Raw genomic sequence first — 57,671 nt, 5'->3', positions numbered from 1 at the left:
TCGCGTTTTTCCATCCAGCGAGAAGAAATCCCAGCTCTAGCCCGCGCAAGCCCCGTTACTCCGTCTTCAATTTCTTCACATGCCCGATCAATGTTGGTTGCTTCTACGGCGAGAGCACCTGATTCAGCCAGGTAACGCAGCATGTGAGCAGGGGAATCGATCTGAGGAGGCTGTGTATTCAAGTCTCCTAGAACGGTCTCATCACAAAGCAAATTCTCCTGCTGAAGCGCTGTAATGAGTCTCTGACGAATATCTGTCTCAGCTTCCTGGACAAACGCAGAAAAATCTTTAAAGTAGCTAATTTTTTCAAATTTATCATTCAACATGGTAGCCAAGGCTACCTTTAGTTACTTGTGAATTCCATAAGCGATGGGAAGCTTCCTACCAGTTTCTGGATCTGTCACCATAAGCGTCGAAATGTTAAAAGCTTTCTTGATCAAGGATGGATCTAAAGTAGATTCCGTTGGCCCTTGTTCAAGAATTTTTCCTTCCTTCATCACCACAACATGGTCAGAAAACTTAGCTGCATGCGCCATGTCATGAACCACCATCACGATGGTTCTCCCTTGTCTATTCAAGGACTTAACCAACTCCAAAATAGCCAACTGGTGTGCGGGATCTAAAAACGTGGTTGGCTCATCAAGCAGCATGATGGAGGTTTCCTGCGCCAGAGTCATTGCAATCCACATGCGTTGTTTTTGTCCCCCAGACAGCTCCATTGCAGAGTGCCCCAAGAAGTCCTCGACACTGGTAAGTTTTGCAGCCTCATCGATAGCTTGCTGATCTGATTCGCTTAAAGACGCAAAAGCACCCGTATACGGATAACGACCAAAAGCAATAAGCTCACGCACCGTCATGCCTTCAGGAACAACGGGTTGTTGAGGCAGGAAAGAAACCTGACGCGCAAAATCGCGAGCGGAGAAACTATCAAGACCACGTTCCCCTAGTGTGACCTGCCCATGTTCGTTTTTTAATTGATTTCCCAAAACTTTGAGCAAGGTTGACTTGCCACAACCGTTAGGACCGATCAACGCAGTAATTTTCCCAGCGGGAATCGTCACCGAAATATCTTTTACTATGCGTTCTCCGCCGTATCCCGCTGATACTCCTTTACAAGCAAGCTGGGGCCCGTTAATGCCGCATACGTTATCGTTTTTCCGATCAAACATTACTTCCCCTGAACCCTTGTTACGTTGAGAACCAGATAGATGAAATATGGTGCCCCGGCAATTGCGATGAGCGCTCCCACCGGGATCTCCGTTGGCGCAAAAGCCCATCGCCCCACAGCATCGGCTCCCACGACAATTGCTGCTCCAGCTAAGGCAGCGACCGGCACTTGTCTAACTAGAGATTGCCCTACAAGCAGTTTTGCGGCATGCGGGACTATGAGCCCTACAAAACCGAGGACTCCAGCAGCTGCTACCGATGCAGCGCCACAGAGTACCGCAATCCCCATAGCTCCCAGGCGCAAAAACCGCACATGCGCCCCGATGCTTTTCATTGTCGAGTCGTCCAACGCCAAAGCATTGAGATGACGGGCCAGCACCATGACTACGATAAAACTAGCGATAATAATTGGGGCCACCGTCATGGCATCACTCATCGTACGCGCATACAAAGATCCTTTTAACCAGGTCATTGCTGCTCCTGCTTCAGGAGCAGCCCTCACTAGAAGCAGTTGCGTTACCGCAGCAAGGCCCACGGAAACCGCGACTCCCGTCAACGCCAGGCGAGCTGGATCGATAGCAGATTTACCTGCCGCAGCAAAGACAAGAATGGCTCCAAGCAACGAACCAAGAAAAGCGATCGGAGTGAGAAAAGCAGCTGGAAGCGTGCCAAACCCCAAAAGAGCTAAAACGGCGAGTAAACCTCCACCGGCAGTAATACCTAAAGTGTCGGGTGCTGCGAGAGGGTTACGTAAACCTGTCTGCAACAAACACCCTGAGATAGACATGCCAATCCCAGCCAGCATTCCTACGACGACCCGGGGCATCCGATATTTCCAATAGAGGTCTTCACCGGCAAGAACACCCGTCACAACATCAATAAGGGGTTTTTGTACAGCCCCAATCGCCATCCCGATAATGCATGCAAAGACCAGTAAGACACCACAAATAAACACAACAGTGGCAAACTTTTTGTACGAATACCGTGGATTTTTATGGGACTTTTTCAAGACTAATTCTTTATTTCTTTTCATGGGATTACCTTGACTTTCCTGTGGATCCCATACTCCGAATACCCCATAGCAACAGTGGTACACCGGCAATACCCGTCAGAATACCCACCGGAGTTTCTGCTGGAGCCCATAATTGTTGCCCTATCGTATCCGCGACCAACAGCACTGTTGCTCCCACGCATGCCGCAGAGATCAGCACAAATCGGTGTGCTCTTCCACATACTCGCTGCGCAATCACTGCTGCTAAAAGACCTAAAAAGCCGATTGGCCCAGCTGCCGCCACGCATGTCGCAGTAAGAATCACGGCAGAAACGACGACCCATTTTCTTACCACAGCTGGGTTTGCCCCGATCGCTCTACTAACAGAATCACCGGTGCTCAACGCATCTAATGCTCTTCCCGCTGCAAATAGAATTGGCAAGAGGACGGCAACTGCGACAATCACGGGAATAAGGTCAGGTAACCGGATACCGCCAAGGCGCCCGTTGAGCCACGCTAGAACCGTGGTCAATTGAGCTTCATCCAACACTAAGAAAATTGAAGTCATTGCGCTAAACACTGCGGAAACAGCAATTCCCAATAAAACCATTTTTTGGATTGCATTTGTTCCGGATAAGTCCGGATTTCTTCCACGCAGACTAAGCGTCAACGTGATTCCAGAGGCTACTGCCGCTCCAACAAGAGCACCTGGAAGCAAATACACGCCCGTAGACGAGCCAGTGATAAAACTTGATGCCACTGCGCCAAAGGCTGCACCTGAATTGACTCCCGTAATGTGCGGATCAGCAAGAGGATTCGATGTCGCAGTTCGTAGTAATACCCCGGCTGTTCCTAGCGCCGCACCGATAAGTAGTGCGCTTAATAAGCGATCACGCGTTCCCATCCAGATCTCTTGATACAGCCATGGCGCATCCTTGGGGGCCTCGACCTGTAGTAATTTCCATGCAGATAGGGTCCCTATGATAAGAACGCAGGCAAACACGCATACAGCCAAGGAGGCTCCCCTTGTAGACGAGCCTCCTGTCTGTTTCTTCTGATACGCAAGCACAACTAGGAGTTAATAATCTGATCCAGCATTGCTTCTGCTGCCAAGGGGCCTCGTGACCGCGACCACGTATCCTGCTCAACATCCACGATGCTACGAACAACCCCCGCATAAGGGCTAGCGCGGAAGCCCTCGATGTCGTTATACAAATACATGACGTCAAGCTTCATTTCAGGCAATTTGTCACCGGTCAGTTCTGCTACGTCAGTCTTGGATTCAATCGCAGATTTTTCCCCATCGAAACCGTAGTCATATCCAGCAGCGGTTAATAGCGAACCGGGGAAGGATTCTTTTACCCATGTATAAAGCGTATTCTTGGACCACCCAATAAGAGCAGTGCGGGTACCGGGTTCTACTTTGTTTTTAGCCGCTCCGATTTTAGATTCAATTCGGCTCCGTACCTCTGCGGCTTTGTCTTCTTTTCCTAGTTTTTTCGCAATGCTGTCCATGGAATCAAGCACATCGATATAGCTAGTGTCCTGGTAAGCCTCAGTAGGAGCAATATTTTTTAGTTGCTCCATGATCCCTGCTTGGCGCGTGGGACTCGCAAGGATAAGGTCAGGCTCGAGGGACTGAATAACTTCTAGATTTGGTTGCTTAGCTTGTCCTACCGATGTGGCATCACCCAATTTTCCTTTAAGGGTTTGGGGTTCTTTTGACTTACCTATTTCCACTATTCCTACCGGTTGCACTCCAAGAGCATAGAGAATTTCCTCATATCTCCAGTCCAACGCAACGACCCGTTTTTCCGACTCTTTTTTCGCGTTTTGGGAACCTTCTGCATTGGAATTCGTGCTACCTGTTGTAGAACACCCTGCCAAGATTAGAGCAACAATAGCCATCATCGCTGCGAGTGCCACAAACAAGGCGTTCCGCAAGGACATACTCAAGAAATTAGGTTTGCTTTGCATACCCTAATACTGCAATGTCTGCGCTTTTTAAGCAAAATTATTTCTCACACTGCCCCACATAACCTTGTTTGTATCCAAGTCTTCCCGACGGAGTCGCCTCGTTCTCCGCCGGGAAGACGGACGCCCCCCTTATGGCATCCTTTGTGCGCGCACCCAGGTAGTAAGCGCAGCACGCGCATCTTTAGCGCTTAGCTGAGGAAGGTAACACTGGGAAACCGCAAGGCCTATCGTCGGTAATGCCAACTCGTCGTCGTAGCACAGATACCAAGCTCGATGCTCCGGATGGAACTTATATTTCGATGCAGCCAGAGATCTAAACCCATACAAAGGCTCGATAGCTTCTCCAGCTTTGTTTAAGGTTGCGTCGAGAAGCGTAGGCATCGTTTGCCCCGATGGTGGCGCAAGAGGCGCCCCTGAAAGGGAAATCCACGAGCAGTCGAGCTCCTTCGCTTTGATCAGCGCTTCAGCCAACAAAAATTCGATGACAGGCCGGAAACCGTTGGCGTCACGACGCATGAAGTCCAAAGTATAACCAGCGAGAATGCCATTTTCGCGAACAGGCAACCAGCTTGTTACTCCATGCACGTGGCCATTTTCATCGACAGCAACAAGCAACTTAGTCTCAGAATCCTTGAGCTCTTCCAGGGTTCCAAGGGTGAATCCCATCTCAGGAAGAGCTTTTTCCGATACCCATTCCTCAGAAAGCACCACAATCCTATTTTGCAGCTCGGGAGAGGCCTCCGCCCAGGAAGTCCACACCGTGCTAATTCCCTCTTTACCAGCTCGATTGCGTGCGGTACGGATATTTTGGAACTTCTTGCCTTTGAACTCAGTGTTAGTGGTGTGCAAGACAGATTCCTCTGCAACGTGCAGTTTTCTAAAACCATCAACCCGGATTTCCTCGGCGAATTCTTCACGAGTGGAATACCATGCGACTCGCCAGCCACGGTCAGATGCGTATGCATTGAACTCTCGTGCAATAGCCAAACGATCTTTCTGATCCAAGACCACCGGCTCACCGAGTGTCACAGCCACCCCTTTGAACAGTCTAAATGCAACAAAACCGCGTGGAAGCTGCTCAGCTGCTGAGTCAGTGTCAGCCGCATCATCGTGCGTATGAGGTGCGGCAAACCAGAAGCTATTTCCATCCCACATGCTCATCCAAGACAGATGATCACCAGAACCTTTACGCAAAATCTTGCGCGCTGTGCTGATATCTGATGCGTCATGACCAGTCGCTGGGATACTCATAATGAGCCGGTAAAGGGCGAACAACGTCACCATCCAGAACACCGCACCTACCCATTGATAAAGAATCCATGCAAGTTGGCTTTCTGGATACAACACATGTTCCAGCACCAAAGCTAAGGCCGGAGGCAAGTATCTACTCGGCAATTCATAAAAGGCGTAAAGCAGCGAGTCCAAGGAATTAAAGCTATCTGCCAAATAATAAACGCCGATGACCCACGCCAGAGCCGTGATCACAAAAGTGGCCAAGATCAACGAGATATTCCGTATAACCTCTTTGCGTTCCACGTTGACAAAGAACAACCGTCGGCTAACACCAAGGGCCAACAACGTAATCATCCACGGCAACATAACTTCGAAGAAGTTGACCGTGAAAATGAGTGAGTCGCCACGCTCATCGGTAATCGCGATAAGCTGAACTGCAATCGCAAAAAGCGACAAACACTGCAATACCAGAGATAAGCCCCAAGCTACTCGACGTCCACGAATCAGCCCAATACAGAAAATAAGCTGTGCAATAACCGGGGCCAAATTAGCAAAAATAGCCGCAAACCCCGTTTGCCGGGCCAAAGTCAGTGCATCTATGCACTCTGGCGATGAGTAATCTGGTGCGCATATCTCTGCAACCTCAGCTGAGGAGATTTGTGGTTGCCACATCAAACTAGTCACCATGGAAAAAGGCCCATGTGCATGAGGGTTAAAAGCAACTACAACAGGTCCCACTGCCACGCTCATGCAGAGCACCGCTACTAGAATACGAGACTCTCTCAGTGAGGGGCGTCGAAAAGCTACTTTTATTTTGTGGTATTTTTTGCCTCCGAGCTGGACGGCTCCGACGACAGTACCGACAACAGTAGCCACCGTTGCTACCGAATCCGACAACGTTCCGGAAAACAGCACTAGCGTAAAAGACAAGGAAAAAAGCACCAACCGAAGGCGCCGTCTCCACAATGTAGACATCGAGGAAGAAGCAACAGCTGCAGCGCCAAAAATCCAACCTGTTGGGCTAAGCAATGTCTCATTGAGTAGATCATTACCCCATTGGTTAAGCCCTAAAGTCTCAATAAAGCGGGCACTGAGTATCCCTAGAGGAATAGAAATCCCATTCATTACTCCTGCCGCAACCAGGAATCGTGTTGATCCAAGAACGAGTTCAGCAGGAACAGCTAAACAGAGAATCCCAAGGGTTGCCAGCACTGCAGACTGATGCGAACCAACGGTAAGACCAGCGGTAAGAAGATGCCACGATGGCAGCTTTTCTGATGAATTCAGCCCAAGCATCCCACGCGGATGGTCAACACTTGCGTAGAGAATCCATAGCAGAGCAAGCAACAAAAATGAGATCGGAACTCGCCTGATAATGCTTTTCCCTGAGGAGACTATAGGAAAAAGTATCCGTCGAATCGATGTAATAGGAAGCCAAGCAACTCGCGTTGTAGCCAGATAGTTACGCACTACTCGGATGGAGAATTTCTCAGAAGTAGTACCGAGGTCGGCATCAGGCTCACCAACTTTTATATCTCCGTTAGTGCGTTCTGTGGTTATATCCGTCATTGATGGCACTAGCTAAGGCCCCCTCGTTGAGCGATCCAATCGAAATGTTGCGCAATAGCATTCCGCCACGTCTTAAAGTCGTGGCCACCTTCCACTGTAAAATACTCCGTCTTCATTCCAGCCTTCACAGCAAGATCGTTAAGATGAGTCAGTTCTTTTTGCGCTAACGGGTCTCCCTGCCCGGCGACAAAGCGTCCAGGGATTCCGTCGTAACGCTTCGTGCGCAATAACTGTTCGGGGTTGACGGCCTGGAAAGCTGCCTCATTTCCCCCAAAGAATTGTTTAACAGTGTCCCCGTGATTACCTACGGTAGGTTCTGCTTGGCCCGACATGTTCAGAAACGCCCCATAAGAATCTGGATGATTAGTCATGATCTGGAGACTGCAGGTTCCGCCATAACTCAATCCGCCAATAGTCCACGTTTTTTGATCTTCATTAACCCTAAATTTTTGTTTAATCAAGGCTGGCACGTCTCGGCTTATATACGTCATCACCTTATGCTGCGGACCATCCACACAAATAGGGTTCCCCGTGAACGTAGCAGTGCCATCTACGCTGATCACGATAGGTGCCACGCCGCCATGAGTCTTTTGATAGTGATCCGCTACCCTGCCAACTTGCCCCGATTCAAACCAGTCTGAAGGTTGCCCCGGATTTCCCGCCATCAAAACCAAAACTGGAAGACGTGTTTCCGGCTGAGACCAATATGCCGGAGGAACATAGGCTATGGCGTCTCGCGCTGGGAAGCCTGAGCTAGTCCCAGCCAAAGGCACAGTCACAATCGCACCAGTGTCCCCGGAGCTATCCGACGGCGCTTGCCGCGTGGCGTTGAACTCATCAAAGTTCATTTCTTTTGCCACAGGTTGTGGATTGAGCGAAGCCACATCTGGGTATGTTTGATAATGAATATTTGTTACTCCAGCGGCGCATACTGCGGCAATAAGAACAGCTATAGCTGTAATGATTCGCGTCCCAGAATGCGTGAGAATGCAAAGAAACACAAAGATAACAATGCCCCAGGCCACGTATACATTGGTGGGAACAGCATCTGGGAAAGGCTTCCATACGACTTCAATAAAGTATTTGCCCACAAGCACAGTCAAAACTGAGGTTACTGCCCATATCATCGAAACGACCATAATTCGTTTCGTTTTCAGGCCCCTCAGGACTATCAAAAGCGCAATAACGCCACACCCATAAATCAACCAGTTCACGGGCGGATCTGTGAGGCTTATGTCTTTAAGAAATTGCATACAGAGATCTCAATCATCCTCAGGCTTAAAGCAAGCCTTATCTAGGCTTTCAGAACGAACTAACACTACACCGCTTTTATTAAATATATGCACTGGAAAACACATGTTCCCACTACATCTCCCGCGTAATCGAGTGCACTTGTTCACAAATATCAAACTGTGATGTGAGCGAAAGAGCCCCCAAAAGGCCATTATTTTATAGGTATCACCATAGTCACCCACTACGATAAGTAAGCGATGTGCGAAAACCAATCTAGCTTCCGAAGCTCACATACCGTGTCTCAGGCCTTTGTTCCGCCGCCTAACGCACCTCCCGTTTCTCAACGAGATACTCCCAAATTTCATAGTCGCGAGCATCGCAATCTTTCAGCTCGCGCTTTTGAATCAGGAGCATACGACTACCACAAAGCTCGCCCCTCCTACCCCACCCACGTTCTTGACATGTTAGAGGTTTCTGCCAACGCGAAGCTTCTCGACGTAGGCTGCGGCACCGGCAAGCTCACCGAACAACTTAAAGAGCGCGGCCACCATGTCTTCGCCCTTGACCCCAGCGAAGACATGGTACGAACCCTACAAAGTCATCTTGAGGTCCCCACATGGATCGCTACCGCGGAGCAGACTTCCGCAGCAAGTGGCACTTTTGATGCAATCACATGCGCCCAGACATGGCATTGGCTTGATGCAGGCCTAGCTTCCAAGGAATTCGATAGAATCACGAGCACATCGGGTCAAGTACTACTCGTATGGAATACCTTGGATGTCTCTGTCCCTTGGGTTCATCGGTTGTCCCGCATTATGCACTCTGGAGATACGCTGAAAGAGGGCTTCATACCTACTTTTTGCGATCCCTGGTTTATTAAAAAAGAAGTGCGCCTCACATGGTCCCAGCCTATGAGCGTTCCGTCCATCCACCTGCTTACCCATACGCGCTCTTATTGGCTCAGATCTTCAGAAAAAACCCGAGAGAAAGTAACCGCCAATCTTTCCTGGTATCTCAACGAACACCTTGGTTTTTCAGACACAGACCTCATAGAGCTTCCATATCGATGCGATGCCTTTTTATTGTCCAAAAAACATAGGTAACAAACACAGTTTCCCTGTGAATACAGAAAGTCCAGCACCGCTTAGTTAAAATGGATGCTGGACTTTTGCGCTAAACCATACGTCTTAAGCTGATTAGAGCAAAATTTGGGCCAAGAGTGTACCTACTACACAGGACGTAATCACGCAGATAAAGCCTGGAATGATAAACGAATGGTTGATCACGAACTTACCAATACGCGTGGTGCCGGTCTTATCAAATCCGATACAAGCGAGATCCGACGGATAGGTAGGCAAAATAAAGTAGCCATAAGCAGCGCCAATAAAGCCAATGACAGTTTCTGGGCTCACACCCAACTTCAAACCAAGCGGAACAATGGCCACGATTGCCGCGCCTTGAGAGTTAACTAGCTTAGAAACAATCAACAGAACAACCGCATATGCCCAGGCATGATTTTGTACCACGCCGCTGAGTCCTTCAACGAGTTTATCCAGGTGCGCTTGGAAGAACGTATCGGCCATCCATGCCACGCCAAACACTGAGAAAACCGCGGTCATACCGGCTTTAAAGACAGTCGTCGAAGCAACTTTTCCAGCATCTGCTTTGCAGAACAACATGATGCAAGCTCCAGCGACAAGCATGATCATCTGGATGACCAGATTCATCGACAGTGCTTTCAAATCACCGTTCTTATCCGGGAAGCTTGGACGTAGCCACTCCGCGGCGCCAAGGATCACCACAAGGACAATCGCAGCAAGGAAGATGTAGGTAGCTCGGTAAGCACTTGGCTCAAATTTCTGGCCAATAAGCGAGTGCGAGTCACCGTAAACCGCTTCTTTAAAAGCTGGATCTTTGAGGCGCTCCTGGAATTCCTCGTCCTTATCCAAGTCCTTACCACGGCGCAAAGACCATAGCGCGGCGACAAGAACACCGCTTAACGACGCAGGTAGCGCAACGGCAAGAATCTGAGGGATGGAGAAAGCTGCGCCTGTCACTCCCGCATTTTCAGCAAGAATTGATGCGAGAGACACCATAGCCACAGACACTGGCGATGCCGTGATACCCATCTGTGCTGCCGTAGAAGAAACCGCCATGGGGCGTTCTGGGCGGATGTTGGTCTTCACTGCGATGTCTTCAATAATCGGGAACATCGTGTACACAACATGTCCCGTTCCACATAAGACAGTCAGGGTCCACGTGGTGATAGGGGCCAAAATCGTGATGCGTTCAGGATGTTTACGCAAGATTCGCTCAGCAAACTGCATCATCACGTCCAGGCCTTTTGCCTGCTGCAACGTCGCTGCGCATCCAATCACAGCGATGATCGTCAGCATCACAGATACCGGCGGATCCCCAGGCTTAAGGCCAAAGACGAACGTCAGGATAAGAAGACCGATACCTGAAATTAAGCCTAATCCCATACCGCCATATCGTGTTCCCAGCACGAGGCAGGCGAGAATGAGGATTACTTGGATACTAGTGGCAAACCCCGACATCGGATCGAGGATTGTTGCGAGCATGGATGCTCCTTTCAGCGAAGAACAGACTAGTTTTGTCTCCCAAGGAGAGTCTCAGTCGTTGTCGATCACAGCTTAAAACGCATCAGAATACGTCACAAAACCAATAGATAGAGACATATTTCACTGTCTTTCAATTTTGCAATGCCGCACCTAGCAATCCAACTGCGACAATAAAAAAACACTGCAAGGACCCGCCAAAATATCCACAAAAAGTCATATTTTCCAAAGGCAAACAGCACGGTATGCAATTTTCACCAATCAGAATTATGCAAATTATTCACTTAACTCATGACCACTACCCCCGCCTTGAGGTATTCAATTATTGTGTAAAGCAAAAAATATGAGGCTATATCTCGCCAGGAGAATATAGTCTCATATCTGAACTACAGCAGTATTATTTTTGGGATCGCCTCTCGCGCACCCTCACAGCAATTTTTACCGGAGTTCCTTCAAATCCAAATGACTCTCGGAATTTGCGTTCCAGATAACGGCGATAACCGGCGTCCAAGAATCCGGTTGTAAACAGCACAATCGTCGGAGGCTGAGTAGTCGCCTGGGTAGCAAACAAGACGCGTGGGACTCGACCGCCCTTCATTGGCGGAGGATTCTGTGCAATAGTCGCACGCAACCAGGTGTTGAGCTGACCGGTACTTACGCGTTTATCCCAGTTTTCTAGAGCCTCGAGCATATACGGCTCTAGCTTTTGCAAAGCACGACCAGTTTTTGCCGAAATATTAACGCGCTTGACCCATGGGATATGAGCCAACTGCTGATCGATTTCTCGATCCAACTCCCACCGACGATCCTCGTCCATCAAATCCCATTTATTAAAGACCAGCACTAAAGCTTTGCCAGATTCAAGAATCATCGCCAAAACCCGCTGATCCTGCTCTGATACCGGCTCCGAGGAGTCGATCATGAATACGCAGACCTCTGCAGCATCAATGACGCCACGTGTGCGCAACGACGCATAATATTCATGACCCTGAGCATTCTTAACTTTTTTGCGGAGACCAGCAGTATCAATAAACTTCCATAGCTTCTGGTCCAGCTGTACCAGCGAGTCAACGGGATCAACAGTGGTTCCAGAGGCATTATCTACAACCGAACGGTCTTCACCAGAGATCTTGTTCAGCAGCGAAGACTTACCAACGTTTGGTTTACCGACCAAAGCGACACGGCGTGGTCCCTCCACAATCGAAGCCGACCTCGGCTCTTCTGGGAACGCAGCCAGCACTTGTTCCAGAACATCAGCACCACCACGACCATGTTGCGCGGACACTGGCCACGGATCCCCTAGCCCCAAAGCGTAGAACTCTGCCATATCCGCATACTGGCTATCAGAATCGAACTTATTGGCCACAAGTATGACCGGAACCTCAGCGCGCTGCAGTTTACGAGCCATTACAGAGTCAGTTTCTGTGATGCCGACCTTGGTGTCTACCACCATGATAATAACGTCAGCCGTCGCCATGGCTACTTCTGCCTGTCGAGCAATCGCTCCATGGATGCCTTTTACGTTAGGATCCCACCCGCCGGTATCTTGAACCCAGAATCGCTGACCGCCCCAGTCCGCTAGGTAGGAAACTCGGTCTCGGGTAACCCCTGGGAAATCCTCAACGACTGCTTCTCGACGCCCCAAGAAGCGATTAACCAGAGAAGATTTTCCTACATTCGGACGTCCGACAATGGCGACGGTGCAGAGGTTCTCGCGAGTAACGCCTTCGGCATCAATGCCAAAGCTCCGCTCGAGCTCTTCCCAGTCTTCCTCGTCGTAGTCTTCTCCAAAATCAGGCTCAGCAAACTCCGATTCATCAAAAACAAAGTTTCCCGATTCATCCTTTGAGAACTCAAAGTTGTAATCGTTGTGATCAAAATCAGAGGCTGCGTAGCCGCCACCCGGGACCACTACGTCTTCTTCAGTGAAAACCTCAGCCGCATCCATCTCTCCATGTGGAGTGTGATAAACAAACGTTGTCTCATTATTTTCTTCTTGAGAAATGCGTTTATCGCTCATTGGTATTCCTTTCAGAAGAGCGTTCGATGAGAGTGACTAATGTTTCGATCACTTGCTCAAGGGAAAGTTCAGAAGAGTCTACGATCACTGCGTCGGTGGCAGGTCGGAGTGGATCGACGGCGCGGGTTGAATCAATATAATCCCGTTTTTTTACGTCTTTTAAAACATCTTCAAAAATGACTTCACGGCCAGCGGCCCGATCCTGTTCAAAGCGCCGAGTAGCTCGCACTTCTGGAGAAGCAGTAAGGAAAATCTTTACCGGTGCATCCACTAAAACATTTGTACCGATATCGCGCCCATCAAGGATGCAGCGTCGTGCAGTAGAAGCTAAACGACGCTGCAGCGCAACCAAATTAGTACGGACCGCAGTATTGGCTGAAACAGCAGAAACATTCTGTGTAACCTCAGCACTACGAATTTCCGAAGCAACATCTTCTCCATCAAGCATGACGCTGTGGGAAGCAGGGTCATCGTTGATCGTCAAAGGAAGTTTTTCAGTCGCTTTCGCCACTGCCTCATGATCATTAGGGTCAATATTCTGCCGCAGAACATGCAGCGTGGCCACGCGATACATAGCACCAGTATCTAAATACTGGGCTCCGAGCCTAGCCGCAATCGCACGGCAGACCGTTGATTTTCCAGCGCCGGATGGACCGTCGATAGCAACGATCAGCCCGTTCCCCGGCATATTAGAGAGCTGTTTATCCATCAAGTTTTACATCCCTACAGCTTTATAAAGGCTCGCAAGCTCGCTGCTGTTCAGTGCCCGCACTGCACCTGGTGTTTGTTCACCTAACTGAATGGTATGGATCTTGGTGCGTACGAGCCTCTCTACCGGGAAACCAGCTGTCTTTAGCATCCGACGAACAATGTGCTTCCGGCCTTCATGCAGCTCAATACGGATAAGAGACTTGCCCTGGTGGGTATCCACAATCTGCACAAAATCAGCCTTTGCAGGGCCGTCGTCTAGCTCAATGCCATCACGCAACTGCTTTACCAGGCGTTTGTCGGCCTCACCTAACACGGTAGCCAAATAGGTTTTGGCCACTTCATACTTGGGATGCATCAGACGGTTGGCTAGTTCTCCGTCATTGGTAAGAAGCAGAAGCCCCTCTGTCGCAGCGTCAAGGCGACCCACATGAAATAAGCGCTGACCAGCAGCGATTCTTTCACCGACGATGTCGCCAACGCATGGTCGTCCCATGTCGTCGCTCATAGTAGATTGCAAACCACGTGGCTTATTGAGCACAAAGTACTGCATGTCTTCATTAACATTGATGCGAACGCCATCAACCCTAATAATGTCCGCATTAGGGTTGACACGAACGCCCTGGGTCAACACGATCTTTCCGTTGACCTCGACGCGACCAGAGTCAATGAGTATTTCTGCATGACGACGCGAAGCTACACCAGCTTGCGCAAGCACCTTCTGCAGGCGAACACCTTCTCCGGTTGCAACCCCGGTATCACGGTGCTCAACATTTTGCCGCTTAGCCGGGCGAGCATTGGACAGAAGCATTTCTGAAGGACGTTCTTTCTTCTGCTTCTGTGGGCGCGCCTTTTTAGTGGTTTCTACCGGTTTATTATTCCGACGAAATCCATAAGAGTCGCGAGTGTTTTCCCCGGTGCGAGGGCTCTCAGAGCCTCGGGTACGTCCCCCTTGTGCAGCGCGATTACCGTTTGTTCGGCTGCTTGTTTCTGTGCGCTTGGGGCTTTCGCCGCGCCTGCCACGGTTGTCTTCGCGGCCCCGACGGGCTCTATCCGGTGTGCCATCTCGGCGAGCGGTTCGTGTCACGATACGTCCTATCGTTAGAAATTGTATGCGGTTATAAAGCACTGGCCACCTTAGCCGAATAACTCGAGACTAGCTAATCTTGGCGTTGCCTGAAGCTCTAAAGAAGCTCATCAATACTGTCCATATCAGGAAGAAGAGGGGCTAATTCTGGTAAACGGTCAAGAGAATCGATACCTAGAAGTTCTAGAAAAAGCTCCGTTGTCTCATAATGGTGAGCGTTGCCGGTTTCAGCAGTATCACCACCCATATCGACTTCTCTAATGAGCCCGCGTAATTGTAGAGTCCGCATTACTCCGTCCACGTTAACGCCTCGCACTGCCGATACTTGAGCACGCGTCGCAGGTTGTCGATAAGCTACGACCGCCAGCGTTTCCAGAGCAGCTCGTGACAGCCGCGACTGAGTTCCATCCAATAAAAACTTCTCTACGACTTCCGCGTTTTCTCGAACAGAATATAAACGCCATCCCTCTTCAGACTCACGCAATTCCATTCCGCTGCCCCTATGACGAAATTCCGTAGATATCTCTTGAATAGTCTCCTGCACCATCGCAGAATCAACGTTAAGCGCCCGCGACAAAGCTTCCACGCTCACGGGGGAATCAACGACTAAAAGGATTGATTCGATACGAGAACGCAGCTGAGGGATTAGCCCAAATCCACCCTCTCGATGAGCGAAAGAAGCAGCCAAAGCATCATCTGTTCCAGTATTTTCCGAATATTCGGTGCTCATATCTGCCTCTTTTGTTGATCCAGTGGATGTCTTTCTCAAGCCGGTACCGCACCTGCTCTTTTCTCTCCACCACATTAATCTGCTGCTGGCTAATCCGACGGGAGAAATCATACAAGCATGTGCAGCTGCCTAAACATTCTGTTGTGAAAGCCTCGAACGCAAGTCCGGCAACCCCAGTGAGGAGACAACCTGGGCAAACTCTTCGGGAGACATTCTTCCTGCACCTTCTGGAAGACATGCCCACAAGGGCACACCTGTCACGGCGCTCATCTCATCCAGGTTAAGTCGAGTAGCTAAATCCGGTTGTGCAGGTAAGCTTCCGCCAATAAGTCCAGCAACATGCAGTCCTCGACGTCGAGCTGCTTCAACAGTAAGCTCCGCCATGTTGAGCGACCCCAAGCTAAGACTCGTAACCACAACAAGGGGTGCTCCTAGCGCTACGGCCACGTCTGCCAGCGTGATCTCATCCGCAAGTCGGACCAATAGTCCGCCAGCGCCTTCTACAAGAACAAGCCGATGTGGCGCGTCGAGATCCCTAATCTTGTCCACCAACACATCAAGATCCAGTTGGTGCATCCCCGCTCGCTTAGCCGCAAGATTAGGTGCCAAGGGCTCCGGATAACGTACAAATTCAATTCCAGCCACACCGGCCAGTTTTTCTACGGTTTCTATGTCTCCGCTTCCCAGTGGTTCACCGGTCTGAACTGGTTTGACGGGAACCACCTCGAAGCCCAAGGTCGCTGCGTGCAAGGCGAGAGCCGCAGTTGCGATGGTTTTTCCGACATCAGTATTTGTTCCTGTAATAGCTAGGATGGGCATGATACTCCAATTCTGTGAAAACTAAGCGAGTACTTCTAGGCACACAAGCGACGCTGTTCAGCGCTGACCACGGCTGTGACGGCCTCGCAGATGCTATCGATGTGTCTATCGGTAGCTATAAACGGAGGCATCGTATAGACCAGACGCCCGAATGGTCTCAACCACACTCCTGCAGCTACTGCGGTTTCCGTAGCCACTCGCATATCCACTGGTTCTTTCATCTCCACCACTCCAATTGCACCGAGCACACGGACATCGGCAACGGTAGGAGATCCTTTCAGTGGCGAGAGTCCCTTAAGAAGCCCTTGCTCAATCTCTGGGACTCGTTTCCGCCATGTCCCCTCAATCACCAGTTCAAGGGCGGCGGAAGCAACTGAACAAGCCAAAGGATTAGCCATAAAAGTTGGCCCGTGCATCAACGCACCCCCACCGCCTGGTGTGTTAATCGCTGCGGCAATCCGCTCTGTTGTGATCGTTGCAGCCAAGGACATGAATCCTCCGGTCAGGGCCTTGCCAACACACAAAATATCCGGAGTAGCACCCGCACCCGTCGTGGCAAATATTTCTCCAGTCCGACCAAAGCCAGTAGCTATTTCATCAGCGATAAAAACCAGGTCGTGCCTATCGCAAATATCGCGGATACCTCGGATCAGGGACTCATCATGGAAACGCATCCCTCCAGCGCCCTGCACTATAGGCTCAATAATAATCCCAGCTGTCGAACTATTGACATGAGATTCTAGAGTGTCCAGATACTGCTCAACGTTGCTTCTCGACGCCCCACGCATTGGCGGAGCTGGTACAAAGTCATTGGAAGCAACCCTATCTGCCCACATTGAGTGCATTCCTCCGGTGGGATCGCACACACTCATTGTTGCGAAGGTATCACCATGGTAACCACCCCGCCACGTAAGCAAACGATGACGTTCTGGATGCCCGATGCCTCGCTGGTATTGGTACGCCATCTTCATGGCCACTTCTACCGCGACAGACCCAGAGTCTGAAAAGAAGACCTTTTCTAACCCCTCATCAGTAATGCTTACCAGCTTCTGAGCGAGATCGATTGCAGGCGAATGTGTGATCCCGCCAAACATCACATGACTCATTGTCTCAATCTGTTGATGCGCCACTTCCTTGAGCTTTGGGTGTCCATGCCCAAAAGCTGCTGCCCACCAGGAGCTCATGGCGTCGATAAGCTTAGAACCATCGCTTAGCGTGAGATAAACGCCTTCTGTGGACGTAACAAGCTGCGGCGCTATAGGCGCTGGCATCGCACTATATGGGTGCCAAATATGGTCTTGGTCAAAGTGAACTTGCTGCTCGAATGGATTCACAGTCCCACGCTTCTCGTCTGGATTTAGAGTTTGAGAACAAAAATCAATTTTTTTGCGTTTAACACCATTTTCTGGGCGTTACACGTCATAATGCATATTATGACCCATCTTGAACAACGTTCAACTGTGCATAAAAGTGACTTTTGGCATCACCCCATCGTGGTTCGCTCGATTATCAGCATCGAAGCCTGGGAACGTTTCAGCTTTTATGGCATGCAGGCCATCCTTGGTTACTACCTGTATTACACAACCAGTAACGGCGGACTAGGCTTAGCAAAACCCGAGGCCACTGCACTTATCGGGGCCTACGGTGCCCTTGTTTACCTGTGCACCTTTGCAGGAGGATGGGTGGGTGACAGAGTCCTAGGCGCAGAAAAAACCCTTTTCCTAGGAGCATCGCTTCTTGTCATCGGACACCTAATACTGTCCCTAATCCACCCCATCCCGGGGCTAGCAACTGGTTTAACACTCATAGCGCTAGGGTCAGGATTTTTAAAAACAGCGGCAATTACAGTTCTTGGGACTGTCTACAGGCAAGACTCCCACAGCGACGCACAGCGCGAGACCGGATTCCAATTCTTCTACCTAGGAATTCAAGTAGCGGCAGTAGCAGGACCACTGCTTACAGGATGGCTAGCACTTACCTACTCCTTCCACGCGGGTTTCCTAGCTGCGGCTCTCCTCATGATTATCGGTATGGGAGTATATGTGGCTCTACGAAGCCGTGCGCTAGAAGAAATGAGTGAAGAATCCCGACAATCTGTGCAATCTCCAGCGCATCCGGTGACTAGACGGACAGCACTCACGATCACGTCTTTGGGGATATTGGCCCTCATAGTGGTGGTGCTTGCTATAGCCATGGGGGTCTTCGCAGCAGCTTCGCTTGCCCATTTTCTTCTCGGCATTACTATCACCGCAGCTATTTTCCTTATGGTTACTATGTTCCGCTCCCCGCATACCACCCGGCAGGAACGCCACAGCATTCTTCATTACGTCCCCATCTTCTGTGCTTCGGTGGCTTTCTGGGCCATTATGAATCAGACATATGGTGTTCTAGCCGTGTACTCCGATGTTCGGCTCAATCGCACGATTGCTGGCTTTGAATTCCCCGCTGCGTGGACGCAGTCACTGAATCCTATCTTCGTTCTTACGCTTTCCATTCCCCTCGCTTACCTGTGGGCAAAGCTTGGATCCCGAGGTCCCACGGCAGCTACCAAAATCTCTATCGGCGTTATCGTCGGAGGTTCCGGTTTCCTTGTACTCATCCCCTTTGCGGGCGGTGGACCCAATTCCACGCCGCTTCTCGTACTTGCTTTGAGCATCCTCATCACCGCAATAGGCGAGTTATTCGCAGGTCCTATAGGAATGGCAGCCACAGCAAAGCATGCACCGACCTCCTATCGCACCCAATTTTCCGCGCTGTACTTCCTTACGATGTCCATAGGAACCGCGCTTGCCGGAAGTATCTCCGCCTACTATGACTCGGAATCTGCCTCCGCCGAGAGGATCTACTTCTTTGCGTGTGGATCCTTGGCAATATGCATCGGGTTATGCACGTGGGTGGCCGCGCACAAACTTTCAAAAGTGACGCCCTAATAGGGATTGTGCTCGATAACTTCCTCGCACATTTTGTTCAATGGTTCCGTGTTTACCAATCTTTAGGAAGAAAAATCGTTGAAAGTGCCTGGGCAAACTGCTCAGATCCCAAAGAACCAACACCGTCGTTGAGACTTCCCAAAAATGGCACGCCTGTTGCACGGGATACTTCCACAAGAGTCAAACGCGTGCGCAGATCAGCTCCCGAAGGCAATTTCCCGCCCAATAGGCCAGCCACACGAGCACCACAAGCACGCGCAAAAGCCACCGCTTGCACGGCAAGCCCCACTGCCCCCGCGGCCATTCCTGAAACCACGATCATGGGGGCATTTAACTCTGCGGCAATATCTGCAATCGTTTTACCGTTTAATAACGGAACGCTAAGCCCGCCAGAACCTTCAAGCACCACGGTAACTCCCGTGTCTGAAAGTTCCCGAACTTTTGCCAGCGGATCTTCTTCAGAAGAAAAATCTTCGCCGCGAATACCTGTGAGCTTTTCGATTGTGCCAATATCCGCTCCAGCAACTGACGTTCCTAAGCGAGCGACTTTAACGGGAACAACGTCTCTCCCCTTTTCCCGAAGAATCTGAACGATCGCTGCCGTCGCGGTGGTTTTGCCTACACCTGTAGCCAATCCAGATACCACAACTACGCTCACGAGTTTTATCCCTCTCGCCGACACTAATAAGCAAATACTCGTTTCCCGATAGTAATCGTTCGCCAGAAACTAGCCATTACTACCCCCGTCGCAGTAACTCTTGAGCTTTAGCGGCACGCTAAAAAAACTTGGTTTGTTCCTCAATAACTATTCCCAGTTGCTTGACGCAACTACCGCAGGGTCCACTTCTAGTCCAGTCCATGCCACTGACAATTCAGCTAAAGATTCCTCTTGTACAACACTCACTGCTTGAGCTTTGTAAAGTTCTAAAAGAGCTAAGAATCTTCCCACTATGTGCATCGAAGCTGTGCAATCTTGCGTCAAAGTAAGAAAGGAAACCCATTCGTCTTTACCTGCTACACGCAACGTATCCAGAATTTTTCCTGCTTGTTCAGGCACAGAGACAGCTACTTGATGAATGTGCTCCGTGGCAACGGTCTCTGGCGGTTTAGGCCTAAAAACACTTGCCGCAAGCTGGCTAAAAGTGTCAGGAGTATGTCCCAGAACTACCGGGGGCAGTAAACTAGCAAATTGTTCCTCCATAGCAACTGCCCGTGGAAATCTACGACGTGCATCCCGCTGCCACGACGCAAAAATATCGGCGACTTGTTTATACGCCTGGTATTGCAATAATCGCGCAAAAAGAAGATCACGAGATTCCAAGAGCGCTAGGTCTTCTTCGCTCTCCATTTCGCCCCTAGGAAGAAGACGGGCGGTCTTCAGGTCTAATAACGTGGCCGCAACCACCAAAAATTCAGTTACCTCATCAAGCTCAGAATACTCTCCAAGTTGGCGAGTGTATGCAACAAATTCATCCGTTACCTTAGATAATGCAACGTCGGTCACATCCATCTTTTTAGCACTGATCAGTTGCAGAAGAAGATCAAAGGGGCCTTCAAAATTGTTGAGGACAATCCTAAAACCAGTAATTTCTGGTTGATTATCCGGGATACGTGATGCCGCCACGTTCTAAGTGCTAGCTTGTGCGCTCGATGACTTCACGAGCAAGCTGCCGGTACTGTTGGGCCCCTTGTGAGCTCGGAGCCCAAGTAATGATGGGCTCACCAGCCACAGAAGTCTCTGGGAACCGAACCGTCCGGGTAATCACGGTGTCAAAGACGCGATCATCGAAAACTTCCACGACCCGTGACATTACCTCGCGAGCATGCGTGGTGCGTCGATCGAACATTGTGACCAAGATGCCCACGATGTCCAGGTTAAAGTTAAGACGGTCGCGCACTTTTTCTACAGTATCGGTAAGCAAAGCAAGCCCGCGCAACGAGAAATACTCGCATTCCATAGGAATAATCACGCCATGGGAACAGGTCAACGCATTAACCGTCAGAAGTCCCAAAGATGGCTGGCAATCCAAAATGATGTAGTCATAATCCTTCACCACAGGGCGCAAAGCGCGAGCTAGCGTTTGTTCCCTACCAACCTCATTGACAAGTTGAATCTCCGCCGCGGACAGATCAATATTCGCCGGAACTAAGTCAAGACCAGGAATGGATGTGTGGTGAATCGCCTGGTGAATCGATGTATGTTTGTCTACCAAGAGGTTGTAAACCGTAATATCTAGTTCCTCATACGGAATACTCAATCCCGCAGATAAAGCCCCCTGCGGGTCAAGGTCTACGAGTAGAACTTTTCGCCCTAGTTCAGCCAGGCAAGCACCCAGGTTGATTGTGGAAGTAGTCTTGCCCACGCCGCCTTTTTGGTTGCACATGGAAATAATCTTGGCGGGTCCATGTTTTTGCAAAGGCGTGGGATCAGGAAACTCTTGGAGCGGACGCCCAGTGAGCCCCATTTTCGAGTCTGATGTATCGAACAGTCCCGAATCACTCATGTCTATTCCACTTCCTTGACAGTCGACGACTCTTACTTCCCGTTCTCACCCCACCATATGCCCCAACGTCAGTCGGGCTTTATCATCCTCGGCGAGACTACAACCTAAATTACACTGTTGATATTAACCGTCTGAAGAAAGTTCTTGTGTAACCTCCGCAAGACGCGCCGATCCCCCTGGGAGCATTCCAGAAATTCAAGCCAAAAACCTTGACTAAAGAAGGATAGTTTAAGCCCTAGGATGCGACTGCGCCCATACATTACGCAAATTATCTGCCGTTACGTGCGTATAAATTTGTGTGGTGGTAACGGATGAATGTCCCAAAAGTTCTTGAACAACACGAACATCCGCACCGCCTTCAAGAAGATGCGATGCATAGCTGTGGCGTAACGTATGAGGCGAAATATCTTTGTGTATTCCGGCTCTCCGAGCAGAATTCTTGAGTATTTGCCACGCGCTTTGCCTAGATAAGGCCCCACCACGTTTATTCAAAAAGAGCGCGTGGCTCTTTCCTTTTGCCAGCTGTGGCCGCGACCGTACGAGGTAGCGTTGTAACGCTTTCTGTGCCATCGAGCCAACAGGAACGACACGATGCTTATCCCCTTTTCCTACAATCCGCAACATGCCTTCTGTCTCTTCCAGCACCATCACTTCATCCACTGTGAGATTCATGATTTCTGATATACGAGCACCAGTGCCGTAGAGCAGTTCGATCAATGCGGCATCACGTAGATCCTCAGGGGTAGCTACCTCGTCCGTAGGAATTGCAGCGATAAGCTCATCCATTTCTGCGATTGACAGTGTATCCGGCAGATGCCGCCCAGTCGATGGAGGAGAAACCTCGCCAGCTACGTCAACGGATATCAGCCCCTCCATCAACGCAAACTTATGAAGCCCCCGCGCAACTACAAGCGCACGGCCTGTCGACGAAGCAGCCAAAGGCGGCCTACCCGTATCCGGGTCTCCTCGCCGTAGGTCAAGAACATAGGACTCAATATCTCGCGAGGTCACAGTGCTCAGATCATCGATGCCGCGATGTGCGATCCAATCAAGATACCGCTGCACATCGCGTCGATAGTTACTCAGGGTGTTAGCGCTGACTCCTCGTTCGATGGCTAAATGCGTTAACCAGCGATCGGCGGCTGTCTTGGGCGACGTCATGAAGAAGTTTTCAGGTCGCGATTTTCAACAGCACCTTTTCTGCGTTCAGCTAACCGGGTAGGACGCAGACCAAAAGGCTGAACTGGGTCTCTGAGAACCTGAGGATCTGTACGATGTGCTTGCAGGGCTAAAATCCCGGAGACCGCGATCGAATTAACAATGTCTCCGGCAAAGACCATATTGACTGCCTCTGCGAGTGGTATCCACTCCAAAGCCATGTCAGCTTCTTCATCCTGAGCTTCGGGGCGTTCCACTTGTGCTAGGTCTTGCGCAAGGTACACACGAACTGCCTCGTCACAAAACCCCGGGCTCGTGACTAGATCAACTAAAATTTCCCAATCAGTCGCAACAAGGCCGGCTTCTTCCATCAGTTCACGCTGCGCTGCGTCAAGGGGCGGTTCATCTGCAACGTCGAGTAAACCAGCCGGAAGCTCCCATAACCGGCGGCCAACGCTGTGCCGATATTGCTTCACCATCGCAATATTTTGATCTTGAACAGCAACAACTGCGACTGCCCCAAAGTGCTCAACAATCTCACGCTGAGCACTGGAATTATGAGGCATAGTAACGGAATCTCGACGAACCGCCAGAATCGGTGCGTCGATAAGCAACTCAGAGCTGGTAACAGTAAAACGGTGAGTCATAATGCTCAACTTTAATAGCATGCACGCGTATCAGCGTGCAGACTACTACGCGCCACAATGCTTATTGTTTGTCTTCGTTCGGCGCTGGCGCCGTGGCATCAGCGTTTCCTGCAGCTCCATAGGCTCCAGCACCACCGGAAAGCTGCTCTTTAAGAGCTAAGACGGTAGCAATCTTCCCCCAGGAACGATCAATAGAATCTACCGAAGAAACCTGGGAGGCAGCTTTTTTATTAGCACGCAATTTCCCTAATGCCCCGCTGTCTGCCGCCATATGAATTCGGCCTGCAAACACAACACCGGAACCACGCGAATCAAGCGCTTCTACAAAGGACACTTGGTTTTTCACTGTGAAATCCGCTCCGACACCGTCGCTATCTCCACCGAGAACAACAACAGCTTGAGCAGGTAAAATCGTGCCTTCTTCATAGGAAAGGTAACCGCCCTCCCTCAGCGCGTTGAGAACCAAGCTTCGCTCATCACGAGTCGCTTGTTCTTTAGCGTCTTGCGGGTTCAGCGTCAAAGCGCTTCCTAGCACCTCACCAGCATGCGTGCCCGGGTCAAGCTTGTCTGTGGACAGTTGAGCGCCAGCTGGCAAGACGGTAGAAACAATATTTTTTAGACCATCCGCTCCATCCTGCGCAAAAAACTTTTCAGTCAACGAGATGGTTCCGGAATTAATCGCACCAGCCCTCTTAAGATCCTCGCTTAGAGCCTTCGCATCCTCGTCCGAAGAATCAGCAGTCCGAATCATAAGAATAGGACGTTCCTTAAGCGTGTCAGGCAAAACCGACGCTGCTAGTTTGTCCACAAAGTGGTCTGCGCTACTTGCTTGTGCTGCTTGAATATCCGCGCGCTCACGAGCCTCATCGCGTTCTTTTTCCAAAGTGAGCCGCTGGTGACTACTTCCGCCCGACAAATTCGGTGACAGGACATAGGTGCCCAAACCCAGCCCTATAGCTAAGCCGAAGGCAAGACCTGCGGTAACCGCCGCCGAATGACCAGATTTTCGTGCCATATTCTGCTTTCCTCCTAGGAGCTATTTAAACAACCCTTGGAAAGCCAAGGCAATGTTATTCCACGTATCAATGAGGTTTTGCGTAAAACTCCCATCACCGGCTGTGCCTGCAATAACAACAACTACAGCAATAGCCACCAAAATCCCGAGTATCGCCCACAACCAAGCAATACTTCCACCAGCGCGAACTGTGTAAAGCTTCTCAATGGCCTCGGAGTCTACAAGTCGCGCACCAATCTTTACCCGCGTAAGGAGCGCAGCTGGCGTAGCATACGCACGCTCAGAGAAGATCGACTCCAGGTCAAAATGAGCCCCACAATTAACGATCAAGTCCGCACCATGGAAGTCTGCAAGCAAGAGTGCCAAGTCAGTAGCAGTATCTACCGAGGTAGGGAAAGTCATCGCACCAATGCCTAAATCTTGGATACGCTCCAGACCCAAGGCATGACCATCCGGCTCAGCCGGCAGTATGACACGCGCACCGCTTCTTAAGGCTTCTGCCCCCACGCCTGAAGGATCGCCGACTATATAGTCAGGTTTATATCCAAGCTCCACGAGTGTATCTGCGGCAGAATCAACACCGATCAATACTGGTTCATACTCACGGATAAAGTTACGTAGATTTTTAACCTGTCCACGGTGCTGCGGACCAGGGCTTACTACAAGGACTTTCTTGCCGCGCAGATTTGCCCCGGTGTCCGGCACCCCTAAGCCGTCAATGAGTAGCGGAGCTTCAGCATGAATAAATTGAATGGTGTTGCCAAAATATGCTTCCATCCGTTCCACGAGCGACTGCTGTGCATCAACAAATTGAGCCTCTGCACGTGCGTCATCAAGGACAGATCCTGAAGCGATGAGCTTTTCACCATAAAAAAGCTGGCCTTCCTGTGTTAGCCGAGCTTTCTTTCCGTCTTTAAGAGTCGTCCAGATATCTACGCCGACGCCTTCGACGAGAAGGATCCCGGCATCAAGCAGCATCTGCGGCCCGAAATTCGGAATAACTCCAGTAGAAAACTGCCCGGTATTCACAACAGCTGCAGGTTTCGCTTCTATCAGCTCTTGGGCTAAAGGACGAGAAATATCAGGGGCATCAATAACTGCGATGTCCCCTTTACTTAGACGTCTAAAGCCTTTTCCTCGCGACGAGCAGTCGCGTGTCACTGCATGAAGGCCCGGAAGGTCAGCGGATCGAGAGAACAGACTCATGGGTTGCATTGTCCAATGAAAACTGCTCAACCTGGTGAGGCGCGCGGAAGATTATCAAAGAATAAGGGAAGAAATACGATCTTTTCTTACACTTATTTCTCTTTAGGTCCGCCACTCTTTGATCTCTGACCGAGCCTTATCCAATAGTTCTGCAGCATGCGCCCGACCACTTTCAGTGTCTTCCAAACCTGCAAGCATACGAGAGAGTTCTTCCACCCGACGCTCATCGCTAAGATCTTCAACCCCGGAGGCGACAGAAGTATCGCCTACGTTTTTAGCTACATGTAAGTGTGTATCTGCATAAGCGGCTACCTGAGCTAGGTGGGTGACCACAATAACCTGATTCCATTGAGCAAGCCTTGCTAATCGACGTCCGATCTCTACGGCCGCGCGACCACCCACGCCGGCATCGACCTCATCAAAAACAAGAGTTGTTCCCCTCGCCCCTGCAGAAAGAATCACCTCCAATGCCAGCATCACGCGGGACAACTCTCCACCAGACGCAGAGGACGCAAGCGGCCGAGGCTCAGTATGAGCATTTGGAGCCAATCGAAACTCAATCGAATCCGTACCATGCGCACTAGGCTCAGAACGCTGAATATCCACCGAGAAAACAGCCTTGGGCATAGCCAAACCTTGTATTTCTTCTGTGACTTTAAGACTCAGGTTTTTAGCTGCTTTAGCTCTAGCTTGAGAAAGCTTTTTATTAACGGCATCAAGTTTCTTGGCTGCACGAGACACTGAGCGTTTAAGTTCCTCTAACGCCTCCGGTGAAACGTCAATAGACTCCAACTTTTCTTCAGCTTTCACCCGCCATCGCAACACTCCTTCAATATCAGGAGCGTATTTACGGGTGAGAGATTTCAGTGCTTGCTGACGCTGGAGAGACTGTTCCAACTGGTCTGCATCCATGGGTAACTCACCCAAGTATTTTCCTAGTTCCCCCGATAGCTCCGCAAGAATTGTGGTGACTTGCCCAAGTTGCTCAGCGATTCCTCTTAACACTGGATCTGAGCTATTCTGCACTGCAGAAAAAGCTTGCCCTACAAGGTCAGAGGCAGCACCACCATCACCATCGGAAAAACCTCCAAACTCACTCAGGGCTTCTGTGCCGTCGATAGCCCCCAACGCAGTAGTGGCTTGCTCCCTCAACTCGTCTACATCTTGCAATCTGCGGATGAGGGATTGGATTTCAGCATCTTCCCCAGGCTGCGGATCAATATCGGAAATCTCTTTGATGGCAAACTCCAGGCGATCTACCTCCTGAGCGAGTTCCATCCGTGATTTGAGGCGCTCCCGATAATCCTTATCGAGCTTCCGCCAGTTTTTAAAAGCATGAGAGCATTCCTCCAGCAAAGGAGATATAGCTGGGTCAAAGCGATCTAAAGCCTCCCGTTGCCGGTCCGAATTAAGAAGCCTTAACTGGTCATTTTGCCCATGAATGGTGAGGAGTTCTGCAGAAAAATCCGAAAGGCTCGCAGCTGGCACAGCCCGGCCACCCAAGTATGCTTTTGAGCGCCCCTGAGCGCTCACGGTACGCGATGCAATGATTTCCCCATTTTCGTCCAGCACCCCGCCAACGGAGGAAACAATCTCACGACCGTGGTCTGCGATAGCTCCACTGACACCATCCAGGGTAAAGCGCCCCTCTACTGCGGCACGCGCTGCACCTGAACGCACGCGCTGCGCGTCAGCACGGCCACCCGTCAGCAGCCTTAAGCCAGTAACAACCATTGTTTTACCCGCGCCGGTCTCACCTGTAAGGACGGTCAGTCCTCCGCTCAGCTCAAGCGAAGCGTGAGGAATAGCGCCAAGGTTTTCAATGGCAATGTCTGCAAGCATGCTCACATACTACATCAGACAGCCCACATTATGCGAACACCCGTTCTACTATATGGGGTGAATCTTTTAAGAATCAGAGCAATTCTTTTCTGACAACCGAGCATTTGATGGTCCACGCCATCCCTCAACAGGAAGTCTCAGCTTAGATACCAAACGATCCGCAAAAGGCAGATTATCTAATCGCACCCATTTAACAGAACGTTGTCCTTTGCGCGCTTCCGTTCGCGCGCCCGGTGGCATTGCGATTGATCGGAAACCGTCCATTACCGCCATTGCAGGAAAAGAATGTGGCTTGGATTCCACAGCAACCAACGAGTGTGGACTAACAACCAAAGGCTTAGTAAAGAGTGCATGCGCATTGTTAGGCACCACCACGATTGCGTCCAGTTCCGGCCACAGAACAGGACCACCAGCAGAGAACGCATAAGCAGTGGACCCCGTTGGGGTCGAGACAATCACACCATCGCATCCAAAAGAGCTCACGGGACGCTCGTCTACTTCTAGCGTTGCATCAAGCACACCACGTCTATTGGTATTTTCAATACTGACCTCATTAAGCGCCCATCCCCGCTCTAAAAGGTTGCCCTCTTGATCACGCACCTCAACATCCAGCGTCATTCGTTCTTCGACGCGATAGTCACCTTTCATAACACGGTGCACCGCCTCATCAAGCGAGTCTTTCTCCCATTCAGCAAGAAAACCAACATGTCCGAGATTGATCCCAAGGACAGGTAGATCAGCAGCGTGGGCCAAATCAGCCGCCCGTAAAAAGGTCCCGTCACCTCCTAGAACCAAAATAAGCTCTACACCATTTGTTGCATCTAAGGAATGCGTCACTCTTTCAAATTGGCTAAGAACTGGATGACTGGACACCGTGGTGTCTGACTCAGGGACCAGAATACGAACTGCAATCCCGGCGTCGTCGAGAAGCTCAGCAGCAAGAGCCGCCGTGGCCACATTAGAATCACGGCCTGTATGCGGCACGAGCAAAATAAGCCGTTTTTCAGGGCTATGAAGCAGATTCATTGAGGTCCTTCCATAACAGCCTTATGAACCATTGCACGGAGAGTATCTGGGTCGGCTGCCGCCTTACCGCCATCTTTTCTTAGCCATAAGAAGAATTCAACATTTCCCGATGGGCCAGGTAGCGGCGATGCCACTGCGCCCAGTAAGCTCAGCCCCAAGTTTTGCGCAAACTCAGCGACTTCCACCGTCACGTCTTCTCGCAGCTGCGGATCACGCACCACACCGCCGCTACCCAGGCGTTGCTTTCCAACTTCAAACTGCGGCTTGACCATGGGGATTAAGTCCGCACCATCAGCAAGGCATTCCACAATTGCCGGCAGCGTGAGTTTGAGAGAGATGAAGGAAAGATCTCCGACCATCAAATCACATGGTCCTTGGGTGGCTTCTAAGTCAAGGTTTCGTATATTTGTACGATCCAGAACAAGAACGCGATCATCATTTTGCAAACGCCATATGAGCTGGCCGTATCCAACGTCAACCGCTACAACTTGAGAGGCTTTACGACGCAAAAGCACATCGGTGAAACCTCCTGTTGACGCCCCTGCGTCCAAAGCTTTCTTGCCTTCAACGACTAACCCTTTGGGTTGAAAAGCCTCAAGAGCTCCAAGCAACTTATGAGCACCACGCGATGCCCAATCGTCGATAGCTGATTCTTCAACCCGTATTGACACTTCTGGTTCTACTTGCGTCGCTGGCTTAGTTGCGAGTATTCCCTGGACGTACACTTGTCCACCACGAATCATATCCACAGCATGCTCACGCGAGCGCGCAATTTTGCGGCGCACCAACTCAGCATCAAGGCGTTTTCGAGAAGCCACTTACAGTCAAACCTTCCTACGGTAAAAATTACTGAAGCGCACTGTGAAGGACTTCATGCGCACGAGCTAAAAGTTCAGATTCTGCTGCGAGATCACTCGGGGTCTCAGATAATATTTTCTCTAATTCGCTCTTCACCTCGCCTGGGGTTACCCCCTGTAGACGAGGGTCGTGGGGTTTCGGTGTCTCCATGATTTATCACTCCCAATCTAGGATCACGCGCTTAGCATGCTCCCCACGGGTAAGTAGCTTTCCAGTCCAAGCCTCGCGCTCCCAAGCAATACCGGCTACCGTACGCAACGCTTCCATGGATGTTGCGGTCGGCGTTCCGCCGCTTAGCTCAATATCATTCTCACGCCACTCAGCGTGAAAATCACCTTGACTACCAGGCAGAAGCTTACTAGGAGATGCAAACAAATCGGATAAATTTAATCCTAGATATGTTGGCCGTTCACAAGGGATAGCCCGCAACAGATCCCAATGCCGGGACACGCCAGTCATTACATGAAGCGTCGCCATATCTGCAGCTACGCCTCCCGCAATATCCGTATTGAGGCGGTCACCAATAGCTAATGGCGCAGACACTCCCAAACGTTGAGCTGCCACGTTGAACATCGCAGCGCCTGGTTTTCCAGCAGAAACAGGATGCACGCCTGTTGCATTGACAATAGCCGCAACCATTGAGCCATTTCCCACGCACAGTCCGCGCTCCGTCGGTAGCGTCGAGTCTAAATTCGATGCAAAGTAGCGAGCACCGTTCCGGATAGACATTGCGGCCTCGGAAAGTTCTGCCCATCCGGTTTCAGGATTATGTCCGTGAAACACAGCACGCGGCTTTTCATCAGCGGACACTGCCACTGTATAACCAGCGTTTCGTGCTAAGCCTTTAAAGGAGTCCGTTCCAAGCACATACACCGTATCGCCAGGCTGCAGGTATTCCGCTGCAAGGTCAATCGCTGCTTGTGCGGAGGTCAACACGTCCTCCGGGCAAGCAGCGATGCCGATTTTCTGAAGCATCTCGGCCACAACGCCAGGCCCACGAGACGCATTGTTCGTGATAAACGCTACGGGCAGCGTGTTCTTCTCAAACGCCTCCACCGCCATTGGCAATGCCCTGCCTCCTTCCCAGACGGTTCCGTCAAGGTCAAAGAACAGAGCATCATGATGCTGGAGTAAAGACATGCTCTCCAGCTTAGTTCACGTTGGTAGAAGCAAATAATTAGAGATTAAGAGAGCTCCTGCAAACGTTCGCTTGCGTCAGTGTAACCATCCACATCTTGTTTTTCTGCAATAGCAAACCACTCTAGGGCATCATCTTTTCTCCCAGCAGCTAGCAACGCATCTGCATATGCGTAGGACAAGCGCACTGCGCCTAATCCGGTTGCAGCAGCATCAGGGTTCTCACGTTGCAAGATGACTACCGCAGAATCAGGCTGCCCTAAGTCTAAACGGGCTCCTGCTACTACGATTGCAAGCTCAATCCGGGTTTCCGGATCTAAGGATGCTGGGTCCTCATCACGAGCGAGCTCGATAGCCTTTTCTGGACGACCTAATCCCCTCTCGCAGTCAGCCATAACCGCAATGAGGCCAGGACCTCCGCTCATACGACGCGCAGCACGTAGCTCAGCAAGGGCTTCTTTCCACTCTCCTGCATGATAAGCAGCAATGCCACATGTCTCACGAACAACCGCTATGCGGCCAGCACGATCTTTGGCAGCACGCGCATGATTCAAGGCGAGCTGCGCGTCATCTGCCATCCATGTAGCAGCCATAATCATGTGCTTAGCTACTGCATTCGCATTATCCTTGGCTAGGACCTTAAGATCCTGCAATACCATAGGATCCAGATCGCGTATGTCAATATCGTCCGGCAAATCCGGTTCATTCACACGATTATTAATGCGTTCTTCACGGTAGCCGGGACGAATTGGACCACGGTGTTGTTTATCACGGTCAGCTCCACCGCGTTGTGAATGACGACGTTCACCATCACGACCGCGATCATTACGTGGTCGATCAGAACGCTCCCCATCCCCACGGCGATACTCTGGACGTCCGCCTCGTCGGCGTTCTCCATTGCGCTCACCGTTCCAGTCTTTACGACGATCATCCCGACGAGGGCCCCGCTTATCGTCATCCCAACGGGCACCTTGACGACGATCCTCGCGACGGTCATCGCCTCGTTTACCGCGATCATCAAAACGCTCCCTGCGATCTCTATCGAAGGGGCGTCCGGACTTACGGTCGTTCTCATCCCGACGGCGTCCATAGCCTTCTCGACGTCCAGCATTCGAGCTTCCAGTACGTCGATCATTTCCCTCATGACGGTCGTTACGTCCCCATGAGCTCTCACCACGGCGTCCCCGTTCACCACCTTGACGGCGGTCGTCACGAGACTTAAAGCCGCGCTGTGAGCGGCCTTCACGGGAATGAGAATCAGCCATAAAATTCCTTTATTAAAATGCGGAAATAGGGTGTGTGTAGTATAGAAGAAATTTTATCCTCCTACACAACACACACCCTATATAACCACTCTTCTATCAAATTTTTTGGTTGGCGGCGACCTACTCTCCCACACCCTCCCAGGTGCAGTACCATCAGCGCAATCGGGCTTAGCTTCCGGGTTCGGAAAGGGACCGGGCGTACCCCCGACGCTATAACCACCAACACATCCTATATAACACAACACACAACACGTGTCATGTCAGACACTGCACAGTGAACACAAGCAACAAAACTCTTCTTCTTTTTCAAACGCTCCAGGCACAACAATTATTTAACACACCACAAAAGGTGGTTGTTTATCGGTAAATTAGTACCAGTCACCTCCAAGTGTTACCACTCTTCCAGATCTGGCCTATCAACCCCCTCGTCTAGAGGGAACCTCAAAAGAAACCTCATCTTAAAACAGGCTTCCCGCTTAGATGCTTTCAGCGGTTATCCCTTCCGTACGTAGCCAACCAGCCCTGCCACGGGCGTGACAACTGGCACACTAGAGGTACGTCCGTCCCGGTCCTCTCGTACTAGGGACAGCCTTCTTCAAGTTTCAACGCGCACGGCGGATAGAGACCGAACTGTCTCACGACGTTCTAAACCCAGCTCGCGTGCCGCTTTAATGGGCGAACAGCCCAACCCTTGGGACCTACTCCAGCCCCAGGATGCGACGAGCCGACATCGAGGTGCCAAACCATCCCGTCGATATGGACTCTTGGGGAAGATCAGCCTGTTATCCCCGGGGTACCTTTTATCCGTTGAGCGACACCACTTCCACAAGTAGGTGCCGGATCACTAGTCCCGACTTTCGTCCCTGCTCGACCTGTCAGTCTCACAGTCAAGCTCCCTTGTGCACTTACACTCACCACCTGATTGCCAACCAGGCTGAGGGAACCTTTGGGCGCCTCCGTTACATTTTAGGAGGCAACCGCCCCAGTTAAACTACCCACCAGGCACTGTCCCCAACCCAGATCATGGGCCAAGGTTAAGGTGCTCAATCCGATCAGAGTGGTATTTCAACTTGCGACTCCACCACACCTAGCGGCGCAGTATCACAGTCTCCCACCTATCCTACACAAACCGAACCAAACACCAATACCAAGCTATAGTGAAGGTCCCGGGGTCTTTTCGTCCTGCCGCGCGTAACGAGCATCTTTACTCGTACTGCAATTTCACCGGGCCTGTGGTTGAGACAGCAGGGAAGTCGTTACGCCATTCGTGCAGGTCGGAACTTACCCGACAAGGAATTTCGCTACCTTAGGATGGTTATAGTTACCACCGCCGTTTACTGGGGCTTAAATTCTCCGCTTCGACCCCCAAAAGAGATCTAACAGGTCCTCTTAACCTTCCAGCACCGGGCAGGCGTCAGTCCGTATACATCAACTTCCACGTTTTCGCACGGACCTGTGTTTTTAATAAACAGTCGCTTCCCTCTATTCTCTGCGACCACCATCAGCTCCATCAGTCTGTCACCAACAATGGTCCCCCTTCTCCCGAAGTTACGGGGGCATTTTGCCGAGTTCCTTAACCACAGTTCACCCGATCGCCTTAGTATTCTCTACCTGACTACCTGTGTCGGTTTAGGGTACGGGCCATAATGACACTCGCTAGAGGCTTTTCTCGACAGTACAGGATCACCAACATCAACCAAAAAGGTCTACGCATCACGCCTCACCCTTATATGCAGCACGGATTTACCTATGCCACGGGCCACACGCTTACACCACAATCCAATAAGTGGCTCGGCTACCTCACTGCGTCACCCCATCACTTGGCTACTACCAACGAAGGTCCCACGCACAACCACACACACCCACACAAAGTATGAACACATGCAATTAATGGGCGGTTAGTACCACTGATTCACCACTTGTCGCATCACCACGGGTACCAGAATATCAACTGGTTATCCATCGACTACGCCTGTCGGCCTCGCCTTAGGTCCCGACTCACCCTGGGAAGATTAGCTTAACCCAGGAACCCTTAGTCATCCGGCGGAAAAGTTTTCCACTTTTCATTCGTTACTCATGCCTGCATTCTCACTCGCACACACTCCACACCCGGTCACCCAAATGCTTCACCACATGCACGACGCTCCCCTACCCAACCAACAAAAATGTTGACTGCCGCGGCTTCGGCGGTGTACTTGAGCCCCACTACATTGTCGGCGCAGAACCACTCGACCAGTGAGCTATTACGCACTCTTTCAAGGATGGCTGCTTCTAAGCCAACCTCCTGGCTGTCTTCGCGATCCCACATCCTTTTCCACTTAGTACACGCTTAGGGGCCTTAACCGGCGATCTGGGCTGTTTCCCTCTCGACCAACGGAGCTTATCCCCCGCAGTCTCACTGCCACGCTATAACATTACCGGCATTCGGAGTTTGGCTGACATTGCTAAGATTGTAGTCCCGCTCAACCAACCAGTAGCTCTACCTCCAGCAAGAAACACGCAACGCTGCACCTAAATGCATTTCGGGGAGAACCAGCTATCACGGAGTTTGATTGGCCTTTCACCCCTACCCACAGCTCATCCCCTCAGTTTTCAACCTAAGTGGGTTCGCGCCTCCACAAAGTCTTACCTCTGCTTCACACTGGCCATGGGTAGATCACCCCGCTTCGGGTCCAGGACATGCCACTAACAACACCCTCGTTAGGATTCGCTTTCGCTACGGCTACCCACCAAAAGGTTAACCTCGCGACATGCCGCTGACTCGCAGGCTCATTCTTCAAAAGGCACGCCATCACCCCACAAGGAGGCTCTGACGGATTGTAAGCACACGGTTTCAGGTACTATTTCACTCCCCTCCCGGGGTACTTTTCACCATTCCCTCACGGTACTAATCCGCTATCGGTCATTACAAGTATTTAGGCTTACCGGGTGGTCCCGGCAGATTCACAGCAGATTCCACGAGCCCGCTGCTACTCGGGGACATGCACAACCAGCGCACACATGCTTTCACGTACAGGACTCTCACCTTCTACGGCAGGCGTTCCCACACCACTTCCGCTAACACATGCACAAACCAGCAAAAAGATGGCAGCCTTTTTCACGCACACACCCCACAACACCACACACGCAACCCCTGCCAGGTATCACACGCACATGGTTTAGCCTCATCCACGTTCGTTCGCCACTACTAACGGAATCACAATTGTTTTCTTCTCCTACGGGTACTGAGATGTTTCACTTCCCCGCGTAAACCCCCACAACAGCTATGAATTCACTGAAGGGTAACCACACATAACTGTGGCCAGGTTTCCCCATTCGGACACCCTCGGATCAACGCTCTATTGGCAACTCCCCGAGGCCTATCGCGGCCTTACACGTCCTTCATCGGCTCATAATGCCAAGGCATCCACCGTGTGCCCTTAAAAAACAACACACACACAATATGCAAACAAAAAATACCAAGAACTAAAAAGAATAAAGATTATTACTCGCGTCCACTATACAGTTCTCACACAACACAACCACCCCACACCAACAACAACCCACAAAGGCCATCACCAGCACAAAAGCAGCCACAAGAATCAACACAACAGTGCATCATCCCAGACACCCAACAGCATGCCAACACAACAAACAAACAATCCTACAACCAACACAACACAACAACACACCATCACACAACCATGCACAGCCACCATCTGATTAGCAGCACACAATCACACACAACTTTGCTCCACCCGGATTTACAAATAAACAACAACAAACACCAACCAGTGAATGCTGGAAAAATAAAACTCCTTAGAAAGGAGGTGATCCAGCCGCACCTTCCGGTACGGCTACCTTGTTACGACTTCGTCCCAATCGCCGATCCCACCTTCGACCACTCCCCCCAGAAAACTGGTTGGGCCATGGGCTTCGGGTGTTACCAACTTTCATGACGTGACGGGCGGTGTGTACAAGGCCCGGGAACGTATTCACCGCAGCGTTGCTGATCTGCGATTACTAGCGACTCCGACTTCATGGGGTCGAGTTGCAGACCCCAATCCGAACTGAGGCCGGCTTTCAGCGATTCGCTCACCCTCACAGGCTCGCAACGCGTTGTACCGACCATTGTAGCATGTGTGAAGCCCTGGACATAAGGGGCATGATGATTTGACGTCATCCCCACCTTCCTCCGAGTTAACCCCGGCAGTCTCTCATGAGTCCCCACCATAACGTGCTGGCAACATAAGACAAGGGTTGCGCTCGTTGCGGGACTTAACCCAACATCTCACGACACGAGCTGACGACAACCATGCACCACCTGTATACAAACCACAAGGGAAAACGTATCTCTACGCCGATCTTGTATATGTCAAGCCCAGGTAAGGTTCTTCGCGTTGCATCGAATTAATCCACATGCTCCGCCGCTTGTGCGGGCCCCCGTCAATTCCTTTGAGTTTTAGCCTTGCGGCCGTACTCCCCAGGCGGGGCGCTTAATGCGTTAGCTACGGCACGAAAGTCGTGGAAGACCCTCACACCTAGCGCCCACCGTTTACGGCATGGACTACCAGGGTATCTAATCCTGTTCGCTCCCCATGCTTTCGCTCCTCAGCGTCAGTTACTGCCCAGAGACCTGCCTTCGCCATCGGTGTTCCTCCTGATATCTGCGCATTCCACCGCTACACCAGGAATTCCAGTCTCCCCTACAGCACTCAAGTTATGCCCGTATCGCCTGCACGCCCGGAGTTAAGCCCCGGAATTTCACAGACGACGCGACAAACCACCTACGAGCTCTTTACGCCCAGTAATTCCGGACAACGCTCGCACCCTACGTATTACCGCGGCTGCTGGCACGTAGTTAGCCGGTGCTTCTTATACAGGTACCGTCACAAAAGCTTCGTCCCTGTCGAAAGAGGTTTACAACCCGAAGGCCGTCATCCCTCACGCGGCGTCGCTGCATCAGGCTTGCGCCCATTGTGCAATATTCCCCACTGCTGCCTCCCGTAGGAGTCTGGGCCGTATCTCAGTCCCAATGTGGCCGTCCACCCTCTCAGGCCGGCTACCCGTCGACGCCTTGGTAGGCCATTACCCCACCAACAAGCTGATAGGCCGCGGGCTCATCTCGTACCGAAAAAACTTTCCACCACACACACTAAAGTGTGGTCCTATCCAGTATTAGACCCAGTTTCCCAGGCTTATCCCAGAGTACGAGGCAGATCACCCACGTGTTACTCACCCGTTCGCCACTCGAGTACCCCCGAAGGGGCCTTTCCGTTCGACTTGCATGTGTTAAGCACGCCGCCAGCGTTCGTCCTGAGCCAGGATCAAACTCTCCACAAAAAATCAGTCAAAAAAGACCAACCAGGCTTCGTGAAAAGCCCAACCAAAACTGGCAAAAAAACAAACAACCAACAAAAAATAATCCTATTGATCATTCATCAAAAAAATAATGAAAAAAGTAAAGCAAAAAACAGTGATCATCGATGCCTTGACGAGACAACACAACAACCACCCAACACCCACACACACAACATGCGTGTGAATATTGTTTGTTCACATGGAATCCCACACCACAACCCACACAAGAGTCATGGACATGAAACACACACCATGTTTCGCATAAACAACTTATTTCCTCGGCACAACATTTTTACAAGCAAGCCACACTTGCCGGCCAAAACTGTGTATACCGTGATCATCACATAAAACATCATGTGATAACGCATCATTGTTTAACTACAAAACGTAGCTATCACCATGTCAACCATAAAATAAATTTATAAGTACATTGGCACACTATTGAGTTCTCAAACAACACACCCACACCCCACACACCAACCATCATCAGCGCGCTACAAGCGTAAGTACAACAAACAGTAAACACAGTAACTACAAAAGTCAAACTCTTCGTTTTCTTTGTTCACCATCCGGTCACCATCTTGCAACCTCTCGGCCGCGGCGACTCGCATAAAGTTACACACCCTCAACAGAACACACAAATCCCCAGCTCACAGGCATATTTAAAGCGGGCTAATCGCAGAGGGTTTTACTAATCAAGTCCTCAATGCCGTTTTCAACGCACAAAACAGCATTAAAAGGTGGATTCCGCTTACCGGAAACCGAATAAGCAAAAGGACCGTGAGAAGAAAGAAGTTCTTCTCACGGTCCTTTTAACTGCTATGCATTAAACCGAACGCCCGCAAAGTTCTTTTTACCTTTACGTAAAACAACCCACGCACCATGAAGCAGATCCTCACTGCTTGGTTCCCAGGTTTCGTCGCTAATGCGAACGTTATTTACGTAGGCACCACCCTCTTTTACTGCGCGCCGAGCGGCTCCCTTGGAATCAGCAAGGCCCGAAGCAACAAGCAGGTCAACGATGGTTCGAGCTTCATCAGCCGCAATCTCCGCAACTGGGGTTTCAGAAACCGCACCGATCAGTGTCTGCTCATCAAGGTCTTCGATCGAAGCCTTGCCAAAAAGGGCCTGAGCAGCCAATTCCACGGCAGCAGTAGCAGCTTCGCCATGGACAAGCGTTGTCATTTCTCGAGCGAGTCTCCGCTGTGCCTCGCGCTTATGAGGAGCCTCAGCTACCTGGACTTCCAGTTCCGCGATCTCTGACTCGCTTAGGAACGTAAACCACTTGAGGTAATCAATAACGACCGTGTCTCCAGCATTGAGGAAATACTGGTACCAGGAGTAAGGGCTGGTCTGCTCAGGATCAAGCCATAGTTTTCCGCCGCCGGTAGACTTACCAAACTTCTGCCCTTGAGCGTCAGTGACCAACGGAACCGTCAAAGCATGAACTTTTGTACCGTCAACCCGTCGGTTCAGGTCAACACCCGAGATAATGTTGCCCCATTGATCCCCGCCACCAATTTGAAGAATGCAATCGTATTTCTTGCACAGGTGAACAAAATCGTTCGATTGCAGAAGCATATAAGAGAATTCGGTGTAAGAGATGCCGTCGCTAGCAAGACGACGTTTCACTGTCTCGCGATCCAGCATCGTATTCAGTGAAAAATTCTTTCCTACATCGCGTAAAAATTCGATCACTGACATCTCCGCCGTCCAGTCAGCGTTGTTCACCATGATCGCATCGTTATTCTGACCGGATTCAAAAGAAACAAACCGTCGAAGCTGTTTTTTAATCGCCTCAAGATTCTGCGCAACTTTGTCTTCTGTGAGCATGACACGCTCCCCCACCTCACGCGGGTCGCCGATCATGCCCGTGGCTCCGCCAGCTAGGGTTAGCGGCCGATGCCCAAACTGCTGAAAACGACGCAGCATAACCATAGGAACCAGATGTCCCGCATGCAGGGAATCGCCGGTGGGGTCAAAGCCGCAATAAAGAGTAATGGGCTGTTCGCATGCTTCTCTTAGGGCTTCAATGTCTGTGGAATCGTTAATTAAACCGCGCCACAGGAGTTCATCAACGATATTGCCATGCTGGGACATGTAGATAGGTTCCTTGATTGTGTGAGTATTGTGAAATAAATGGAAAACTACTGGGTTTTCCCTTGAGGCCACGTAATCGCTTCATCTTCAAGCATTACCGGGATATTGTCTTCAATTCGATAGGCAATGCCAAGGCGATCATTGACCAAGACATTGTCCTGCTCTAGATAGCGCAACGGCCCTTTATCTTGGGGGCAAGCGAGAACTTCTAGCAGCTGGGGATCGATACTCATGGTTTTCTAGCGTACAACACCCAGATATTTCCCTCTGCTTAGCTGACAATAACAGCGAAGCCTCGACCCCCTATCCAGGTTAAGGAAAGAGGGATCGAGGCTTTTCGACGTACCAGGTTTACGAGCGAACAGGAGTTTCAGCCCAAAGACGTAACTCCGCAGACGCTAGTTCAACGCGTTCCCGCTGTTTGGCTACCTGCACTCCAGCAGTACCTCCGCGCGTCGCTCGCGAAGCGACGGCACCCTCTACGGTGAGCACATCTCGAACCGCGGTGGTCAAACGTGAGTCGACGCTAGCGAATTCCTCGTCCGTCAACTCATCGAGTCCCACTCCGCGTTGTTCTGCAATACGCACGCATGCTCCAGAAGCCTCATGGGCTTCCCTAAAAGGCACGCCCTCACGAACCATCCACTCAGCCAGATCCGTAGCTAACGTATAGCCAGCTGGTGCAAGTTCAGCCATGCGATCTTCGTGGAATTCAAGGGTAGACACTAGACCCGTCATTGCAGGAAGCAGCAAGTTCAGCTGTGCAACCGAATCAACAATGGGTTCTTTATCCTCTTGAAGATCGCGGTTGTACGCCAAAGGCTGAGCCTTAAGGGTTGCCATGAGTCCGGCAAGGTTGCCGATCAAACGACCCGTTTTTCCCCTAGTTAGCTCCGCCACATCAGGGTTTTTCTTCTGAGGCATGATTGAGCTTCCGGTCGACCATGCATCAGACAACGTGACATAACCGTATTCCGGCGTGCACCAATAAATGATTTCCTCTGCAAGGCGTGACATGTCGACTGCGATCTGGGCCAAAACGAAAGCTGTCTCAGATGCAAAATCCCGAGAGGACGTCGCATCGATGGAGTTGTCCGCTGCGGAGTCAAACCCCAGCTCTTCCGCAATCGCCTCAGGGTTAAGCTTCAAGGACGAACCCGCGAGTGCTCCCGAACCGTATGGGGACACCGCTAAGCGCTTATCCAGGTCCTGAATTCGGTCTACGTCACGCAGCAACGGCTGCGCGTGGGCCAGCAGCTGGTGAGCCAGCAAAACCGGCTGAGCAGCCTGGGAGTGGGTCTTTCCTGGCATGATCGCTGCTGGATGCGCACTCGCTTGTTGCACGAGGGCGTCGATAAGCTCGGCAACGCCGACAGCGATACCTCGTATCGCGTCCCTGACCCACATACGGAAGAGCGTCGCAACTTGGTCGTTCCTCGAACGGCCTGCACGCAAACGCCCGCCGACCTCAGGACCTACGCGGTCAATGAGTCCGCGTTCCATCGCCCCATGGACGTCTTCATCACTAGGCAAAGGAGTAAAAGACCCATCTGCTACGTCCCTACCCAACTGGTCAAGGCCAGCCAGCATAATCTCTAGATCCGAGCTACTCAGCAACCCCGCCGAATGCAGCACCTTGGCGTGAGCTTTGGATGCTAGAACATCATAGGGAGCAAGAACCCAGTCAAAATGTGTGGACACGCTCAGCGCAAACATCGCCTCGCTGGGGCCACCGGAAAACCTTCCTCCCCACAGCGCGCCTTCATTTGTTCCGTGTTTATTCACGTTAGCGAACCTCGCGGTCACGGCGGTTCGAGATCTTGGAAGACAAGCCATGCAGCTCAACAAACCCCTTGGCCAAAGTCTGATCAAATGTATCGCCGGTGTCATAGGTTGCTAGATCGAAGTCATACAGTGAGTGTGCGGAACGACGTCCGTTGACAATGATCTTTCCAGCGTGAAGCACCATGCGGATGTCACCAGAGACATGCTCCTGGGTAGAGTCGACAAAAGCATCGAGCGAACGCTTCAGCGGCGCATACCACAGTCCGTCGTATACTTCCTCGGACCAGCGCGCATCGATGCCGCGCTTATAGCGGGCAACCTCGCGCTCCAGAGTGACGTCTTCCATAGCCTGGTGAGCAGTAATCAAAGCAATCGCACCCGGTGCCTCGTAGACCTCACGAGACTTAATACCGACAAGGCGATCCTCGACCATATCCAGGCGCCCGATTCCTTGTGCGCCTGCACGACGATTGAGTTCTTCAATTGCCTGCAGAACTGTAACTTTGCGACCATCAATAGCCACAGGAGCACCGGCCTCGAAAGTAATAATCAGTTCATCGGGAGCGTTGCCCAACGCAGGATCTTCAGTATAAGAGTACAAATCCTTTGTTGGAGGATTCCACAGATCTTCCAAGAAGCCTGTCTCAACAGCACGGCCCCACACGTTCTGGTCAATAGAGAAGGGCGACTTTTTTGACTGCTCAATAGGAAGATTAATTTCTTCTGCAAATGCGATAGCTTTATCACGCGTCCACGCATAATCGCGTGCAGGAGCAATGATCTCCAGCTCCGGCGCTAGGTTGCGGAAACCAACTTCAAATCGGACCTGATCGTTTCCCTTGCCCGTACAACCATGTGAGACATGCGTACCACCATGCTCTTTAGCAGCTTCTACTAGGTGCTTTACGATCAACGGACGTGAAATAGCAGAGACCAAGGGATACTGCTTCATATACATGCCATTTGCCTTGATCGTAGGCAAACAATAATCGTTAGCAAACTCGTCTTTAGCGTCAATTACGATGGACTCAACCGCACCGCAGTCGAGTGCACGCTGCCGCACGGACTCCATATCCTCGCCGCCCTGGCCCAGGTCGAGCGAAACCGCAACGACCTCACCCCCCGTCATTTTTGCCAGGTAAGGAATAGCGACAGAAGTATCAAGTCCACCGGAGTACGCCAGGACGACACGATTGGTCATGTTTGCTCCTTAAAAATTCTCAACTGAATTGAATATGAGATGAAATTTTGATCATTATGCAGATTTTATGGAAAATACGCAGGTTTAGCACCGCTAAACCGTCCATAAGTTTGGATGTTCTACATATATGAATCCTTCTTGAGGTAGTTTATGCACTCATCCCCATAAATTGCGAAGCGAGATTTTCCGCGCATAGGAAAGAGGCCAAAAAACTCATGGCTTAGGAAGCCACCACACCGCTTTTATTGCCACTAACTCGGATGAAAACGATCCAGATTAGTGCCCTGAACGTCTTTGACTAAGAAATTCTCCAAGGTCCTGACCAGTCATTGGATCGCGTGCGAGAACAAAAACGGTGTCATCTCCAGCGATAGTCCCAACTACTTCGTCCATTCCCACGCGGTCGATGAACGAGGCCAAGAAGGGAGCACCCCCAGGTGGGGTACGCAGTACAGCAATGTTGCCGGAGTGATCGACGGAAACGAGCAAGTCGTCAAGCATCTTGCGAAGCTTCTCCCGAGTGCCTACCGTCGATGGCACTGCCGCCTCATCTGCAGCTCCCACCGCATAAAACGCACGCCCACCCTCGGGGCGCACCTTTTTCGCCCCGAGCTCATCCAGGTCGCGGGATAGCGTTCCCTGAGTGATTTCTACGCCCTTCGCTTTAAGCAGATCAGACAATTGCATTTGGCTCGATACTTGGTTTTGTTCGAGCAAATCAAGAATCAAGGCTTGCCGAACCGTTCGCGTAATCGGACTAGTGCTCATGGATTCTTCCTCACAACTTTCTCTTCGCTCCCCTAAAGTTATGCGGGGTACCGAATTCTTTTATATCGCTTTTACGCATCTATCCTAGGCTGTCGGTTGGTGATCCAGCAGCCAAGACATGAGTGCTTTCTGCGCATGTAGACGATTTTCCGCCTCATCAAAGACCACAGACTGCGGACCATCAATAACAGAAGCAGCAACTTCATTCCCCCGATATGCGGGGAGACAATGAAGAAATATAGCGCTCTCATCAGCACGATCCATAATGGCATCGTTAACTTGGTAAGGAATAAAAGGAGTTCGACGATCAATACCGTCTTTCTCCATCCCCATCGATACCCAGGTATCCGTAATCACAATATGTGCCCCTGATACTTCATCAAGATCATCAGTCACAGTGACTACTGCCCCGGTTTGCTCAGCACGCTTTTTCGCGCGCGCTACAAACTCTTCCTTAGGCTGAAAATCAGTCGGAGCAATAATGCTTATATTTACACCTGCCGTGGCAAAACCAATGAGATACGAGTTCGCCATGTTATTGCTGCCATCTCCGAGATAAACAGCCTTTTTCCCGTGTAAGCCGCTGGGGCCTTCTTCTGCACAAAGATGCTCAACGCAGGTCTGCAGGTCTGCCAAGATTTGGCAGGGATGAAGATCATCAGACAGAGCATTAATAATAGGCACCGTGGCAGTCTGGGCCATCTCCACGAGATTGGTGTGGGCAAACGTGCGCCATACGATGGCCGAGGTAAACCGGGAAAGGACTGCGCCGGTATCCTGATAGGTCTCCCCCTTGCCCATCTGGGAAGCGTTGCTATCTACGACAATCGCGTTTCCTCCCAGTTGCGCAATTCCTGCGTCAAAAGAAAATCTTGTCCGCGTTGATGTCTTATCAAATAAGACCGCAACCGATTGAGGCCCTTCCAATGGACGCAAAGAATACGGATTCTTTTTGAGCTGTGCGGCCAGTTCTAATACTTCACACTGTTCAGAGGGAGTGAGATCGTCATCAGCTAAAAAATGCCTTGCTAAAGCCTTTCCAGGCCCTGCCGCTTCAAAGGTATCAAAGGAGGACATCGTCGTATCCGTGTTCATTAGTGTGCAAGATCCTTTCACTCAGTAGGAGCAGTCAGGGAATCAAGCAGACGCTCTATGCGTCCGACTGCTTCCACAATGTGTTCAGTATCGATAATTAACGGCGGGGTAATCCTTAAGACGAATTCCGATGGAGCATTGAGAATCACACCAAAATCTGCTGCCCGTTGCGCCGCAATTTTTGCGACAGGCTGTTTCAGTACTATCCCCAACATAAGACCTCGGCCGCGCACATAATCGACGGATTTCAAGTCTGATAGCTTGTTTTTGAAGAGTTTTCCTTTTTCGCGGACGTCGCTGATGAAACCCTCATTTATTACGTCCAGTACTGCGCACGCCGCTGCACAGGCCACAGGGTTTCCACCGAAGGTGGTTCCGTGCAATCCCGGAGTAAATAGATCCTTTGCCTTTCCATGCGCTACACACACTCCGATAGGCAATCCCCCTCCTAATCCTTTGGCCATGGTAACTATGTCCGGCACTACCCCCTCGTGTTGGAACGCAAAGAAGTCTCCGGTGCGTCCGACACCGGTTTGAACTTCATCGACCACCATCAGGATGCCATTGTCAGTGCATAAGTTCCGGACTTCTTGCAGGAATCCTTCAGGTGCTGGAATTACGCCGGTTTCTCCTTGAATTGGCTCTAGAAAAATAGCAGCTACATCGTGAGGATTTATGGCGATAAGTTTGCGCAGATAGTCAAGGTCTCCATAAGGATAGAACTCGACACCAGCAGGCAAGGGTCCAAAAGGAGCTTGCTTTTCTGGTTGTCCTGTTAGCGCCAACGCTCCCATAGTTCTTCCATGGAAACCATGCTGCGCTGCAAGAATTCGGTTTCTCCCACTCAATCGGGCAAGTTTAAAAGCAGCCTCGTTTGCCTCTGTTCCTGAGTTGCAAAAGAATACTCGTGTCTCAGAAGCGATAGCATCCGGGTCTGATTGGCCCTGGCTAAACCGTTGAATGATTTTTTCTGCAACATTCACCACAGGTGCAGAAGCAAAAAGGTTAGACACATGGGAGAAGCTCTGGATCTGTGTTGTTACGGCCTCCGTAATAGCAGGATGCCCATGCCCCAAGGAGTTCACGGCAATTCCAGCGAGAAGATCAATATGCTCCCTGCCCAGAGAATCAGTGACTAGTGCTCCGTGTCCATCAACAAGTTCCAATGCTGGAGTCCCATAGGTGTTCATCACAACATCGGGCCACTTTTCTCGTGCAGAACGGTGTCCAGCATGGCTTTTAGCCTGACATATATTTTCTTCCTGCATCATTTCCCTCCTTGAGCGTGTCTAAAAATTGTTGCTTCTGGGATCGCCGCATCCTGAGTCACCATCGTGCCGATGCCACCAGAGGTCAGTAGTTCCAGGAGAACTGCGTGTGGAGTGCGTCCATCAATCACATGCGCTGCAGGTACGCCCTTTATAACAGCATTAAGGCAACTTTCCATTTTCGGGATCATGCCTGCATGCAAGGTAGGAATAATCGCACGAAGCTCCGCTACGCTGATTTTGGAAACAAGAGATCCTTGATCTGGCCACGCCGTATAGAGGCCCTCTACGTTGGTGAGGATAAGCAGCCGTTCCGCGCCGATGGCTGAGGCAAGTGCACCTGCCGCTGTGTCCGCATTAACGTTGTATATTTCTCCGTCATCACCGGGAGCAATCGTGGATACTACAGGGATTCTTCCGGCCTCGATGATATCCATGAGGCTCGCGGGGTTGACAGCTGTAATGTCGCCTACCAAACCAATATCGGTAGCTTGTCCGCCCACTGCTACAAGCCGTTTTTCTGCTTGAAACAATCCCGCATCTTCGCCTGATGTGCCAACCGCATACGGGCCGTGGGAATTGATCAGACCTACGAGATCTCGCCCCACTTGCCCAAAGAGCACCATCCGCACCACCTCCATAATTTCAGGAGTGGTTACCCTAAAGCCCCCTTTGAATTCGCCTTCTAGCCCCAGTTTATTCAGCATGGAGGAAATCTGTGGCCCGCCACCGTGCACCACGACGGGTTTTGCTCCAACAGTGCGTAGGAAGACCATGTCCGCAGCAAACGCGGCTTTGAGAGACTCATCCACCATCGCGTTGCCGCCATACTTCACGACCACAATCTTGTCGCGAAAATGTTGCAACCATGGCAAAGCCTCAGCTAGCACTGTGGCTCTGTCTTGTGCAGTGAGATGATCAAGCATATCTGTCATAGACAATGCCTTTCTCCAGTTTGGGGACAAGCGCAGATCATGATGCTCATTTTGTCCTTCTGCTTGTTAGGAGGAATAAGCTGAGTTGATTTCCACGTATGAATGAGACAAATCGGTTGTTCGGATAAAGGCGGTTCCGGTATGAGCAGTGCCCAAGTCAACGCGAACATCGATATCGGTCCCGCTTAAGTCCACCTCTCGGGCATGCGGCGTTCCAGTCGATGCCAGGCATACTGGCTGATCATTAAAATAAACTGAAATATTATCGGGATCCATGTCAGCTTCTGCCATGCCGATAGCAGCAAGAACCCTTCCCCAGTTTGGATCTGACCCAAACATCGCGCATTTAAATAGATTGTCCCGACCCAGAGTGCGCGCGGCGTGAAGCGCTTGGTCATCGTTGGTTGCACCGGTCACTGTAATGCGAACCCGCTTTGTTACCCCTTCTGCATCCGACTGCAACTGATCAGCTATATCAGAGCACACTGCATGTATAGCCGACTCAAAGGCTTCCGTGCTGGGAGTTATACCCGATGCACCATTTGCCATCAGTATCACGGTGTCATTGGTGGATGTGGAACCGTCAATATCGAGGGTATTAAAAGTCTTTGCCGCAGCTTTTTCCAGCGCAGATTGCGCAACTTCCGAGGACACCGAAGCATCCGTGGTAATGCATACCAGCATCGTGGCCAACGAAGGCGCCATCATTCCTACGCCTTTGCCCATTGCGCCTACCGACCAATCGGCTTCTTTGAGCACTGCTTGTTTACTGACGGTATCCGTAGTCATGATTGCTTCGGCTGCTTGCTCACCGTGGTCGCCTAGGCCGTCGACAAGCACAGAAGTCGCCGCTAGTAGCTTCTCGACGGGCAAAGGTTCTCCTATCAACCCCGTAGAGCATGCCGCGATATCGTTGCTTTTGAGCGAAAGTGACCGCGCCACTGCATCCACGATAGCCTGAGCATCTCGCTCGCCTTGGGCCCCGTTGCAGGCGTTGGCATTCCCGGAGTTAAAGACAATGGCCTTCAATGTTCCATCGCTTACCGACCTCTTACTCAGTTTCACAGGCGCTGCCACAATTTTGTTTCTAGTAAAAACTGCGGCGGCTCTAAACTCTGGCCCGTGGTTAACGACCAACGCCATGTCTTTATTACCGGAAGGCTTAATTCCTGCGGTTGTTGCGGCGGCAGAGAAGCCTTTCACAGCCGTGATGCCACTAGTGCTCATGATAATGCGTCCTTTTCTTCTATCCCTTTGAACCGATACACAAGATCCGCCCTAGGGCGCAGTCCCAGTACGCGGAAGCCCTGACGCTTCGTCCCAGCCCAGAATAATATTCATGCATTGCACTGCGGCTCCGCCTGTTCCTTTTGTCAGATTATCGATTGCAGACGTAACGATGAGCTTTTCTGCCGCAGAATCCACAGCTACCTGAATATGACACATGTTCGAGCCAACAACCGATTGGGTCTGAGGCTGCATTCCGGGAGGAAGCACCTGGACAAAAGGCTCCGACTCATAGGAACTAACGTATGCGTTATAGACGTCACTGTGAGAAACTCCCGGAGCAATCGGAGCTATCGCGGTGGTAAGAATTCCCCGAGGTAACGGAGCCAGAATCGGAGTAAAGCTGACAGAAACCGGCGAGCTTGAATATTCTGACAAATTTTGGACTATTTCCGGCGTATGTCGGTGGCTACCTGCAACGTTATATGCGCTCAATGATCCCATTGTTTCCGCACCTAACAGCCCCACAGCTGGCTTTTTCCCACCGCCGGAGACTCCCGTGACAGAAACAATAGATATATCCGGCTTTACAAGACCCATTTTTATGGCAGGCCATAGTGCCAACGTGGCTCCCGTAGGAAAACATCCTGGTACCGCTACTTTGCGCGCGCCCCTGATGTGCTCACGATGCCCCGGCATCTCTGGGATTCCATATGGCCACGATCCTGCATAATTTCCCCCGTAATAGTGATCCCAATCGCTTTGGTTGTGAAGGCGGAAATCTGCAGCACAATCGATGATCACGCACGAGTCTTCACATTCCTTAGCTATTTTCGCGGAATGTCCATGTGGTAGAGCCAAGAAAACTACGTCATGACCAGCAAGATTCTCTGGGGTAGTTGGTTGCACTACCCGATCTGCAAGCTCTGGTAAATGAGGCATGAGCTTGCCCAGGGGCTCCCCCGCAGTGGACGCACCGGTTAGTATTCCGATTTCTAATTCTCCGCTCGCATAACGCGGATGATTAAGCAAAAGGCGGAGAATCTCTCCGCCTGCGTATCCGCTTGCACCCGCGACTGCTACCGTGATCGTCATAGACCCACTATATACATAGTATTCCGTAACATGTAAGTATTCCGAGAATATTTACCCCGATGACCCCTGTTTGGAAAACACAAACGCGCCACACACCCGGCTTTTGGGATATATGTGGCGCGTTAAACTACGTGTTTATATTAAGCGCGCATGGCTGCGCCAAACTTTTGTGCAGCCGCCTCAGCCGCTGCAAGTCGGCCTTCGGAGCATTCTTCATCTGTCAGAGTGCGATCTTGCGCCCGGAAAACCAAGGAAAAGGCCAGCGATTTTTTGTTGTCGCCGAGATTATCAGAGCGGTAGACATCGAAAAGCTCTACCTTTTCCAAAAGCTCGCCTGCGGCTTCCTCAATCACCTTTCGCACTGACTCCGCCGGTACGTCTTCATCTACGACCAACGCCAAATCTTGGTGCAAGGTTGGGAAGGCAGACAACACCGGAGCTGGGAAAGCATTATCAAACGGCATCGCGGTGATATCGAGTTCCATCGCACAGGTGCGCGGTGGCAAGCCCAGGCGATCCAGAATCTGCGGATGCAGCTCACCTGCATAACCTACGACTACCTCGCCCACGCGCAATTCAGCACAACGACCTGGGTGCCACGGAAGGTACTCCGCATTGGAGACTTCAAGTTCTACCCCAGCTGCCCGCGCTACTACCCGCGCCGACTCCACGGCATCGGCATACGTGTAATCGCGTCCTTGTCCCCACGGGCCTTCATTTTCAATGTGCCCAGTGGCAACCGTAGCCACGTGAAGCGGCTGATACGGAAGTGAATCCAAAAGACCCTGCACATCATCCGCGCTTGGTCGAGTACGAACATCAAGCATTGGGGAAACGCCCTCGCCACGGTTAAATGCGACCTGTTGTAGACCGAAAAGGCTTACGGAGTGCTGCCCGCGGGATACGTTGCGAGCAACCGCTTCCAGCATGGACGGCAACAACGTGGTGGCAAGGATTGCATAATCAGAGTCGAGTGGGTTCTGCACCTTCACTGTACGTCTACGAGCGTCATCCGAGGGAAGCTCCCACAAATCAAAGCTGTCGCTCTTGATAAAAGGCGTGGGCAGAATTTCCGCGTACCCATTATACGCCAGAGAATGTCCTATTGCCCGACGACGTTTCTGCGCACGGCTTAGCCCGGTCCCTACGGGTGCAGGGGGAACGATGGAAGGAATCTGCTCTAACCCCTCCAAACGCAAAACTTCTTCTACCAGGTCAGCTGCCATCGTAATATCGTGGCGCCACGTTGGTGGTGTCACAATAAGCTCATCGCCCTCGCGTTCCACCACACAGCCAATTTCCTCTAAGCGAGAAATGACGGTTTCAGGGGAATAGTCAACGCCCGCGATTGCTGCTGGACGAAGCGCAAGCATGCGCACCTTTGGCATAACAGGAACTTCCCCGATCAGGGTTCGCTCCGATTCGATGGTTCCGCCTGCAATCGACACCAACAGCGCGCACGCAGCATCGAGCGCTATCTCCACTAGCGTGGGGTCGACTCCGCGTTCAAAGCGTCGAGAAGCTTCGGAACTTAGCTTATGCCTGCGTGAGGTCCGAGCAATCGTAATTGGATCCCAGTTGGCCGCCTCGAAGTAAACGTTTGTCGTCTCTGCAGAGATCTCTGAAACATTTCCGCCCATGACGCCTGCAAGCGATTGGATTCCAGCGGCATCGGCGATAACCACGTCTTCTTCCGACAGCGTCCGCGTGACGTGGTCGAGAGTCTCCAGCTGCTCATCGGCGTGAGCACAGCGTACAACGAGGTCGCCGGTGATCACGTCCGCGTCGAAAGCATGCATTGGCTGGCCCAAGAGCAACATGATGTAGTTGGTCACGTCAGTCGCAGGATTAACTGGGCGCTGTCCGGACAACATCAACTCACGCTGCAGCCAGAAAGGAGATTCTGCAGCGGGGTCAATTCCAGTTACTTTACGTACACCAAAACGTACTGCTTTTGTTTCAGGTTTAAGATCAACCGAAAGCGATGCGTTAGCTGTTGCAGGCACTGCAGAAACATCAATCCCTGCAACCCTAAGGTCTGCGGCAGGGTCAACGTAGTCAAGGTTAAAAGCAGAGGCTAGTTCCCGAGTCAAGCCTCGCGCAGAAAGTGCATATCCACGATCCGGCGTGATGTTAACGTCAAAAATAGTGTCTTCTAAGCCCACAATGGCGCGAGCATCATCGCCAGGCGCCCCCACGCCTTCCGGCAAGGTAATAATTCCTGAATTCTGCTTGTCTGCGAGCCCTAATTCAGCTGCCGAACAAATCATTCCAGCGGACATCCGCCCATAGGTCTCTCGGGCAGAAATTGCGAAATTACCAGGCAAGACAGCACCTGGCAGGGAAACCACCACGAGGTCTCCCTCGCGGAAATTACGTGCGCCACACACGATGGACTGCAGTTCGCCGGTCCCGTTAGCGTCGCCTACGTTCACGTGACAATGGCGGATGGGCTTCTTAAAACCTGTAAGCTCCTCGATCGTTTCCACGCGTCCGAGTACCAGCGGCCCAGTTGTCTCCGCGATTCCCTCATAGCCCTCGGTTTCAAACCCGACACGAACATAACCTGCGTCTAGTTCTTCCGGGGTCAAGGACCATCCCTTGTTGGAATGTCCTAGCAGTCTTGTTACCCAGTTTTGCGAGATAAGCATGTAAAACTAACTCCTGTTTGTTGTCTTGAAAGATTCTCAGTGTGCGGGTTCTATGCTTGGACACCAAAAGGAAGGGTGAAGCGCACATCGCCTTCCACCATGTCGCGCATGTCGCTCAATCCGTTTCTAAACTGAAGCGTTCTTTCAAGTCCCATGCCAAATGCAAAACCGTTGTAGATTTCTGGGTCAATTCCCGCAGCCTTGAGGACGTTCGGGTTGACCATGCCGCAGCCACCCCATTCGATCCATCCAGCGCCACCCTTCTTATTAGGGAACCACACATCGACCTCTGCGGAAGGTTCTGTGAACGGGAAGTAATTAGTCCGCATGCGTGTTTTTGTCTCTGGCCCAAAGAGAGTTTTAGCCAGATGATCCAAAGTGCCTTTGAGATGAGCCATCGTCAGGCCTTTGTCTACAGCTAAGCCTTCAATCTGATGGAACACCGGCGTATGGGTAGCGTCGAGCTCATCAGTACGGAACACCCTGCCCGGGCAGACAACGTACACAGGAACGTCGCGGGAAAGCATCGTTCGCATCTGCACTGGCGAGGTGTGCGTGCGCAGTACTTGGCTGGAGCCTGGCTCACCCACGTGGAAGGTGTCTTGCAGCGTACGTGCCGGATGATCGGGAATGAAGTTCAGAGAGTCAAAGTTAAAGTACTCTGCTTCTACTTCTGGACCTTCTGCAACTTCATAGCCCATTCCCACAAAAATGTCAGCGATGGTTTCGCTGAGTTCTGTGATCGGATGCAAAGCACCGAGCTGTCGACGAGTGGTAGGCACCGTGACGTCGACACGCTCAGCTTTCAGTACTTCTGCATTACGTTTTTCTTCCAGAACAACCTTGACCTCAGCAAAATGCTTTTCGACGCGTCCCCTGGCCATATTAACGAGACGGCCTGCTTCTTTTCGTTTTTCTTTTGCAATCGATCCCAAAGCGCGACGGGCTTGTGGGATCGGCGCGGAATCACCTAGGTGTGCTCGACGCGCCTCAGCCAAGTCTTCCAAGGTCTGAGCAGTGGCAAAAGCCTCAATAGCTGCTTCGGCAGCGGAATTCAAGCTTTCTTCGGTTAAGTCCACCGACGAATTCTCCGGTTGATCAGACACTCAGTGCTCCTCTGTTGGATCCATAGTCATTCGAGTAACCCTCACATCATACCCACACTGAGGTAGACAAAATGAGTCAGGGCGAATGAGATACAAGCATCATTTCCGTTATTACGCTTTTGCCCGATGATTCCAACAGATTTATACAGCTTGTCTGCAGCAGTTTTCCTAGTCCGCTAGGAGAGCCTTCGAGGACTCATAAAGACAAATGGACGCAGCAGTGGCAAGGTTCAGGGATTCAGCCCTACCTCGGATCGGGATGCTTACACGATGATCCGCTTTCTGCATGAGCTCCGCATCCAGGCCGTGTGCTTCATTGCCCATAAGCCAAGCAGTCGGGCTGGAAAGGGTCTCCCCCGGATTATCCAGGCTTACTTCCCCTTGTGCGGTAGTAGCAAGAATCGTTAGCCCGCGAGCTTTGAGGGAATCCCAGACTCTTTGCATATTAGGTTCACGCACTACCGGTATATGAAAAAGAGAACCCGCACTTGATCTCACAGCTTTAGGTCCCTGCGGATCCACAGTGTCTCCGGCAAAGACGATGCAGTCAGCACCCATTGCATCTGCGACCCGGATCAGAGTTCCAGCATTACCCGGCTCTGATGTGCCTACGGCGACGCATACTAAACGGGGCTGGCCTTTCAACGCAGATTTAATCTCCCACAGGACAGGTCGGCATACCGCAAAAATTCCAGTGGTGGTTACCGTATCCGACAGGCTCTTCGCAGCACGATCGCTGATCGGGTGAACGTATACGCCCATGTGCTTGGCGGCAGTTATCACATCGACAAATCTTTGCGCTGCCTTTTCCGTAACAAACACGTCAGTGGCTGCACCAGTACTCACAGCAGCTTCAACGCTATTTTCCCCTTCCGCCAGGAACCGATCCGCCTTCTTTCTTCCTGCAGCCCGTAGAAGCTTTGCGGCGTTAACTACGCGGGGGGTTCTCTCACTAAAAGGCTGATCAAAATCCAGTTCCATGGAAAAAAACCATATCAGTAATGCACAGTGCAGACCCATGTCCCCCTCTTTCCTTACGCCCCACAAGAAATGAGTTGTGTATCACATCCAACAAAATTCAATTCACAAGAATTTCAATGTTAATTTTAAGGTTGCAAAATATGTGGTGCGTCACCAATTTCCGTCGTTCCACCGCCGCTTTTTAGGAAGGTTTCTCTCAAACACCATGAGTAACAAAGCTATCTATGGCGCGCTAAGCCGCGTTTTTTCTATCGTTCTCATTGTTGTCGGCGCTGCCGCTATCTTTGGCGGCACATACGCACATGGGTTTGTGCGCGAGCAACTAGTTCAGGAAAAAATCACCATGCCAACGCAAGAGGGCATCGACAAACTCAAGGACCAAGAATCCAAAGAAATCCTGACCAAGTGGATCGGTCAAGATCTCACCACCGGCCCACAAGCTAAGGCTTACGCAGACAATTACATCTGGCAGCATATGCTGGCTTCCGCCGATGGAAAAACGTTCCAGGAAATGGGAACCGTGATCAACGAGGCCAAGAAGAAGGGCGCATCCGAAGAGGAAATAGCTAAGCTGCAAAAAATACGTGATTCCCTGTTCCAAGGAGACACTCTCCGCGGCATCCTACTGAGTGCTTATGGTTGGTGGCTCGTTGGATCGATCGCCATGTGGGCAGGCATTGCAATGGCGATTCTTGGAGTTATCCTCGCCATCCTAGGATTCGGAGTTATGCGCACCAAGCGCGCTTAACCCATGTGTTTTTCTCAAGTTCCTCTTCCGTCTTAGCGTGAACGGAAGAGGAACTTTTTCATAGCCATGGAAACCATAAAGCTTAACGACGCCTGCCTGATATCCATATACTCTATAAACAAAACATCCGCCTCATACAAGAATGACGAGGCGGATGTTTTGTTTAATTTTCAAGCTAATTAGGCAGCCTTAGGAGCGTTAACGTCCTCAGGAAGAGCAGCCTTAGCAGCCTCGCAGATTGCGGAGAATGCAGCGAAGTCATTCACAGCGAGGTCAGCGAGAACCTTGCGGTCAACCTCGATCTCAGCAAGGCGGAGACCCTGGATGAGACGGTTGTAAGTGATGTCATTCATACGAGCCGCAGCGTTGATACGAGTGATCCACAGCTTACGGAACTCAGACTTACGCGCGCGACGATCGCGGTAAGCGTAGGTCATGGAGTGGAGCCACTGCTCCTTTGCCTTACGGTACAGGCGGGAACGCTGGCCGCGGTAGCCCTTGGCGGCCTTGAGAATCTCGCGACGCTTCTTCTTAGCATTCAGTGAGCGCTTGACACGTGCCACAGTGAAAACTTCCTTATCGTTTTAGGTTCTTAAAGAGAAATGAGGATGAATGGAAGGCGCGATTACGCCATACCCAAGAGGCGCTTGACGCGCTTGGTGTCAGCCTTGGAGACGTCCTCAGTACCCTTCAAGCGACGAGTGCGAGTGGAGGGCTTGCCCTCGAGAAGGTGGCGACGGTTGGCGCGCTCACGACGCAGCTTGCCGGAGCCGGTGACCTTGACGCGCTTAGCGGTGCCCTTGTGGGTCTTCTGCTTCATGGAATTTACGTCCTTTTAGTGTCTTTAAAGTATTACTTCTTGCCCTTGCGGACCGGCCCGAAAACCATCGTCATATTACGACCATCTTGCTTAGGCTTTGTCTCCACAATGCCGAAATCTGCGACATCATCCGCAAGACGCTCCAGCAAACGGAAACCCAGCTCCGGACGAGACTGCTCGCGACCACGGAACATAATGGTGACCTTCACCTTGGAACCCTTTTCAAGGAACCGGATCACATTGTTCTTTTTCGTCTCATAATCGTGATCGTCGATCTTGGGACGGAACTTCTGCTCCTTGACCACAGTCTGCTGCTGGTTTTTCCGAGCTTCACGCGCCTTCTGTGCCTGCTCGTATTTGAACTTTCCATAGTCCATAATCTTGCAAACGGGCGGTTTAGCGTTAGGAGCAACCTCGACAAGATCAAGGTCTGCTTCGTAAGCGAGCTTGCGGGCGTCGTCGATACGCACGATGCCCACCTGTTCTCCGTTAGGGCCGACAAGGCGGACCTCGGGAACTCGGATGCGCTCATTGATGCGAGCTTCAGCGCTGATGGGGACTCCTCAAGTAGCAATTAATGTGATGTACCGCGCCCATCGCCCGTAGATTTCACCTAAATACATAAAGACATAGAAAAATCCCGTCCATCTTTAACAATGAACGGGAGATCCATGCATGTGCAACCTTATTAGGTCACACCATGTACCCTTTTACCCTTGTCCTGCAAACATGCGCTTGCGGCTTCAGGTGGGATGATCTCCACTTGCGACCTGAATAAACAAAAATACTCAACGTGAAAAAAGCAAGATTTTTATCTACTCAGGCGGTAGTAGAGCCAACCATACCAGCACCAACAGCATCCACACAAATCGGCGGCTTTACTAGGCTGGTTGCTTTCCTAAAACTTCCTTTAAAAAAGCTCCTGTGTAGGAACCAGTAACAGCCGCAACAGCTTCCGGCGTGCCTTCAGCCACGACAGTCCCTCCGCCGGATCCACCTTCTGGACCCATGTCAATAATCCAGTCAGCTGCCTTTATTACATCCAAGTTATGTTCGATCACAATGACCGAATTTCCCTTATCAACCAACCCCTGGATCACGAGCATAAGCTTCCTAATATCTTCAAAATGAAGCCCTGTTGTCGGTTCATCCAAGATATAAATGGTTCTTCCGTTAGAGCGTTTTTGCAACTCCGAGGCAAGCTTTACACGTTGCGCTTCACCTCCGGAAAGGGTCGTTGCCGATTGACCTAATCTAACGTAACCCAGTCCCACTTCCGTTAGAGTTTTGAGATATCTATGAATCGAAGTGATCGGCTCAAAAAACTCAGCAGCTTCACTGATCGGCATGTCAAGGACCTCGGCGATGTTTTTGCCTTTGTACTTAACTTCCAAAGTCTCACGATTGTAGCGAGCCCCTTGACAGACCTCACACGGGACATAGACATCAGGCAAGAAGTTCATTTCAATTTTCAGCGTCCCATCTCCCTGGCACGCTTCGCACCGGCCGCCTTTGACGTTAAAGGAGAAACGGCCGGCTTTATAGCCTCGAACCTTCGCCTCTGAAGTCTCCGCAAACAACGTCCTAATCTTGTCAAAGACACCCGTATATGTTGCAGGGTTAGAACGAGGTGTGCGCCCGATAGGCGATTGATCAACCTGAACTAATTTGTCCAAGTTTTCGATCCCTTCAACGCGTTTCGCCCGTCCGGGAACATTGCGAGCTCTATTCAGCTCATTGCCCAGTACTTTCGCAAGAATCTGATTGATAAGTGTCGATTTGCCCGAGCCGGATACACCAGTAATGCAGGCCAGCACCCCCAACGGTATCTCAACGTCAATATCCTTGAGATTGTTTTCTCGCGCTCCCACGACTTTGAGCTTACGATCCGGGTCAATATCTCGGCGTTGATCTGGCACCCCCAGGACTTTTCGACCAGAAAGATAGGCACCAGTGATGGATTCCTCGCACTCGATGATCCCTTGCGGTTTTCCTTGGTAAACAATTTGTCCGCCGTACTCACCAGCCTTCGGACCTACGTCGATAAGCCAATCTGCAGCACGGATAGTGTCCTCATCATGTTCTACAACGATGAGTGTGTTGCCGATATCCCGAAGACGCTCAAGAGTAGCGATCAAGCGCTGGTTATCCCGTTGATGCAACCCAATTGAAGGCTCGTCAAGGACGTAGAGAACTCCGGCCAAACCAGAACCGATCTGGGTGGCTAAACGAATACGCTGGGCTTCACCTCCAGATAATGTGCCTGCACTCCGGTTCAAAGTGAGGTAGTTCAGCCCAACGTCTAGTAGGAACTTTAACCGAGCGTTGATCTCCTTCAGCACAGCCCCAGCGATGATCTCCTCACGCTTGCCTAACACCAAGGACTCTAAAAACTCTGCAGCATCGTAAACAGAGAGTTCACTCAATCCTGCAATAGACAGCTCGCCATGAGACGTAGAGCTAATACGCACAGCCAAAATCTCCGGACGCAAGCGAGCACCACCACATGTTTTACATGCATCCTCACGGGTGTATTGGAGTAACCGATCCTTCTGTGATTCTGAGCCAGTTTGCTCTAATTTTCTGTCGATATAGCCCAGAACGCCTTCAAAAGGTGCTGTCCAATTGCGTACTCGGCCATAACGGTTTTTATAGCGCACGGTCACTTCATCGGAACTACCGTTGATGAGTGCATCTTGTTGGGCTTTTGTTAACTCACTAAACGGAGTTTCGGGATCAAACCCCAGGGCCGTGGCCAGTCCTTCAATGAGCTTTTGAAAGTATTTATGGTTTGGGCTTGAATTCCAGGGCTGGACGCATCGCACCACGGGAGCGTCTTTGTCTGGAATC

Annotated in this window: 46 protein-coding genes and 3 rRNA genes (2 of these 49 running past the window's edge); 3 read left to right on the top strand and 46 right to left on the bottom strand. The window is 51.1% G+C overall.

Annotation, left to right across the window (positions count from 1 at the left end):
* The 7 genes from CKV68_RS00760 to CKV68_RS00730 all read right to left on the bottom strand — a co-directional run.
* Positions 1–326, bottom strand: partial view of an IucA/IucC family protein gene (locus tag CKV68_RS00760; protein WP_095075408.1) — the beginning only. Its footprint begins 3,061 nt before the window's first position; the window shows 326 of its 3,387 coding nt (coding positions 1–326); it begins with the start codon at positions 324–326; its stop codon lies beyond the left edge, outside the window.
* 21 nt (positions 327–347) lie between these two features.
* Positions 348–1,169, bottom strand: coding sequence for an ABC transporter ATP-binding protein (locus tag CKV68_RS00755; protein WP_095075407.1), 822 nt, complete (start codon positions 1,167–1,169; stop codon positions 348–350).
* The gene (locus CKV68_RS00750) at positions 1,169–2,200 is read right to left on the bottom strand and encodes a FecCD family ABC transporter permease (protein WP_023635646.1); all 1,032 of its coding nucleotides are present in this window, start codon (positions 2,198–2,200) and stop codon (positions 1,169–1,171) included. Before CKV68_RS00750 ends, CKV68_RS00755 begins: the two co-directional genes overlap by 1 nt.
* 4 nt (positions 2,201–2,204) lie before the next feature.
* Positions 2,205–3,173 carry a FecCD family ABC transporter permease gene (locus tag CKV68_RS00745; protein ID WP_038618376.1) on the bottom strand — a complete coding sequence of 323 codons (969 nt, stop codon included), beginning with the start codon at positions 3,171–3,173 and terminating at the stop codon, positions 2,205–2,207.
* A gap of 56 nt (positions 3,174–3,229) precedes the next feature.
* Positions 3,230–4,135 carry an ABC transporter substrate-binding protein gene (locus CKV68_RS00740; protein ID WP_095075406.1) on the bottom strand — a complete coding sequence of 302 codons (906 nt, stop codon included), beginning with the start codon at positions 4,133–4,135 and terminating at the stop codon, positions 3,230–3,232.
* A 129-nt stretch (positions 4,136–4,264) separates the two neighbouring features.
* Positions 4,265–6,937: a bifunctional lysylphosphatidylglycerol flippase/synthetase MprF gene (locus CKV68_RS00735; protein ID WP_373364420.1), complete on the bottom strand. Its 2,673-nt coding sequence runs from the start codon at positions 6,935–6,937 to the stop codon at positions 4,265–4,267.
* 8 nt (positions 6,938–6,945) lie between these two features.
* A complete protein-coding gene (locus tag CKV68_RS00730) occupies positions 6,946–8,190 on the bottom strand; it encodes an alpha/beta hydrolase (RefSeq protein ID WP_095075404.1) in 1,245 nt (414 codons plus the stop codon).
* A 237-nt stretch (positions 8,191–8,427) separates the two neighbouring features.
* Between CKV68_RS00730 and CKV68_RS00725 the strand changes: the two genes are divergently transcribed.
* The gene (locus CKV68_RS00725; protein WP_013911414.1) at positions 8,428–9,273 is read left to right on the top strand and encodes a class I SAM-dependent methyltransferase; all 846 of its coding nucleotides are present in this window, start codon (positions 8,428–8,430) and stop codon (positions 9,271–9,273) included.
* Positions 9,274–9,366: 93 nt separating this feature from the next.
* Here the strand turns inward: CKV68_RS00725 and CKV68_RS00720 are convergent, their stop codons facing one another.
* From CKV68_RS00720 to CKV68_RS00685, 7 genes are all read right to left on the bottom strand, one after another.
* Positions 9,367–10,752: an anaerobic C4-dicarboxylate transporter gene (locus CKV68_RS00720; RefSeq protein WP_013911413.1), complete on the bottom strand. Its 1,386-nt coding sequence runs from the start codon at positions 10,750–10,752 to the stop codon at positions 9,367–9,369.
* A gap of 394 nt (positions 10,753–11,146) precedes the next feature.
* Positions 11,147–12,769 carry a ribosome biogenesis GTPase Der gene (gene der, locus CKV68_RS00715; protein WP_013911412.1) on the bottom strand — a complete coding sequence of 541 codons (1,623 nt, stop codon included), beginning with the start codon at positions 12,767–12,769 and terminating at the stop codon, positions 11,147–11,149.
* Positions 12,759–13,478 carry a (d)CMP kinase gene (cmk, locus tag CKV68_RS00710; protein ID WP_013911411.1) on the bottom strand — a complete coding sequence of 240 codons (720 nt, stop codon included), beginning with the start codon at positions 13,476–13,478 and terminating at the stop codon, positions 12,759–12,761. The genes der and cmk overlap by 11 nt, the downstream gene beginning before the upstream one ends.
* 6 nt (positions 13,479–13,484) lie before the next feature.
* Positions 13,485–14,288, bottom strand: a complete 804-nt coding sequence (locus CKV68_RS00705) for a pseudouridine synthase (protein ID WP_095075403.1) — start codon at positions 14,286–14,288, stop codon at positions 13,485–13,487.
* Between the two features lie 373 nt (positions 14,289–14,661).
* Positions 14,662–15,294, bottom strand: a complete 633-nt coding sequence (scpB, locus tag CKV68_RS00695; protein ID WP_013911409.1) for an SMC-Scp complex subunit ScpB — start codon at positions 15,292–15,294, stop codon at positions 14,662–14,664.
* Positions 15,295–15,423: 129 nt separating this feature from the next.
* Complete coding sequence (bioD, locus tag CKV68_RS00690; RefSeq protein WP_013911408.1) at positions 15,424–16,113, bottom strand: dethiobiotin synthase; 690 nt, start codon at positions 16,111–16,113, stop codon at positions 15,424–15,426.
* A 35-nt stretch (positions 16,114–16,148) separates the two neighbouring features.
* The gene (locus CKV68_RS00685; protein ID WP_095075401.1) at positions 16,149–17,447 is read right to left on the bottom strand and encodes an adenosylmethionine--8-amino-7-oxononanoate transaminase; all 1,299 of its coding nucleotides are present in this window, start codon (positions 17,445–17,447) and stop codon (positions 16,149–16,151) included.
* A gap of 90 nt (positions 17,448–17,537) precedes the next feature.
* Between CKV68_RS00685 and CKV68_RS00680 the strand changes: the two genes are divergently transcribed.
* Positions 17,538–19,043 (top strand): peptide MFS transporter, encoded by a 1,506-nt coding sequence (locus CKV68_RS00680; RefSeq protein ID WP_095076207.1) that lies wholly within the window; start codon positions 17,538–17,540, stop codon positions 19,041–19,043.
* Positions 19,044–19,095: 52 nt separating this feature from the next.
* On the opposite strand, the gene bioD (CKV68_RS00675) is transcribed toward CKV68_RS00680, so the two are convergent.
* From bioD (CKV68_RS00675) to CKV68_RS00540, 28 genes are all read right to left on the bottom strand, one after another.
* Positions 19,096–19,701 carry an ATP-dependent dethiobiotin synthetase BioD gene (bioD, locus tag CKV68_RS00675; protein ID WP_014525712.1) on the bottom strand — a complete coding sequence of 202 codons (606 nt, stop codon included), beginning with the start codon at positions 19,699–19,701 and terminating at the stop codon, positions 19,096–19,098.
* Positions 19,702–19,848: 147 nt separating this feature from the next.
* Entirely contained in the window at positions 19,849–20,667 is an 819-nt protein-coding gene (locus CKV68_RS00670) for a segregation and condensation protein A (RefSeq protein WP_013911404.1), read from the bottom strand.
* Between the two features lie 10 nt (positions 20,668–20,677).
* The gene (locus tag CKV68_RS00665) at positions 20,678–21,547 is read right to left on the bottom strand and encodes a ParA family protein (RefSeq protein ID WP_013911403.1); all 870 of its coding nucleotides are present in this window, start codon (positions 21,545–21,547) and stop codon (positions 20,678–20,680) included.
* Between the two features lie 228 nt (positions 21,548–21,775).
* Positions 21,776–22,708: a site-specific tyrosine recombinase XerD gene (gene xerD / locus CKV68_RS00660; RefSeq protein ID WP_014836322.1), complete on the bottom strand. Its 933-nt coding sequence runs from the start codon at positions 22,706–22,708 to the stop codon at positions 21,776–21,778.
* Positions 22,705–23,373 (bottom strand): NUDIX domain-containing protein, encoded by a 669-nt coding sequence (locus CKV68_RS00655; RefSeq protein WP_038618349.1) that lies wholly within the window; start codon positions 23,371–23,373, stop codon positions 22,705–22,707. The genes xerD and CKV68_RS00655 overlap by 4 nt, the downstream gene beginning before the upstream one ends.
* Positions 23,374–23,413: 40 nt before the next feature.
* Complete coding sequence (locus CKV68_RS00650; protein WP_013911400.1) at positions 23,414–24,367, bottom strand: copper transporter; 954 nt, start codon at positions 24,365–24,367, stop codon at positions 23,414–23,416.
* A 21-nt stretch (positions 24,368–24,388) separates the two neighbouring features.
* The gene (gene steA, locus CKV68_RS00645) at positions 24,389–25,582 is read right to left on the bottom strand and encodes a putative cytokinetic ring protein SteA (protein ID WP_029975340.1); all 1,194 of its coding nucleotides are present in this window, start codon (positions 25,580–25,582) and stop codon (positions 24,389–24,391) included.
* Between the two features lie 93 nt (positions 25,583–25,675).
* Positions 25,676–27,415, bottom strand: a complete 1,740-nt coding sequence (recN, locus tag CKV68_RS00640; protein WP_013911398.1) for a DNA repair protein RecN — start codon at positions 27,413–27,415, stop codon at positions 25,676–25,678.
* 66 nt (positions 27,416–27,481) lie between these two features.
* Positions 27,482–28,441: an NAD kinase gene (locus CKV68_RS00635; protein WP_013911397.1), complete on the bottom strand. Its 960-nt coding sequence runs from the start codon at positions 28,439–28,441 to the stop codon at positions 27,482–27,484.
* On the bottom strand, positions 28,438–29,259 hold the full coding sequence (locus tag CKV68_RS00630; RefSeq protein ID WP_014525705.1) for a TlyA family RNA methyltransferase: 822 nt from the start codon (positions 29,257–29,259) through the stop codon (positions 28,438–28,440). Before CKV68_RS00630 ends, CKV68_RS00635 begins: the two co-directional genes overlap by 4 nt.
* A 196-nt stretch (positions 29,260–29,455) precedes the next feature.
* On the bottom strand, positions 29,456–30,439 hold the full coding sequence (locus CKV68_RS00625; protein ID WP_095075400.1) for an HAD-IIA family hydrolase: 984 nt from the start codon (positions 30,437–30,439) through the stop codon (positions 29,456–29,458).
* A gap of 44 nt (positions 30,440–30,483) precedes the next feature.
* Entirely contained in the window at positions 30,484–31,701 is a 1,218-nt protein-coding gene (locus CKV68_RS00620; RefSeq protein ID WP_095075399.1) for a hypothetical protein, read from the bottom strand.
* Positions 31,702–31,808: 107 nt separating this feature from the next.
* A 5S ribosomal RNA gene (rrf, locus tag CKV68_RS00615) occupies positions 31,809–31,925 on the bottom strand.
* Between the two features lie 123 nt (positions 31,926–32,048).
* A 23S ribosomal RNA gene (locus tag CKV68_RS00610) occupies positions 32,049–35,134 on the bottom strand.
* Positions 35,135–35,503: 369 nt separating this feature from the next.
* Positions 35,504–37,023, bottom strand: a 16S ribosomal RNA gene (locus CKV68_RS00605).
* Together the 16S, 23S and 5S rRNA genes form the textbook arrangement of a ribosomal RNA operon.
* Positions 37,024–37,860: 837 nt before the next feature.
* Positions 37,861–39,141 carry a tyrosine--tRNA ligase gene (gene tyrS / locus CKV68_RS00600; protein ID WP_095075398.1) on the bottom strand — a complete coding sequence of 427 codons (1,281 nt, stop codon included), beginning with the start codon at positions 39,139–39,141 and terminating at the stop codon, positions 37,861–37,863.
* 47 nt (positions 39,142–39,188) lie between these two features.
* Positions 39,189–39,374 (bottom strand): Trm112 family protein, encoded by a 186-nt coding sequence (locus CKV68_RS00595; protein WP_013911392.1) that lies wholly within the window; start codon positions 39,372–39,374, stop codon positions 39,189–39,191.
* 118 nt (positions 39,375–39,492) lie between these two features.
* Positions 39,493–40,926, bottom strand: coding sequence for an argininosuccinate lyase (gene argH / locus CKV68_RS00590; protein WP_095075397.1), 1,434 nt, complete (start codon positions 40,924–40,926; stop codon positions 39,493–39,495).
* 1 nt (position 40,927) lies between these two features.
* Complete coding sequence (locus tag CKV68_RS00585) at positions 40,928–42,127, bottom strand: argininosuccinate synthase (protein ID WP_095075396.1); 1,200 nt, start codon at positions 42,125–42,127, stop codon at positions 40,928–40,930.
* Between the two features lie 276 nt (positions 42,128–42,403).
* Complete coding sequence (locus tag CKV68_RS00580) at positions 42,404–42,895, bottom strand: arginine repressor (protein ID WP_013911389.1); 492 nt, start codon at positions 42,893–42,895, stop codon at positions 42,404–42,406.
* Between the two features lie 84 nt (positions 42,896–42,979).
* Positions 42,980–43,972, bottom strand: a complete 993-nt coding sequence (gene argF, locus CKV68_RS00575; protein WP_050797044.1) for an ornithine carbamoyltransferase — start codon at positions 43,970–43,972, stop codon at positions 42,980–42,982.
* 35 nt (positions 43,973–44,007) lie between these two features.
* The gene (locus tag CKV68_RS00570; RefSeq protein ID WP_095075395.1) at positions 44,008–45,258 is read right to left on the bottom strand and encodes an acetylornithine transaminase; all 1,251 of its coding nucleotides are present in this window, start codon (positions 45,256–45,258) and stop codon (positions 44,008–44,010) included.
* Positions 45,258–46,193: an acetylglutamate kinase gene (gene argB / locus CKV68_RS00565; RefSeq protein WP_013911386.1), complete on the bottom strand. Its 936-nt coding sequence runs from the start codon at positions 46,191–46,193 to the stop codon at positions 45,258–45,260. The genes CKV68_RS00570 and argB overlap by 1 nt, the downstream gene beginning before the upstream one ends.
* 66 nt (positions 46,194–46,259) lie before the next feature.
* Positions 46,260–47,420 (bottom strand): bifunctional glutamate N-acetyltransferase/amino-acid acetyltransferase ArgJ, encoded by a 1,161-nt coding sequence (argJ, locus tag CKV68_RS00560; RefSeq protein WP_013911385.1) that lies wholly within the window; start codon positions 47,418–47,420, stop codon positions 46,260–46,262.
* Between the two features lie 51 nt (positions 47,421–47,471).
* Positions 47,472–48,515 (bottom strand): N-acetyl-gamma-glutamyl-phosphate reductase, encoded by a 1,044-nt coding sequence (gene argC / locus CKV68_RS00555; protein ID WP_095075394.1) that lies wholly within the window; start codon positions 48,513–48,515, stop codon positions 47,472–47,474.
* 140 nt (positions 48,516–48,655) lie between these two features.
* Complete coding sequence (pheT, locus tag CKV68_RS00550) at positions 48,656–51,166, bottom strand: phenylalanine--tRNA ligase subunit beta (RefSeq protein ID WP_095075393.1); 2,511 nt, start codon at positions 51,164–51,166, stop codon at positions 48,656–48,658.
* 50 nt (positions 51,167–51,216) lie between these two features.
* Entirely contained in the window at positions 51,217–52,272 is a 1,056-nt protein-coding gene (pheS, locus tag CKV68_RS00545; protein ID WP_013911382.1) for a phenylalanine--tRNA ligase subunit alpha, read from the bottom strand.
* 168 nt (positions 52,273–52,440) lie between these two features.
* A complete protein-coding gene (locus CKV68_RS00540; RefSeq protein ID WP_095076206.1) occupies positions 52,441–53,253 on the bottom strand; it encodes a TrmH family RNA methyltransferase in 813 nt (270 codons plus the stop codon).
* A gap of 205 nt (positions 53,254–53,458) precedes the next feature.
* Here CKV68_RS00540 and CKV68_RS00535 point away from each other — a divergent pair, with 205 nt between their 5' ends.
* A complete protein-coding gene (locus tag CKV68_RS00535; RefSeq protein ID WP_029975355.1) occupies positions 53,459–54,001 on the top strand; it encodes a hypothetical protein in 543 nt (180 codons plus the stop codon).
* 179 nt (positions 54,002–54,180) lie between these two features.
* Here CKV68_RS00535 and rplT read toward each other — a convergent pair whose 3' ends face one another.
* The 4 genes from rplT to uvrA form a co-directional block, all read right to left on the bottom strand.
* Complete coding sequence (gene rplT, locus CKV68_RS00530) at positions 54,181–54,564, bottom strand: 50S ribosomal protein L20 (RefSeq protein WP_013241802.1); 384 nt, start codon at positions 54,562–54,564, stop codon at positions 54,181–54,183.
* A gap of 62 nt (positions 54,565–54,626) precedes the next feature.
* Positions 54,627–54,821 carry a 50S ribosomal protein L35 gene (rpmI, locus tag CKV68_RS00525; protein WP_013241801.1) on the bottom strand — a complete coding sequence of 65 codons (195 nt, stop codon included), beginning with the start codon at positions 54,819–54,821 and terminating at the stop codon, positions 54,627–54,629.
* 32 nt (positions 54,822–54,853) lie between these two features.
* Positions 54,854–55,375: a translation initiation factor IF-3 gene (gene infC / locus CKV68_RS00520; protein ID WP_071575965.1), complete on the bottom strand. Its 522-nt coding sequence runs from the start codon at positions 55,373–55,375 to the stop codon at positions 54,854–54,856.
* A 327-nt stretch (positions 55,376–55,702) separates the two neighbouring features.
* Positions 55,703–57,671, bottom strand: the 3' portion of a protein-coding gene (gene uvrA / locus CKV68_RS00515) for an excinuclease ABC subunit UvrA (RefSeq protein WP_013911378.1). 896 nt of this gene lie beyond the right edge of the window; only the last 1,969 of its 2,865 coding nucleotides appear in the window; its start codon lies off the right edge, out of view — the gene reads right to left on this strand; it ends in the stop codon at positions 55,703–55,705.

This window comes from Corynebacterium ulcerans, from assembly GCF_900187135.1.
In the GTDB taxonomy this organism is placed as follows: domain Bacteria; phylum Actinomycetota; class Actinomycetes; order Mycobacteriales; family Mycobacteriaceae; genus Corynebacterium; species Corynebacterium ulcerans.
The sequence above is the reverse complement of the archived record's forward strand: the minus strand, read 5'-3'. Positions and strand labels throughout refer to the sequence as shown.

What these genes read in the sequence shown, in the direction of transcription:
- steA (WP_029975340.1), bottom strand. Translation starts at nt 25,582, where the DNA reads ATGCAACCCATGAGTCTGTTCTCTCGATCCGCTGACCTTCCGGGCCTT.
- pheT (WP_095075393.1), bottom strand. Translation starts at nt 51,166, where the DNA reads ATGCTTATCTCGCAAAACTGGGTAACAAGACTGCTAGGACATTCCAAC.
- xerD (WP_014836322.1), bottom strand. Translation starts at nt 22,708, where the DNA reads ATGACGTCGCCCAAGACAGCCGCCGATCGCTGGTTAACGCATTTAGCC.
- argF (WP_050797044.1), bottom strand. Translation starts at nt 43,972, where the DNA reads ATGTCCTCCTTTGATACCTTTGAAGCGGCAGGGCCTGGAAAGGCTTTA.
- CKV68_RS00625 (WP_095075400.1), bottom strand. Translation starts at nt 30,439, where the DNA reads ATGTCTTTACTCCAGCATCATGATGCTCTGTTCTTTGACCTTGACGGA.
- CKV68_RS00740 (WP_095075406.1), bottom strand. Translation starts at nt 4,135, where the DNA reads ATGCAAAGCAAACCTAATTTCTTGAGTATGTCCTTGCGGAACGCCTTG.
- scpB (WP_013911409.1), bottom strand. Translation starts at nt 15,294, where the DNA reads ATGAGCACCGAATATTCGGAAAATACTGGAACAGATGATGCTTTGGCT.
- der (WP_013911412.1), bottom strand. Translation starts at nt 12,769, where the DNA reads ATGAGCGATAAACGCATTTCTCAAGAAGAAAATAATGAGACAACGTTT.
- CKV68_RS00725 (WP_013911414.1), top strand. Translation starts at nt 8,428, where the DNA reads ATGTGCGAAAACCAATCTAGCTTCCGAAGCTCACATACCGTGTCTCAG.
- bioD (WP_013911408.1), bottom strand. Translation starts at nt 16,113, where the DNA reads ATGCCCATCCTAGCTATTACAGGAACAAATACTGATGTCGGAAAAACC.
- cmk (WP_013911411.1), bottom strand. Translation starts at nt 13,478, where the DNA reads ATGGATAAACAGCTCTCTAATATGCCGGGGAACGGGCTGATCGTTGCT.
- CKV68_RS00540 (WP_095076206.1), bottom strand. Translation starts at nt 53,253, where the DNA reads ATGGAACTGGATTTTGATCAGCCTTTTAGTGAGAGAACCCCCCGCGTA.
- CKV68_RS00730 (WP_095075404.1), bottom strand. Translation starts at nt 8,190, where the DNA reads ATGCAATTTCTTAAAGACATAAGCCTCACAGATCCGCCCGTGAACTGG.
- CKV68_RS00585 (WP_095075396.1), bottom strand. Translation starts at nt 42,127, where the DNA reads ATGACCAATCGTGTCGTCCTGGCGTACTCCGGTGGACTTGATACTTCT.
- CKV68_RS00720 (WP_013911413.1), bottom strand. Translation starts at nt 10,752, where the DNA reads ATGCTCGCAACAATCCTCGATCCGATGTCGGGGTTTGCCACTAGTATC.
- CKV68_RS00650 (WP_013911400.1), bottom strand. Translation starts at nt 24,367, where the DNA reads ATGGCACGAAAATCTGGTCATTCGGCGGCGGTTACCGCAGGTCTTGCC.
- CKV68_RS00620 (WP_095075399.1), bottom strand. Translation starts at nt 31,701, where the DNA reads ATGGCTGATTCTCATTCCCGTGAAGGCCGCTCACAGCGCGGCTTTAAG.
- CKV68_RS00665 (WP_013911403.1), bottom strand. Translation starts at nt 21,547, where the DNA reads ATGAGTGATTCGGGACTGTTCGATACATCAGACTCGAAAATGGGGCTC.
- rpmI (WP_013241801.1), bottom strand. Translation starts at nt 54,821, where the DNA reads ATGAAGCAGAAGACCCACAAGGGCACCGCTAAGCGCGTCAAGGTCACC.
- CKV68_RS00755 (WP_095075407.1), bottom strand. Translation starts at nt 1,169, where the DNA reads ATGTTTGATCGGAAAAACGATAACGTATGCGGCATTAACGGGCCCCAG.
- CKV68_RS00635 (WP_013911397.1), bottom strand. Translation starts at nt 28,441, where the DNA reads ATGAATCTGCTTCATAGCCCTGAAAAACGGCTTATTTTGCTCGTGCCG.
- argC (WP_095075394.1), bottom strand. Translation starts at nt 48,515, where the DNA reads ATGACGATCACGGTAGCAGTCGCGGGTGCAAGCGGATACGCAGGCGGA.
- argJ (WP_013911385.1), bottom strand. Translation starts at nt 47,420, where the DNA reads ATGAGCACTAGTGGCATCACGGCTGTGAAAGGCTTCTCTGCCGCCGCA.
- CKV68_RS00570 (WP_095075395.1), bottom strand. Translation starts at nt 45,258, where the DNA reads ATGCAGGAAGAAAATATATGTCAGGCTAAAAGCCATGCTGGACACCGT.
- tyrS (WP_095075398.1), bottom strand. Translation starts at nt 39,141, where the DNA reads ATGTCCCAGCATGGCAATATCGTTGATGAACTCCTGTGGCGCGGTTTA.
- CKV68_RS00535 (WP_029975355.1), top strand. Translation starts at nt 53,459, where the DNA reads ATGAGTAACAAAGCTATCTATGGCGCGCTAAGCCGCGTTTTTTCTATC.
- CKV68_RS00735 (WP_373364420.1), bottom strand. Translation starts at nt 6,937, where the DNA reads ATGACGGATATAACCACAGAACGCACTAACGGAGATATAAAAGTTGGT.
- CKV68_RS00750 (WP_023635646.1), bottom strand. Translation starts at nt 2,200, where the DNA reads ATGAAAAGAAATAAAGAATTAGTCTTGAAAAAGTCCCATAAAAATCCA.
- CKV68_RS00655 (WP_038618349.1), bottom strand. Translation starts at nt 23,373, where the DNA reads ATGCTATTAAAGTTGAGCATTATGACTCACCGTTTTACTGTTACCAGC.
- CKV68_RS00705 (WP_095075403.1), bottom strand. Translation starts at nt 14,288, where the DNA reads ATGCTTCTGTCCAATGCTCGCCCGGCTAAGCGGCAAAATGTTGAGCAC.
- CKV68_RS00680 (WP_095076207.1), top strand. Translation starts at nt 17,538, where the DNA reads ATGCATATTATGACCCATCTTGAACAACGTTCAACTGTGCATAAAAGT.
- argB (WP_013911386.1), bottom strand. Translation starts at nt 46,193, where the DNA reads ATGACAGATATGCTTGATCATCTCACTGCACAAGACAGAGCCACAGTG.
- CKV68_RS00595 (WP_013911392.1), bottom strand. Translation starts at nt 39,374, where the DNA reads ATGAGTATCGATCCCCAGCTGCTAGAAGTTCTCGCTTGCCCCCAAGAT.
- CKV68_RS00580 (WP_013911389.1), bottom strand. Translation starts at nt 42,895, where the DNA reads ATGAGCACTAGTCCGATTACGCGAACGGTTCGGCAAGCCTTGATTCTT.
- recN (WP_013911398.1), bottom strand. Translation starts at nt 27,415, where the DNA reads ATGCTTGCAGACATTGCCATTGAAAACCTTGGCGCTATTCCTCACGCT.